This window comes from Hydrogenophaga sp. PML113 (assembly GCF_001777155.1).
Lineage (GTDB): Bacteria > Pseudomonadota > Gammaproteobacteria > Burkholderiales > Burkholderiaceae_C > Hydrogenophaga > Hydrogenophaga borbori.
In genome coordinates this window covers 1-56,293 of sequence record NZ_MIYM01000001.1, presented here as the reverse complement: position 1 = coordinate 56,293, position 56,293 = coordinate 1, and the positions used below count along the sequence as shown (strand labels likewise).

Genomic DNA, 56,293 nt, shown 5'->3' with positions numbered 1-56,293 from the left:
CCCCCGCGTACCCGTACCGGCCCACGTCCGCCGCGCATCGGGCTGGCCCTGGCCGGTGGCGGCCCGCTCGGTGCCATCTACGAGATCGGCGCCCTGTGCGCGCTCGACGACTCGCTCGACGGCCTGGACCTCAACGCCTGCGACCACTACGTGGGCGTGTCGGCGGGCGGCTTCATCGCCGCCGCGCTGGCCAATGGCATCACGCCGCGCGAACTGTGCGAGACCTTCATCGAGGACCGGCCCCGGCTCGACGGCTTTGACCCGGCCTGGCTGATGCAGCCGGCCTGGGGCGAGTTCGCCCAGCGGCTGCGCACGCTGCCGCGCCTGGCGGGCGAGGCCGCCTGGTCCTGGCTGGTCCAGGGCAAGGCCTTGAGCCAGGCACTGGAGCGACTGGGGGCCGCGCTGCCCGCCGGCGTGCTCGACAACGACACCATCCACCGCGAGATCGCCCGGCTGTTCAGCCGGCCCGGCCGCAGCAACCGCTTCAGCGACCTGCGCGCGCGCCTGACCCTGGTGGCCACCGACCTGGACACCGGCGAGGCGGCGCCCTTCGGCCAGCCGGGTTGGGACCACGTGCCGATCTCGCGCGCCATCCAGGCCAGCGCCGCCCTGCCTGGCCTGTTCCCGCCGGTGCAGATCGGCGGGCGCCACTACGTGGACGGCGCGCTCAAGAAGACCATGCACGCCTCGGTCGCCCTGGACGACGGCGTGGACCTGCTGCTGTGCCTCAATCCCCTGGTGCCTTACCACGCCACCCCGGAATCGACGCACGGCGGCCGCATTCCCGCGCTGGTGGAGGGTGGGCTGCCGGTGGTGATGAGCCAGACCTTCCGCTCCATGATCCATTCGCGCCTGGTGCTGGCCTTCGAGCGCTACGAGCGCATCTACCCCCACACCGACATCGTGCTGATCGAGCCCGACCAGCGCGATGCCGAGCTGTTCTTCGCCAACACCTTCAGCTACCGCCAGCGCCGCGAAATGGCCGAACACGCCTTCCAGCGCACGCGCGCGCTGCTGCGGCTGCGCGCGGGCCGCCTGGCGCCGCAGCTGGCGCGCCACGGCATCACCATCGACCACGCCGCGCTCGCCGACCCGGAACGCCGCCTGATCGACACGCGCTACCGGCCCGCCGACAGCGCCGTGGCCACGCGGCTGCACCGCGTGCTCGACGAACTGCAGCGCCGCCTGCCGGCCACCGCAGAGAGCGCCGCCGGGCCGCTCCCAAGGCGCTCAGCCCCGCGGCGGGCATTCCACTGAACCCCGCGCGCATGCCCAAGAAAGCCCCGCGCCGCACGGCCGAACGCATCCTGGAAACCACGCTGGCGCTGTTCAACCGCTTCGGCGAGCCCAACGTCTCCACCACGCTGATCTCGGCCGAACTGGGCATCAGCCCCGGCAACCTGTACTACCACTACCCGGCCAAGGACGAGCTCATCAACTCGCTGTTCGAGCGCTACGAGCGGTCCCTGAACGAGTTGCTGGGTGCGGCCGAGGGCGTGCGCCACGTGGAAGACGCCTGGTTCTTCCTGCACTCGCTGTTCGAGCGCATCTGGGAGTACCGCTTCCTCTACCGCGACCTGAACGACCTGCTGTCCAAGAACCGCCTGCTGGAGACGCGTTTCCAGGGCCTGCTGGCGGCCAAGACGCGCGCCATCCGCCAGCTGCTGGGCGGCCTGGGCCGCTCGGGCGCGGTCCAGATCGACAGCCGCGAACTCGACCCCACGGCCGATGGCATGGTGGCCCTGCTCACGTTCTGGCTGAGCTTCGAGTACGTGCGCGACCCGCGCCACGCCCTGGAGCCCGACCACGCGCAGGCGGCGCTGCTGCGCGGCGCGCAGCACGTGCTGCACCAGCTCGCCCCCTACCTGGAGCCGGCGCAGCGCCAGCACCTCATGGCGCTGTCGTCGGCGTACCAGCGCTGAGCGAAAAGCCCAGGAAGCGCGCCGCGCCGCGCGCCGCTGGCGCCATGTCGGCCAGGTGCAGCCACAGGTAGAAGTTGGCGGCGTCGAAGGGGCTGGTAAACACCGAGGGGCGCCAGCGGCGCCCCCCTTCGGCGTAGTAGACCACCCAGACCGGGCCCTCCGGGTGGATGCACCAGCCGCCCGCGCCGAACGCGTCGGCCACACCCAGCAGCCTGGGGTTGACGCCGCCCACCCTCAGGCGCATCAACTCGTCGGCCAGCTCTTCCAGGGCCCAGGCGGCCGGCAGCTCGGGCCGCGGCGGCGGCAACTCGTAGCGCGAACCCCATTCGATCTCCATCGGTGCTCCTTGCACGCGGCGCCCCGGTGGCGCGCGGGCCGGCATTTGACGTCGGGAGAACCGGGCCGCGGCGCGGCGGCCCGGTGGAATTCACGCCTCGATCACAGGGCCTTCAGCCCTTCAGGCCGTCGACCGCCTGGAACATGGCCTGGCGCGCCTGGCTCACGATCTGGCCGCGCCAGACGTCGGTGTCGGTGTAGAAGGCGTCCTTGACGCGCTGCTTGATGGCCGCCTGCAGCTCGGCCGGCGCATCGGGGTGCTGGTGCAACCAGTGGTCGCCGCGCAGCGCATCGATCACCTCGGGAATGGGGACCGTGCCGTACTCCAGCGCGATGCCGGTGTACTCCGCCTGCGGGCATTCCTGGTAGATAGACACCCACATCAGGCCGGTGAGCAGGGCCGAGGTGGACGAGCCGTCGTAGATGGAGGTGATGGGGGTGGCGCCGTCGCCGCCCCACCAGGCCTTGGCGCGCGCGAAGGCGGCCGCGTCGTCGCGGCAGGCGAAGATGCGCTCGCCCAGGCCGCTGGGACCCAGGCCGGTGTGCAGGTCGATCCAGGCCACGCGGCGCGCGCGCCCGGCCTGCTCGCGCAGCACCCGGCGCACCGTGTCGTTGTTCCAGGTGGGCGCGGTGCCGCCGAAGAACAGGCCGTCGGCGAAGCGGTGCTGGCCCATGGTGATGGCGGCCTGGAAGGCGGTCATGCCGCGCCGGGCGATCCAGCCGCGCACGGCCGCTTCGTTCTCGGCCGTGGGCGGCCACTCGTCCGGCAGCAGCAGGTGGTGCAGATCGGCGTAGTCCTCGTTCACCGGCAGGGGGCCGGAGAAGTCCTGGAAGTTGCGGTTCAGGTCCACGTTCTCGTGCGTCACGCGGCGCAGCCAGGAAAAGCCGTGCGGGTTGAGCGCGTGGATGTAGAGCACCGCCACGCCGGCGTCGCGCGCCTTGGCGCGCCACTCGGCGTCGTGCAGGGCGTGCACCTGCACGCCGGAGCCGCAGAAGCCTTCGGCGCCATGGCAGGCGCTGCTCACGATGAGCAACTGCTCGGCGTCGGGCGAGCCATCGAGGGCGGTGTCCATGGCCAGGGTTTCGCCCTCGCGGCCCTTGAGCGGGTGCTCGTGGCTGCGGATGGCCAGGCCCGCCGCGGCGGCGGCCTCGAGGAACTTGACCCGGGCCTTGGCGTAGGTCGGAGAGAACGCGTCGCGGATCTCGATCACGCCGCACCCCCGTTCGCGCGCGGCTGGGCCAGCCATTTCTCGGCCAGGCGCACCCAGTAGGTGGCGCCCAGGGGGATCAGGTCGTCGTTGAAGTCGTAGTTCGGGTTGTGCAGCACGCAGGGCCCTTCTCCATGGCCGACCTCGCGGTGGGCGCCGTCGCCGTTGGCGATGAACACGTAGCAGCCCGGCTTGGCCTGCAGCATGTAGGCGAAGTCCTCGGCGCCCATGGTGGGCTCCTGCGCCAGCACGCGCTCGGGACCGACGATCTCGGCCAGCACCTCGCGCGCGAAGGCGGTCTCGGCCGGGTGGTTCACGGTGGGCGGGTAATTGCGCTTGAACTCGAATTCGCAAGCGGTGCCATAAGCCGCGCAGGTGTGCTCGGCGATTTCCTTCATGCGCTTTTCGATCAGGTCGAGCACCTCGTAGGTGAAGGTGCGCACAGTGCCTTGCAGCTCGGCGTGGTCGGGCACCACGTTGGTGGCCTCGCCGGTGTGAATCATGGTGACCGAGATCACGCCCGCGTCCACCGGCTTCTTGTTGCGCGTGATGATCGTCTGCAAGCCCATGACCATCTGGCAGGCCACCGGCACTGGGTCGATGCCGGTGTGGGGCAGCGCGGCGTGTCCGCCCTTGCCGCGGATGGTGATCTTGAATTCGCTGGTGGACGCCATGACCGGCCCGGCGCTGGCCGCGAAGCTGCCTGTGGGCAGGCCGGGCCAGTTGTGCATGCCGAACACCGCTTCCATCGGAAACTCGCTGAACAGGCCGTCCTTGATCATTTCGCGCGCGCCGCCGCCGCCCTCTTCGGCCGGCTGGAAGATCAGGTAAACCGTGCCGTCGAAGTGGCGGTGCTTGGCGAAGTGCTGGGCCGCGGCCAGCAGCATGGCGGTGTGTCCGTCGTGGCCGCAGGCGTGCATCTTGCCGGCGTGCTGGCTGGCGTGGGCGAAGCGGTTGTGCTCCTGCATGGGCAGGGCGTCCATGTCGGCGCGCAGGCCGATGGCGCGGCCACTGGCGCCGCCGTCGCGACCGTGCACGATGCCCACCACGCCGGTGGTGCCCATGCCGCGGTGGATCGGGATGCCCCATTCGGTGAGCTTGGCGGCGACGAGGTCGGCGGTGCGCACCTCCTCGAAGCAGAGTTCGGGGTGTGCGTGGATGTCGCGCCGCACGGCCGCGATGCCCGCGGCCTGGGTAACGATGGAATCGATGAGCTTCATGTCCGGTCTCCGAAACCGGGCATGGTAGCGGTAGCAGGCGCCGCCGCGCGTGCCCGCGGCGACAGCCCCGCGCGGCCGTCGGGCAAGGCCTCGGGGGCCCGCGCTTCAGCGCCGCACGCGCCCGTCCTCGGTCAGCAGGGTGAGCTCCACGAACCGGGAGCCCGTGTGCTTGTTGGGCCCGAAGTCCACCGGGAAACCACCCAGGTCCAGGCCCCGGATGCCTTCGATGGCGTTGATGAAGCCCTCGCGGCTGAGGCCACGGCCCGCGCGGCTGAGCGCCTCGGTGAACACCTTGGCGGCCACGTAGCCCTCGATGCCCGAGTAGTTGGGCGCGCGGCCCTGCTTGGCGCGCACGGCGGCCAGGTACTCGCCCGACAGGGGGGTGGCCGGGCTGTACGGAAACGGCATGACCTGGCTCACCGCCACGCCGCGCGCGTCCTTGCCGAGCTCGTCGAGCAGGGCCTGGGTGCCCACGAAGGACACGTTGTAGAGGTTGCCGGCGAAACCGGCCTTGCGCGCCGCGCGGATGAAGGCGGCGCAGGACTTGTAGGCGCTGATCTGCACGATCGCCTCGGGCCGCCCGGCCAGGATGGACTTGAGCGACTCGGCCACGTCCACCGTGTTGCGCTCCACCGTGCCGGTGGACGCGGGCTCCATGTTGAGGGCCTTGAGCGCGCGCGTGACGCCTTCCAGGCCGGTCTTGCCGTAGGCGTCGTTCTGGTAGAAGACCGAAATGCGCTTGATGCCCACCTGCGTGAGCTGGCGCACGATGGCCGCCGTCTCGTCGAAGTACGAGGCCCGCACGTGGATGGCGTAGCGATTGAAGGGCGTGCGCAGGGCCTCGGCGCCCGAAAAGGGCGCGAAGAACGGGACCTTGGCCTCGGTGGCCAGTGGCAGCGCCACCACGCTGGTGGGCGTGCCGATGTAGCCGAACAGCGCGAACACGCCCTCGCCGATGAACTGGCGGGTGTTGGCCACGCAGCGGTCGGGCTCGTAGCCGTCGTCCAGGCGCTTGAGGTCGATGCGCCGGCCGTGCACGCCTCCCTTGGCATTGAGCTGCTCGAAGAAGAGCTGGGCGCCCAGGTGGAACTGCAGGCCCAGCTGCTCCGCCGCACCGCTGAAGGGGGCCGACTGGCCCAGCACAAGCGTGGTGTCGTTCAGGCCGGCGGAGGCCCCCTGGGCGCTGGCGCGGGCGGGCAGCAGGGCCAGGCCGGGCAGCAGGGCGGCGGAACCGGTGGCGGTCAGCAGGCGGCGACGTCTCATGGCAGGCTCCTGGGGGGGCGGAACGGGCTCGGACAGCCGCAAGGGTATAAACAAGCGTTCATATGCCTGCAGGGGCATCCGCCAGGCGGCGCCCCGGAACGGGCGGACGCGGCGGCCTATGATCGCTTGGCCACACCCCCATTCCGCCATGACAGAAGCATCACTTGTTGTCCGCGGCGCCTGTCCGCACGACTGCCCCGACACCTGCGCCCTGCTGACCACGGTGGAGAATGGCCGCGCCGTGCGGGTGCAGGGCAACCCCGCGCACCGCCACACCGACGGCGTGCTCTGCACCAAGGTCTCGCGCTACGCCGAGCGCACCCACCACCCCGAGCGCCTGCTGCAGCCCCTGCGCCGCACGGGCCCCAAGGGCAGCGGGCGCTTCGAGCCGGTGGGCTGGGACGAGGCGCTGGACGATATCGCCGCCCGCCTGAAGGCCATCGCCGCACGCGACCCGCAGGCCATCCTGCCCTACAGCTACGCCGGCACCATGGGCCTGGTGCAGGGCGAGGGCATGGCCGCGCGCTTCTTCCACCGCCTGGGCGCCTCGTTCCTGGACCGCACCATCTGCGCCTCGGCCGGCAGCGAGGGCCTGACCCAGACCCTGGGCGGCAAGGTCGGCATGAGGGTGGAGCACTTCGCCGAGGCCCGGCTGATCCTGATCTGGGGCAGCAACAGCATCGCCAGCAACCTGCACTTCTGGAGGCTCGCCCAGCAGGCCAAGCGCGACGGCGCGCGCCTGGTCTGCATCGACCCCCGGCGCAGCGAAACCGCCGAGAAGTGCCACGAGCACCTGGCCATCCGCCCCGGCACCGACGCCGCCCTGGCGCTGGCGCTGATGCACGAGCTGATCGTCCACGACTGGCTGGACCACGACTACATCGCCCGTCACACCCTGGGCTGGGAGGGCCTGCGCGCGCGCGCCCTGCAGTGGCCGCCCGCGCGCGCGGCCGAGGTCTGCGGCATTCCCGAACGGCAGATCACTGAGCTGGCCCGCGCCTACGGCACCACGAAGCCGGCCGCGATCCGCCTGAACTATGGCATGCAGCGCGTGCGCGGCGGCGGCAACGCCGCCCGCGCGGTGGCCTGCCTGCCGGCGCTGGTGGGCGCCTGGCGGCACCGCGCGGGCGGGCTGCTGCTGTCCAGTTCCGGCCTGTTCCCGGTGCGCCGCGCCGAGCTGCAGCGGCCCGAGCTGCTGGCCGGGCGCGCGCCGCGCACCATCAACATGAGCACCATCGGCGACGACCTGCTGCGCGAGGCCTCGCCCGCCTTCGGTCCGAAGGTCGAGGCGCTGATCGTCTACAACAGCAACCCAGTGGCGGTGGCGCCCGACTCGGGCCGGGTGGTCAAGGGCTTCGCGCGCGACGACCTGTTCACCGTGGTGCTGGAGCACTTCCAGACCGACACCGCCGACTTCGCCGACTACATCCTGCCGGCCACCACGCAGCACGAGCACTGGGACATCCACACCAGCTACGGCCACACCGACGTGCTGCTCAACCGCCCGGCCATCGCCCCGCAGGGCCAGGCGCGCCCCAACACCGAGGTCTTCCGCGCCCTGGCCGCGCGCCTGGGCTTCGACGACCCCTGCTTCGCCGACGACGACCTCACGCTGTGCCGCACGGCCTTCGGCGACCGGGTCGATTTCCAGCAGTTGCTGGACGTCGGCTGGGCCACGCTGCCGGAGCCCGAAGCGCCCTACGCCGAGGGCGGCTTCCCCACGCCGTCCGGCCGCTGCGAGTTCCACAGCGAGCGTCTGGCCGCCCAGGGCCTGGACCCGCTGCCCGACCACATCCCCAACGCCGAGCCCGGCGGCGCAAACCCCGACTACCCGCTGGCGATGATCTCGCCGCCCGCCCGCAACTTCCTCAACAGCAGCTTCGTCAACGTCGCCAGCCTGCGCGGCATCGAGGGCCAGCCGCGGCTGGAAATCCACGCCGACGACGCCGCGCCGCGCGGCATCGCCAGCGGTCAGATGGTGCGCGTGTTCAACCCGCGCGGGGAGTACCGCTGCGTGGCCGAGGTGTCCGAGCGCGCGCGCCCCGGCGTGGTCAACGGCCTGGGCATCTGGTGGCGCAAGCTCGGCCCCTTCGGCACCAACGTCAACGAGGTGACCAGCCAGCGCCTCACCGACATGGGCCGCGGCCCCACCTTCTACGACTGCCACGTGCAGGTGGCGCCGCTGGAGGCCTCGGCCTGATGCGCGCGGCCGCGCTGCTGCTGGCGGCGACGGCGCTGGTCTCGGGTTGCGCCCGCACGCAGGGCCTGGGCTACTACTGGCAGTCGCTCAGCGGCCACGTCGACCTGATGTGGCGCGCCCGCCCCATCGACGACTGGCTGGCCGACGCCGGCACGCCCGGGCCGCTGAAAGACCGCCTGCTGCTCGCCCAGCGCCTGCGCGCCTTCGCGGTGAGCGAACTGGGCCTGCCCGACAACGCCAGCTACCACCGCTACGCCGACCTGGGGCGCAACGCCGCCGTCTACAACGTGGTGGCCGCACCGGCGCTCTCGCTCAGCCTGCAGACCTGGTGCTTCCCCGTGGCCGGCTGCGTGGGCTACCGAGGCTACTACCGCGAGGCCGACGCGCGCGCCTTCGCCGCCGGCCTGGACCGGGGTCTGGAGGTGGCCGTGTACCCGGTGCCCGCCTACTCCACCCTGGGCTGGATGAACTGGGCCGGCGGCGACCCGCTGCTCAACACCTTCATTCGCCAGCCCGAGGGCGAACTCGCCCGCCTGCTGTTCCACGAGCTGGCGCACCAGGTGGTCTATGCCAAGGACGACACCACCTTCAACGAGTCCTTCGCCACGGCGGTGGAGCGGCTGGGCGTGCAGCGCTGGCTGGCGCAAGCGTCCACGCCCGGCGCGCGCGTGGCGTACGAAGCCTTCGACCAGCGCCGCCGCGCCTTCCGCGCCCTCACCGCCTCGGTGCGCGCGCGGCTGCAGGCGGTGTATGGCGACGCCTCGCTCGACGACGCGGCCAAGCTCGAGCGCAAAGCGCGGGTGATGGCCGACTTCCGCCGCGAGTACGAGGCGCTGAAGGCCTTCTGGGGCGGCTTCGCGGCCTACGACCCCTGGGTGGCGCGCGCCAACAACGCCCTGCTGGGCGCCCAAGGCGCCTACGACCAGCTGGTGCCCGGTTTCGAAGCCCTGTTCGCACGCGAGGGCCGCGACTTCGCGCGCTTCTATGATGCGGTGCGCACGCTCGCCGCCCTGCCCCAGGCCGAGCGCCACCAGCGCCTGCAGGCGCTGGCGATCACCCGCTGAACACCAGGAGACCCCGTCCCATGGCCGACATCCACATCGAACGCGAACACGCCCTGGGCCTGGCGGCCGCGCGGCAGCTGGCCTGGAAATGGGCCGAGCAGGCCGAGGAAGAGTTCGACATGAGCTGCACCTACGAAGAAGGCGCCCGCGAGGACGCCGTGCAGTTCACGCGCTCGGGCGTCAGCGGTTGCCTGCGGGTCGAGGGCGACCGCTTCGTGCTCGACGCCAAGCTCGGCTTCCTGCTCGGCGCCTTCAAGGAGCGCATCGAGGCCGAGATCGTGAAAAACCTGGACACCCTGCTGGCGGCGAAGAAGCCCGCCGCGAAGAAGGCGGCCGCCAAAAAGAAAACCACCTAGACGCCCAGGTGGCTTGACCCTGTGGCACCGAGGAACCGGCTTGGCCGGGCCTCAGGTGCCGCCCCCTGGCGGGGGTCGCGCGCAGCGCGGCGGGGGTGTCAGCTGAGGCTCTCGATGAGATCGATGTACTGCTGCATCGCGTCGTCGGACGAGGCGCCCTTGAAGCCGTTCCAGGCGTCCCATTTGGCGCGGCCCACCATGTCGCTGAAACCCGGCTTCTTTTCGGTGTTGTCGCCCGCGGTGGCCTGCTTGTAGAGGCCGTAGATCTTGAGCAGCGTGGCGTTGTCGGGGCGCTCGGCGAGCTTCTTGGAATTGGCGACGGCGGTCTCGAAACGGGCTTTGAGGTCGGACATGGGGTCTCCTGAAGGGGGGCGCCAAAGGGATGGCGGTTTGTCCCGGTATCTTACGGAGCCCGGCCTGCCCACAATAGAGAACCCACCCGAGGAGACACCATGGACCACCGCGTCGCGGCCGTCACGCAGGCGCTGAGCAGCACGCTGGGGCTCGAAGGCGAGCGCATGAGCAAGGTCGACACCGCCTGGCTGCGCATGGACTCGCCGGCCAACCTCATGATGATCGTGGGCGTGTGGGTGCTGCGGCCCGGCGTGACGCGCGAGGCGCTGGAACAGCGGGTGCGCGAGCGGCTGCTGCCCTACCGGCGTTTCCGGCAGATCGCCCGCGAGGACGCGGCCGGCGCCGCTTGGATCGACGACCCCGACTTCGATCTCGCCCGCCACGTCACCACGCACCGCCTGCGCCGCCGCCGCGGCCGGGGCGAGCGGGAGGCCTTGCAGGACCGGGTGGGCCAACTCGCCGTGCAGCGGCTCGATCCCCTCCACCCGCTCTGGCACTTCGAGCTGATCGAGCACTGCGCCGGCGGCTCGGCGCTGATCGCGCGCATCCACCACTGCATCGCCGACGGCATCGCGCTCATCGGCGTGATGATGAGCCTGGTGGACGGCGGTCAGGCGCCGGCGCCGCGCGCGCGGCGGGCCAGGCGCGCCAACGAGGGCGCCGAGGACTGGCTGGCCGACACCCTGATCCGCCCGCTGGGCGACCTCACCGCGCGCGCCCTGCAGGTGGCGGGCGGCGGCGCGGCGAAATCGCTCTCGCTCATGGCCGCGCCGCAGCAGACCCTGGCCGGCGCCGTGGACCAGGCCGTGGGCGCGGCGCACATCGGCGCCCAGCTCGCCAGCGACGTGGCCGCGCTCGCCCTCATGCCCGACGACTCGGCCACCCGGCTCAAGGGAACGCCCGGCGCCGTCAAGCGCGTGGCCTGGTGCGAGCCGATCCCGCTGGACGCGGTCAAGGCCATCGGGCGCGCCTTCGACGCCTCGGTCAACGATGTGCTGCTGTCCTGCGTGGCCGGTGCCATCGGCCAGTACCTGCGCGGCCACGGCGACGACACCGCGGGCCAGGAGATCCGCGCCATGGTGCCCATCAACCTGCGGCCGCTGGAAGACGCCTGGAAGCTGGGCAACCGCTTCGGCCTCGTGCCGCTGCTGCTGCCCATCGGCATGACCAACCCGGTGGAGCGGCTCTACGCCGTGCGCGAAGGCATGCGCCAGCTCAAAGGAAGCCTGCAACCGCTGCTCACTTTTGCCCTGCTGTCGGTGGCGGGCCTGCTCATCAAACCGGCGCAGGACGCGCTGCTCAATCTCTTCGGGCGCAAGACCACCGCCGTCATGACCAATGTGCCCGGACCGGGCAACAAGCTTCAGTTCTGCGGCAGCACCCTGGAGCAGACCATGTTCTGGGTGCCGCAGTCCGGCACCGTGGGCCTGGGCGTGTCGGTGCTGAGCTACGGCGGCGGGGTGCAGTTCGGCGTGATCGCCGACGCCGGGCTCTGCCCCGACCCGCAGGCCATCATCGACGGCTTCGAACCGGCCTTCCAGCAGTTGCTGGCCCTGACGCTGATGCTGCCCTGGGGCCCTGAATGACCGCCGGGGCCGCTCAGGCCACCGCCAGCCGCTGGCTGGCGATGTGCAGCAGCCCGTCGAAGATCAGGCTCTCCACCAGCTCGACCTCGGTGGACATGGACGGCGCCATCTTCCAGCCCGCACCACCCGTCATGTAGACCACGGGCGCCTCGCCGCAGTGGCGGCTCAGGTTCTCCACCATGCGCTGCACCGCGCCGGCAATGGCGAAGGTGCCACCGCTGGTGAGCGCGTCGCTGGTGTTGGTGGGAAAGTCGCGCACGTCGCCCGTGGGCACGTGCAGGCCGGCGGTGCCCGATTCGAGGGCGCGCAGCATGATGCCGTGCCCCGGCAGGATGAGGCCGCCCAGGAACTTGCCCCCGGCGTCGATGGCCTCGACCGTGACCGCCGTGCCCACCATCACCACCACGCACGGCCGCTGGCGGCCCTGGGCGAGCAGGCGCTGGCGCGCCCCGATCATGGCCACCCAGCGGTCGGAGCCGAGCCGCGCGGGGTGGTCGTAGCCGTTGACCACGCCGGCCTCGGCATTGCCCGACACCACCCACTGGGGGGTCACGTCCCACATCTCCAGCTGCTCCTCGACGCGGCGCTTGACCGCGTCGCCCGCCACGACGCAGCCCAGCACCCAGCGCGGCGTGGGCAGGCGGCTCCAATCGCCCTCTTCCAGGGTTTCGATGTTCTCGAGGAATTGCGCCCCGTGCGTGATCAGCCGGGCACCGACACGCGGCTCGTCGTACAGCGCCCATTTCAGGCGCGTGTTGCCGACATCCAGGGCGAGAAAAGCCATGGGGCGCGATTATGACAAGGGCCTGAACCCGGCGGGGATGGGCCTGTGGCGCGCGGGAACCGGTCCGACCGGGCTCCCCCTGGATAGGGTGGTGGGGGTCAAATCAGGCCGAGCCAGCAGGCCCGCTGCACGGCGCCGAGCTTGTTGTCGGTCTGCAGCTTGGCCATGGCGTTGGCCAGGTGGTAGTTCACGGTGCGCTCCGAGCAGTCCATGCGCAACGCGGTTTCGCGCGCGGTCAGGCCCTCGAAGGCCAGGTTGAGGCTTTCCAGCTCGCGCGGGCTCAGGCTCACGCGCTGCTCGGCCAGGGCGCGCTTGAGCATGGGCCAGACATTGAAGACCGACCAGGCCAGCGTGGCGGCCTCCAGGCGGCTGTCGTAGGCGCGCGGGCTGAACATGAAACACTCGAAGGCTCGGCCGGCCGGCAAGGGGAAGGCCACCCGCACCAGGCTCTGCTGGCCGTGGGCCAGAAACAGGCGCCGCCAGCGGCTGGAATGCTCGGCGGCCGACTTGGAAATATCCTGCCACGCCACCAGGGGTGCGTCGCTTTCACGCCAGCTCGCGCCAAAATCCACGCTGGCCGCCAAGGCCTCGGCGGGTGCGAGCATGCGGGGGGGATGCACGGCCAGCAACTCGCGGCGCTCGCGTGGGCCCAGGGGGTCCGGGCCCAGCACCAGCACCACCTCCACCCCCTGTTCGCGCAGCGCCATCAGCCAGTCGGCCAGGATGCTGTCGACGCCGACACTGTCAAAGTTGACAGGGAGTGTCATGGGCGCGAGGCCTCGCGAGGTTGCAGAATGCGCGCAACCCGGGCGTCGGAGGCGACGCCCGCGAGAGGCCAGTCAGGACAGGAGACCATATTGCGGCTGAACCGGTTGCAGTGGAAAAGCGGGTGGGCAAGGTGGCGGCAGTGGTTGCTCGACGAAGTCGTGCACACGCCGCTGGAGCCCATTTTGCACCCATCGCCGCGCCGGCTGGTGTGGATCGGCTTCTTCACGTTCAGCGGGCACCTGCTGATCTACTGGATCTGGGCGCACGCCGTGCCCCAGCCCTACGAGAACCCGCTGGCCCGGCTCCTGATGGCGTTCACGGCGCTCATCTACCTCATGCCCAGCCTGCGCCGCGACCCGACCTCGGCCGCCAGCGGGCGCCTGTTCAGCCTGGCCACCTGGATCCAGCTGCCGTGGTTCTTCACCTGGATGTACGCCATGAACGGCGGCAACCCCGCCTGGCTGGGCAGCGTTGCGGCCATGGTCCTCATCTATTACCACGCCACCGACTGGCGCCTGGCCACGCTGGGCCTGCTCACCGGCGGTGCGGCGGGGCTGTACTCGGCGCACCTCATGGGCGCCAGCCCCGTGGGTCCGGAGCAGCCCCTGGCCAACGTGGTCGTGATCGCCTTCGCCTGGACCATGGGCCTGATGCTGGGCATCTCCAGCGCCAACCTGCGCCGCGCCCGGCTGCTCAATACCCTCTCCACCATGGGCGTGATGGCGCATGAACTGCGCACCCCCCTGGCCACCGTGAACCTGATGGGCGACGTGCTGCGCAACCTCTCGCAGCACGACGTGAGCGACGCCAAGCGCAAGAAGTTCGAGGAACTGGCCACGCGGCTGCAAAACCTGGTGCGCAGCATGAACCGCCAGATCGACACCCAGATCTCCAACGCCCAGCTGCTGCGCCTGCCCCGCGAACAAAGCACCATCCAGGCGGCCGAGCTGGTGCAGGAGGTGGTGGCCAACTACCCCTACCGCAGCTCGCGCGAGCGCGACTGCGTGCGCGTGCAGGTGCAGCAGGACTTCTGCTTCCTCGGTTCGCGCTCGCTGTTCGCCCAGGTGGTGATCAACCTGCTGAAGAACGCCCTGCACGCCTTGGCGGCCGCCAGCCACGCGCCGCAACCGGGCGATTTGCGGGTCGACGTGGGCATCCATCACGGCAAGGGCCGCATCGCCGTCTCGGACGACGGCGTCGGCATCTCGCACGAGTTGCAGAATCGCATCTTCGAACCTTTTTATTCCTCGCAGGCCGGCGCAGGCAACGGACTGGGCCTCACCTTCTGCAAGAACGTGGTCGAGGCCGCGCGCGGCCGCCTCAGCGTGCACTCCGAACCCGGACTGGGCGCCGTCTTCATGATCGACCTGCCCCTGACCGCCACGGCGCCCGTTCGGCCCGCCGCCACCGCCCAATCCCAATGGCTCTGACCCTCTCCCTCTTCCAGCGCCCAGGCGGCGTCCTCTTCCTGGACGACGACCCGGACTACCTCGAAATGCTCGGCATGGTGGTGCCCGCCCAGACCCAGGTGGAGCTCTACTCCCGGCCGTCCGGGTTCCTGGCCCGCATGCAGGCCGAGCCCGCGCACTGGGAGGCCGACGCCGCCCTGCAATTGCAGATGATCGACCGCTGGCGCCAGGGACAGCCCCTCATTCCCCAGGTCCTGCGCTATTGGGCCAGCCGCCCCGAGCGCTACCACCTGGCCCAGGTCTGTGTGGTCGACTACGCCATGCCCGGCACCGACGGCCTGACGGTGCTCAACACCCTGCTCGACTGGCCGGGCGCGCGCGTGCTGCTGACCGGCCAGGCCGACGAGCAGATCGCCATCCAGGCCTTCAACAATGGCCTGATCGACCAGTTCGTGCCGAAACAGGCCACCGACATCACCCGCCACCTGCTGGGCGTGCTGCGCCGCCTGGCCCAAGCGCCCCACCCGCGGCTGAACACCCTGTGGCGCGGCGTGCTGCGGCCCAATCAGCTGTCGCTGCTGCAAATCCCTTCGGTGGCGCAGTGGCTACGCGACTACACCCACCACCACTGGGTGGAGTACGTGGTGATCGGCGAGCCCTTCGGCCTGATCGGCCTGGACATGGCCGGCCAGGTGCACTGGCTGCAGCTCGAACCCACCTCCAGCCTGCCCGACCTGGCCGATCTCGCCGCCTCGGCCGCCTTGGGTATGGAGGTGGTGCAGGCCATCCGCGCCGGCCAGCGGCTGGCGGCGGTGGAACTGCACCAGCAGCTCGCCCTGCCCGGGCGGGTGCGCACAGCGCCGGCCATCGCCATCGGCGAGGACGGCCTGCTCATGGCCGCGCCCTTCCAGCTCGAAGGGACCGAATTGCCCCAGCCCATTTACCCGTACCGCAACTTCCTGCAGTCCGAGAACCACCGCATGGTGCAGGACCACTGAGGCGCCGGGCGGCGCGAGTCCGCCCGTGCCCTCAGTCGACCGCGCCCGCCCGCGCGCGGCGGGCGATCGGCCACTCCCAGGGCTGCACGATGGGCGCCACCTCGCGCAGCACCGCCTCGATGTGCCCGATCTCGGCCTCGGTGAGCGCGGCATTCAGCGTCAGTCGCACCATGGCGCGGTTGCGGCTGGTGGCGGGGGCACAGAAGATGGCGCCGAACAGGCCGCGGGCTTCCAGCTCATCGCGCAGGCGCATGGTCCCGGGCTCGGTGCCGGCCTCCAGCGCAATGATCTGCTCGCTGCCCTGGTGGATGGGGTAACCCATGTCGCTGATGCTGGCGCGCAGGCGCTGGGTGATGGCCATGAGCCGCTCGCGCGCCGCGTCGGCGCGCTGCAGCACGCCCACGGTAGCGCGCAGGCCGGCCACCTCGTGCGGCAGCAGGCAGGAGCTGAAGATGTTCGGGAAACTGGAGCTCAGCACGTAGTAGCGCATGCTGGCCGGCATGGTGAAAAAGCCAGCGCGCCCGGCCATCGCCTTGGCCAGGCTGGCGGTAATGAAGTGCACCCGGTCGGTCAGGCCCAGTTCGGCGCACAGACCGGCGCCGCGCGGGCCATGGGTGCCCAGCGAATGCGATTCGTCGACCAGGATCATGGCGCCGTGCTTCTCCACCACCTCGACCATCTCGCGCAGCGGGCAGACGGCGCCGGTCGTGCTGTAGACCGAGTCCACCACCACCACCCCCGGGCCCTTCTTGGTCAACACCCGGTCCAGATGGTCCGGGTCGTTGTGGCGAAACGGAGAAGCGGGCGCCCGCGCCGCATGGGCGCCTTCCCACAGCGAGGTATGGGCCATGGTGTCGATGTAGACCGGCGTGTCGGCGTTGGCGATGGCCTGCAGCAGACCCACGTTGGCCGAGTAGCCCGATTGGCAAATCAGGCCGTCCTCCTTGCCCACCCAGTTCGCCATCTCCAACTCCAGCGCACGCGAGGGGTGCTGCGCCAGCAGAAACACGCCCGACTGCACCACGAATTCCGAGTTGCGGGTGAGGGCCGCGACCTGTGCCGAAACGATGTCCGGGTGGCCGGTCACGCTCAGGTAGTCGTTGCCGTCCAGGCGCACCGCGTTGGGACCGGGCTGGCTGCCGTGCAACACGAATTTGCCGCCCCAGTCCCCCTCCCAGCGGGGCAGAAAGTCCCGCTCCAGACGCGCGCGCAAAGCGGGGTTGAGCGGCGGATCTTTCGGCGCCGCGAGTTCGAGTGTTCCCAACGTTGTCATGGAGTTCCCTTTAAAGACCCAGGACTCCATTGAAAAAAGAAATGTGTGACGGATCGCACAAACCCTGTCAGGATTGACAGGGGGCTTGACGCTTTCGTCTCAACTTTGAGTTTGGAAAACCGACCAGTGGTCGGGCAGGCGCTTCTTTTTCGCAACATGTTGTGGCTGGCTCTCGCATTCGGTTACGCGTCCAGCCCGCCACTCCCACGCCTTTTCGGCTGCACTGCAGCAGCACCAGATCGGTGCCATTGGCGCCCGCGGGCCGACACCCGCCCTGAGACACACGCAGCGCCACAATTCACATTATGAAATTTTGAAGAATTTCATCGCCCGCTTCAAAAAAATTCACGCGGTTCACTGACCGCTGTCCCCTTCGCTGGCAGAAGGCGGACAAGAGGCTGACACCGTGCCACACGCTCCGTGAAAACCCTGTCTTGGTAAGCATGCACCCGGAAGGATGATGCCCGCTCCACCTGACCCTCACTGGAGACAAACCGATGTCCGAGAAGAAAACCGTCACGTCCCGTCGCGGCGTGCTCAAGGGTGCCGCCGTCGCCACCGGCGCCATGGCCGTGCCCATGGTGGCCACCGCGCAAACCACCACGCTTCGCTTCCAGTCCACTTGGCCCGCCAAGGACATCTTCCACGAGTACGCCAACGACTTCGCCAAGAAAGTCAACGACATGGCGGGCAACCGCCTCAAGATCGAGGTGCTGCCCGCTGGCGCGGTGGTGCCGGCCTTCCAGCTGCTGGAAGCGGTGTCCAAGGGCACGCTGGACGGCGGCCACGGCGTGATCGCCTACCACTACGGCAAGAACTCGGCCCTGGCCCTCTGGGGTTCCGGCCCCGCCTTCGGCATGGACCCGAACATGGTGCTGGCCTGGCACTACTACGGCGGCGGCAAGGACCTAGTGGACGAGATCTACAAGTCCCTGAACATGGACGTCGCGTCCTTCCTCTATGGCCCCATGCCCTGCCAGCCCCTGGGCTGGTTCAAGAAGCCGGTGGCCAAGGTCGAGGACATGAAAGGCCTGAAGTTCCGCACCGTGGGCCTGGCCGTGGACGTGTTCACCGCCATGGGCACCGCGGTCAACCCGCTGCCCGGCGGTGAGATCGTTCCCGCCCTGGACCGCGGCCTGATCGACGCGGCCGAGTTCAACAACGCCTCGTCCGACCGCGTACTGGGTTTCGCCGACGTGGCCAAGAACTGCATGCTGCAGAGCTTCCACCAGAGCGGCGAGCAGTTCGAGATCCTGTTCAACGGCGCCAAGTACAAGGCCCTCAACGGCGAACTCAAGGCCATCATCGACTACGCCGTGCAGGCCGCCAGCGCCGACATGAGCTGGAAGGCCATCCACCGCAACAGCGAGGACTACATCGAACTCAAGAAGGCCGGTGTCAAGTTCTTCAAGACGCCCGACCCGGTGCTGCGCGCGCAGCTCGCGGCCTGGGACGCGACCATCGCCAAGAAGTCCGGCGAGAACCCGCTGTTCAAGAAGGTGCTCGACTCGCAGAAGGCCTTTGCCGCCCGCGCGGGCCAGTGGCAGAACGACTACACGGTCGATTTCAAGATGGCCTACAACCACTACTTCGGCCGCGGCGCCAAGAAGAGCTGATCACCGACAGCCAGCCCAGGAAAGGGCGCCCCCTTGGGCGCCCTTTCTGTTTCCGGGGAACCCCATGCAAAAACTACTTCTCACGGTCGACGCCATATCGACCTGGTTCGGCAAGGCCTGCGCCTGGACGGTGGTGCTCCTGACGGCGCTGATCACCTGGGAGGTCTTCTCCCGCTACGTGCTCAACACCCCCCACGCCTGGGTGCTCGACGCCCAGATCATGCTGTACGGCGTGCTCTTCATGACCGCCGGCGCCTACACCCTGGCCAAGAACGGCCACGTGCGCGGCGACGTGCTCTATGGCTTCTTTCGCCCGCGCACGCAGGCCACGATCGACCTCGCGCTGTACATCCTGTTCTTTCTGCCGGGCGTCATCGCACTCACCTGGGCGGGCTGGACCTTCGCCAACGAATCGCTCGCGATCCGCGAGCAAACCTTCAACGCCGACCCGCTCCCGGTCTACCCCTTCAAGTTCTTCGTGCCCATCGCCGGCGCCTTCCTGCTGCTGCAGGGCATCGCCGAGATCATCCGTTGCGTGATCTGCCTGCGCACCGGCGCCTGGCCCAGCAAGGAAGAGGACGTCGAAGAGGTCGACGTCGACAAGCTCAAGGAAATGGTGCACGTGAAAGACGCCGACATCGAAGCCCTGGACCAGACGCTGGTCACCAAGAAAGGTGGTCAGTGATGGCGATCCGCAAGGAACTCTGGTTCGGCTTCACGCTGATGGGCATCATCGTGGCCGGCGTGCTGGCCATGGTGTTCAGCGTCGACACCATGACCAACGGCCACTACGGCCTGCTCATGCTCTCGCTGGTGGTGGTGGCCATCATGCTGGGCTTTCCCACCGCCTTCACGCTCATGGGCATGGGCATGATCTTCACCTTCTTTGCCTACCACTCGGGCAACCAGACCGCGGCCGGCGCGATCACGCAGACGCTGGATCTGATGGTGCAGCGCGCTTTCTCGGTGATGGCCAGCGACGTGCTGATCGCCATCCCCCTGTTCGTGTTCATGGGCTACCTGGTCGAGCGGGCGAACCTGATCGAGAAGCTGTTTCGCAGCCTGCACCTGTCGCTGGCGCGCGTGCCGGGCTCCCTGGCCGTGGCCACGCTGGTCACCTGCGCGGTGTTCGCCACGGCCACCGGCATCGTCGGGGCGGTGGTCACGCTCATGGGCCTGCTGGCACTGCCGCAGATGCTCAAGGGCGGCTACGACACGCGATTGGCCGCGGGCGCCATCACCGCAGGCGGCTGCCTGGGTATCCTGATCCCGCCGTCGGTGCTGCTCATCGTCTACGGCGCCACCGCCGGTGTCTCCGTGGTCAAGCTGTACGCTGGCGCGTTCTTCCCCGGACTCATGCTGGCGGGCCTGTACATCGTGTACGTGATCGTCATGGCCAAGCTCAAGCCGACCTGGGCACCGCCCCTGACGGCCGAGCAGCGGCGCGTGCCGCTGCCCGAACCGCTGCTGAAGCTGGGCGCCACCGCCGGCAAGTCGGCCCTGCTCGGCCTGCTGTCTGCGCTCAAGGGCCGCAACAACCAGGGCGTGTCCACCGGCTACCTGCTGCGCCAACTCGGCGTGGTGCTGTTGCCAGCGGTCCTGTTCGTGGCCGTGGCGGTGCTCAGCTACCCCAGCGCCAAGCCGCTGGCGGCCGATGTGCCGGCCGGTCTGGTGCCCCTGGGCCTGGGCGGCGGTGCGCCGGACAGCGGCGGCGGCCTCGCCGAGCCACCGGGCGCCGACGACCAGGGACTGGCCGAGCCCGATGGCGGACTGAGCGAGCCGCCCAGCAGCGAAGGCGGGGATGGACTCGCCGAGCCGCCTTCCGCGGACCAGCCCGAGGCGCTGGGCGAGCCCGCGACCGGCGGCCTCGCCGAGCCTTCGGCGACGCCGGCTGGCGCGGCTGACGGCACCTCGGGCGCCGACGCCGCTCAGGGCGGCGCGGGCAGTGGCTACTGGATCGGCGTGGCCGTGGGAGCGCTCGCGCTCGCCGTGTTCTACGCGCTGTTCAGCTACGCCAGGGTCGAGATCTTCAAGATGCTGCTCGCCAGCTTCTTCCCGCTGATGGTGCTCATCCTGGCCGTTCTCGGCTCCATCGTGTTCGGCCTGGCGACGCCCACCGAAGCGGCCGCTGTCGGCGCCTTCGGCGGTGTTCTCCTGGCGGCCGCCTATCGGCAGCTCACTTTCAGCGTGGTCAAGGAAAGCGTCTTCCTCACGGCCAAGACGAGTGCGATGGTGTGCTGGCTGTTCGTGGGCTCGGCCATCTTCTCGGCCGCCTTCGCGCTGCTGGGCGGACAGGAGCTGGTCGAGCAATGGGTGCTGGGCATGAACCTGTCCAAGACAGAGTTCCTGATCCTGTCGCAGGTGATCATCTTCATCCTGGGCTGGCCGCTCGAATGGACCGAGATCATCGTGATCTTCATGCCCATCTTCATCCCGCTGCTGGACAACTTCGGTGTCGACCCGCTGTTCTTCGGCCTGCTGGTGGCGCTGAACCTGCAGACCGCCTTCCTGAGCCCACCGGTGGCCATGAGCGCGTTCTACCTGAAGGGTGTCGCGCCGAAGCACGTGACGCTGAATCAGATCTTCGCCGGCATGATTCCCTTCATGGGCATACAGATCATCGCCATCGTTCTGCTGTATCTGTTCCCCGGGATCGGCCTGTGGCTGCCCTCGGTGCTCTACAACTGACCACCGCTCATCCCGCACAGGGGCGCTTCGGCGCCCCTTTTTTTCTGGTTTGCCGCTACCATTGACGTTTACGTTAACGTCAATTCAACCAAGCCCGGTTAGGGTACCCGTCGCGCCCCCGCCAAGACCCGCCATGCCCAGCCCCAGCGACCTCCGTCTGCCCTTCCCCGCGTCGGTGCTGCGCGCGCCCAAGGGCTCGGCCTGGCACCGCTGGCAGATCGACCCGGAGACCGCGCGGCCCCAGGTCTCGCTCAAGTCGCTCGATCCCGCCGAGAAGCCCTTTTCGGGCGGCGACAAGGCCGCCGACAAGGCCGCGGTGGAACGGCTGGCCGACGAGATCGACCAGTTGCAGAACGTGTTCCACCCCGACGCGCGCTACAAGCTGCTGGTGGTGCTGCAGGGCACCGACACCGCCGGCAAGGACGGCACCGTGCGCGGCGTGTTCGGCCGCACCAGCCCGCTGGGCGTGCGCACCGTGGGCTGGAAGGCGCCCAGCGAGGCCGAGCGCGCGCACGACTACCTCTGGCGCATCCACCAGGCCATGCCCGGCAACGGCGAGATCGTGGTCTTCAACCGCAGCCACTACGAGGACGTGCTGGTGCCCGTGGTCAATGGCTGGATCGACAAGGCCCAGACCCAGCAGCGCTACGCGCACATCAACGACTTCGAGCGCCTGCTGGCCGAGACCGGCACCGTGGTGCTGAAATTCATGCTGCACATCGGCTTCGACGAACAGCGCCAGCGCCTGCAGGACCGCATCGACGACCCCGAGAAGCACTGGAAGTTCAGCCTGGGCGACCTCGAGGTGCGCAAGCAGTGGGGCGCGTACCAGAAGGCCTACGAGGATTTTCTGGAAGGCACCAGCACGCCCTGGGCGCCCTGGACCGTGGTGCCCGCCAACAGCAAGACCCACCGCAACCTGATGGTCGCCACCATCGTGCGCGACACCCTGCAGCGGCTGGCGCTGCGCTTCCCGCCCGACGACCCCGCGCTGAAAAATCTGCGCGTCGAATGAATCCACCCCAGAGAGACGAGCCATGACCCAGCTGAGCGCCGACTACCAGGCCCTGACCCAGTACCGCCCCAAGCACAAGGTGCGCTTCGTCACCGCGGCCAGCCTGTTCGACGGGCACGACGCGGCCATCAACATCATGCGGCGCATCCTGCAGGGCATGGGCGCCGAGGTGATCCACCTCGGGCACAACCGCAGCGTGGACGAGGTGGTCACCGCCGCGCTGCAGGAAGACGTGCAGGGCATCGCCATCAGCAGCTACCAGGGCGGACACGTCGAGTACTTCAAGTACATGGTGGACCTGCTCAAGCAGCGCGGCGGCGCGCATATCCAGGTCTTCGGCGGTGGCGGCGGCGTGATCGTGCCGAGTGAAATCCAGGAACTGCAGGCCTACGGCGTGGCGCGCATCTACAGCCCCGAGGACGGCCAGCGCATGGGCCTGCAGGGCATGATCGGCGAGATGGTCATGCGCTGCGACCACGACCTCTCGGCGCACGCGCCCAAAGCCTTGAAGGCCATCCAGGGCCATGGCGAGATGCACTGGCGCGCGCTGGCCCAGCTCATCACCGTGATCGAGAACGGCCAGGCCGATGCCGCGCTGGTGCAGGCCGTGCGCGAGGCCGCCGCGCAGGTGAAGGTGCCGGTGCTCGGCATCACGGGCACCGGCGGCGCGGGCAAGTCCTCGCTCACCGACGAGCTCATCCGCCGCCTGCGCCTGGACCAGGGCGACGCCGCGCGCGCGGCCGTCATCAGCATCGACCCCTCGCGGCGCAAGAGCGGCGGCGCGCTGCTGGGCGACCGCATCCGCATGAACGCCATCGCGCCGTGGCAGAACGGTCCACGCGTCTTCATGCGCTCCCTGGCCACGCGCGACTTCGGCAGCGAGATCAGCGCCGCCCTGCCCGACGTGATCGCCGCCTGCAAGGCCGCGGGCTTCGACCTCGTGATCGTGGAGACCTCGGGCATCGGCCAGGGCGACGCGGCCATCGTGCCGCACGTGGATGTGCCGCTGTACGTGATGACGCCCGAGTTCGGCGCCGCCAGCCAGCTCGAGAAGATCGACATGCTGGACTTCGCCGAGTTCGTGGCCATCAACAAGTTCGACCGCAAGGGCGCGGCCGATGCCTTGCGCGACGTCGCCAAGCAGGTGCAGCGCAACAAGGAGGCCTGGGGCAAGCGAGCGGACGAGATGCCCGTCTTCGGCACCATGGCCGCGCGCTTCAACGACGACGGCGTGACCGCGCTGTACCAGGCGCTCAAGCCCCGCCTGGCCGGGCTGGGCCTGGCGCTGAAAGAAGGCAGCCTGCCCGTGGTGGACGTGCGCCACAGCACCAACCAGACCCCCGTGGTGCCGCCCGCGCGCACGCGCTACCTGGCCGAGATCGCCGACACCGTGCGCGGCTACAAGAAGTCCGTGCGCGAACAGGCGCGCCTGGCGCGTGAGATCCAGCAGCTGCAGGCCACGGCGGGCATGCTGCGCAAGGACAAGCCTGAGCGTGCCCGCGCCGCCGAAGCGGTGATCGACCTGGCCCAGGTGCGCGAACTCGACCAGGACCCGGGCGCGCGCAAGCTGCTGGCGCAGTGGCCCGACATGCAGAAGGCCTACGCGGGCGACGAGTACGTGGTGAAGATCCGCGACAAGGAGATCCGCACGGCGCTCACCACCAAAAGCCTGTCGGGCACAGTGATTCGCAAGGTCGCGCTGCCGCCCTACGAAGACCACGGCGAACTGCTCAAGTGGCTGATGCTGGAGAACGTGCCCGGCAGCTTCCCCTACACCGCCGGCACCTTCGCCTTCAAGCGCGAAGGGGAGGACCCCACGCGCATGTTCGCCGGCGAGGGCGACCCCTTCCGAACCAACCGGCGCTTCCGGCTGCTGTCCGAAGGCATGCCGGCCAAGCGCCTGTCCACCGCCTTCGACTCGGTCACGCTCTACGGCAACGACCCCGACCCGCGCCCGGACATCTACGGCAAGGTCGGCAACTCGGGCGTGAGCATCGCCACGCTGGACGACATGAAGGTGCTCTACGGCGGCTTCGACCTCTGCCACCCGGCCACCTCCGTGTCCATGACCATCAACGGCCCGGCCCCCACCATCCTGGCCATGTTCATGAACACGGCGATCGACCAGAACCTGGAGAAGTTCCAGGCCGACAACGGCCGCGAGCCCACCGCCACCGAGGCCGCCAAGATCCGCGAATGGGTGCTGGCCAATGTGCGCGGCACGGTGCAGGCCGACATCCTGAAGGAAGACCAGGGCCAGAACACCTGCATCTTCAGCACCGAGTTCAGCCTCAAGGTGATGGGCGACATCGCCAGCTACTTCGTGCACCACGACGTGCGCAACTTCTACTCGGTGTCCATCAGCGGCTACCACATCGCCGAGGCCGGGGCCAACCCGATCAGCCAGCTCGCCTTCACGCTATCGAACGGCTTCACCTTCGTGGAGGCCTACCTCGCGCGCGGCATGCACATCGACGACTTCGCGCCCAACCTGAGCTTCTTCTTCAGCAACGGCATGGACCCCGAGTACACCGTGATGGGCCGCGTGGCGAGGCGCATCTGGGCCGTGGCCATGCGCGACAAGTACGGCGCCAACGAGCGCAGCCAGAAGCTCAAGTACCACATCCAGACCAGCGGGCGCAGCCTGCACGCGCAGGAAATCCAGTTCAACGACATCCGCACCACCCTGCAGGCGCTGATCGCCATCTACGACAACTGCAACAGCCTGCACACCAACGCGTTCGACGAGGCCATCACCACGCCCACCGAAGACTCGGTGCGCCGCGCCATGGCGATCCAGCTCATCATCAACCGCGAGTGGGGTCTGGCCAAGAACGAGAACCCCAGCCAGGGCAGCTTCATCATCGAGGAGCTGACCGAACTGGTGGAGGAGGCGGTGCTGGCCGAGTTCGAGCGCATCGCCGAGCGCGGCGGCGTGCTCGGGGCCATGGAGACCGGCTACCAGCGCGGCCGCATCCAGGACGAGTCGATGCACTACGAGATGCTCAAGCACACCGGCGAGCTGCCCATCATCGGCGTGAACACCTTCCGCAACCCGCACGGCGACCCGATCCCGCAGTCGCTGGAGCTGGCGCGCTCCACCGAGGACGAAAAGCAAAGCCAGCTCAAGCGCCTGCAGGACTTCCATGCGCGCCACGCGGCCGAGTCGCCCGCGATGCTGGCGCGCCTCAAGCGCGCCGTGATCGAGAACGGCAACGTGTTCGAGGTGCTGATGGACGCGGTGCGCTGCTGTTCGCTGGGCCAGATCACCAGCGCGCTGTTCGAGGTGGGCGGCCAGTACCGGCGCAACATGTGACGGCGCCGCCTCCGTGCGTGCCGTCCTCTTCAACCCCGCCGCCCGCGCCGGCCGGGCCTCGGCCCTGCTGCCCGGGCTGCGCCGCGCCCTGCCCGCCGACGTGGCCCTGCACGTGCCCGACAGCGCCGAGGCGGCGCTCGCCGTGCTGCACGCCCTGCCCCCCGGCAGCCGCGTGGTGGCCGTGGGCGGCGATGGCACCCTGCACCGCTGGCTGCCCGCGCTCATCGCGCGCGACCACGAGCTGGGCCTGGTGCCCCTGGGCAGCGGCAACGACGTGGCGCGCGCGCTCGGCCTGGGGCGGGAGGCGCCGCTGGCCTGGCTGTCGCACGCGCTCAACGCCCCGCCCAGCTTCATGGACCTCGGCCTGGCCCTCTGGCACGACGGCCAGGGCCGCCCGCACGAGACACCTTTCATCTCCAGCCTGAGCGCGGGCTTCGACGCCGCCGTGGCGCGCCGTGCCATCGACGGCCCGCCCCGCCTGCGCGGCCTGCCGCGCTACCTCTGGGCCACGCTGCGCGAGCTCGCGGCCCTGCGCACCTGGGCGCTGGACATCACCGTGGACGGCGAGCACCTGCACAGCGGCCCCGCCCTGTTCGCGGCCAGCCTGAACACCCCCAGCTTCGGTGGCGGCATGCCCGCCACGCCAGGCGCGCGCACGCACGACGGCCTGCTCAACCTGTTGCTGGCCGGGCCTTTCACACGCGGTGGCGCGCTGCGCATGCTGCCGCGCCTGCTGCGCGGCCGCCACCTGGGCCACCCCCGCATCCACACCCAGGCCTTCGAGGCCCTGCTGATCCTCGCCCGGGGCGACCTGCCGCTGGCCGCCGACGGCGAATGGCTGGGCTTGGCCCGCTCCGTCCAGGTGGTGGTGCGACCCTCGGCGCTGCGCGTGGTGCGCAAGGGCTGATCAGGGCGCCGACTGCAGGGCCCCGGCCACCCGGCTTGCGCCGGTGATGGCGCGCAGCACGAAGGGGCTGGGCGTGTCGTTCACATAGGCCGCGTCCGGCACGCCCGACAGGCCGATGCGGGCCTGCAGCGTGGCGTTGGGCCAGAAGTTCGGCGCACCCACGTTGCTGGCGCCGGGGATGTTGGCCGCCGTGTCGAAGACGTTCTGGCTCTGGCCCACGCTGCCGCTGGAGAAGCCGCCGGCGATCAGCGTGGGGCTGCCCGTGCCCGCGAACAGGTTGGCGGTGAGGCTCACGGTGCTGGCGCCGCTGGCCACGTACAGGTAGCCGCCGCCCGATCGCGTGCTCACCAGGGTGTTGTGCACCAGCTGCAGCGAGCGCGAGGGGTTGGTGTAGCCCTCGAAGCCATAGGCGACGAGGTAGGCGTTGTCGGCGTTCGGGCCCTTCTGCATGAGGTTGCCGCGCAGGACGACCTGGCCACCGTTCGGGAAGTCGGTCTGGTAGCTGGCGGTGCCGCTGGGGCCATCCATGAAGTAGCTGTTCTCGATCAGGTTGTCGCGCGCGCGGCTCTTCAGGTTGTGCCCGATGCGGGCCTGGCGGAAGAAGCTGGCGCGCACCACCAGGCGGTCGATCTGGTTGACGTAGAGGTTGTGCGTGTAGCCGTCGCCGCGCCCGTTGCCCGCGAACTCGGTGTAGCTGATGTCGATGCTGCCGTTGCCCGGGTTGGCCAGCAGGCCGTTCTCGTTGTCGTAGAAGCCGCTGTTGAGGATGCGCAAGGTGCCGCTGGTGTGCTCGGCGCGGATGCCGGCGCCGTTCTGGTCGGGCACGGTGGCGTTGTGGAAGGAAATGCCGTCCACCGTGACGTTGGCGCCGCCGATGACCCAGATGCCCTTGCCGCGCGCGTTCTGGCCGTCGGCGTACATGCGCGCGGGGCCGCCCGCGCCGCAGATGGTCAGGTTGCCGGCCGTCCATTGCGCGACGGCGGCCGAGCCGCGGTAGTCGCCCGCGCTGATGCGGATGGTGTCGCCCGACTGGGCGGCGGCCGCGGCGGCGGCGGGCGAGGCATAGGTTTTGCCAGGGCCCACCTCAAGCACGCGGCCGGCCGGGCTGGCGCAGGCATTGCCCAGGCCAGGGCCCGCGCCCGGGGGCAAAGGCGTCACGCTGGAGGGCGGCAGAGGAGAAGACGGGGACTGGCCGGGGCCATCGGAGCCACCGCCACCGCCGCAAGCGGCCAGGCCGGCGAGCAGCGCGGGAATGCACAAGAGACGAAGGAGCATACGGGCGCGGGGCCGGGCGGTGGCCCGGCGCAGGAGATGGGACGGGGGAGTATCCGGTGTCGGATGGCCCCCTGCGCCCCGCGCAGGGTAGCGATTCGTAACAGTCGCGCGGAGAATGCCGAGCCATGCAAGCCCCCATCACGCTCATCGGCGCGCCCACCGACATCGGCGCTGGCGCGCGCGGCGCGTCCATGGGCCCCGAGGCCCTGCGCGTGGCCGGCCTCGTGGCCGTTCTGCAGGCCCAGGGCCTCAGGGTGCACGACCGCGGCAACCTGTCCGGCCCGGCCAACCCCTGGCGTCCGCCACAAGGCGGCTACCGTCACATCGAGGAGGTGGCGGCCTGGAACCAGAGCCTGCACGGCGCCGTGCTGGACGAGCTGCGCGCCGGCCACCTGCCCATCGTGCTGGGCGGCGACCACTGCCTGGGCCTGGGTTCTATCAGCGCGGTGGCCCGGCATTGCCGCGAAAGACACAAAAAGTTGCGTGTGCTGTGGCTGGACGCGCACGCCGACTTCAACACCGCCGCCCTCACGCCCAGCGGCAACCTGCACGGCATGCCGGTGGCCCTGCTGTGTGGCCTGGGCCCGCCCGAACTCACGGGCATCGGCGGCCACACGCCCGCGATCCGCCCGCAGGACATCCGCCAGATCGGCATCCGCAGCGTGGACGCGGGCGAGAAACGCCTGGTGCACGAGCACGGGCTGGAGGTGTTCGACATGCGCACCATCGACGAGATGGGCATGCGCCGCACCATGGAGCTGGCGTTGGCCGGCGTCGACGGCGACACCCACCTGCACGTGAGTTTTGACGTCGATTTCCTGGACCCGGAGATCGCGCCCGGCGTGGGCACCACGGTGCGCGGCGGCCCCACCTACCGCGAGGCGCAGCTGTGCATGGAAATGATCGCGGACACCGGCCGGCTGGCCTCGCTCGACGTGATGGAGCTGAACCCGGCGCTGGACGTGCGCAACCGCACGGCCGAACTGGCGGTGGACCTGGTGGAGAGCCTGTTCGGCAAGTCCACCCTCATGAGAAAGCAAGCACCGGCGCGCGTGACTTGATCGAGGATGCCGCGGAACCGGCTCTGCCGGGCCGCGGCATCACCCCCTGGGGGGTGACGCGCGCAGCGCGGCGCAGGGGGGTCAACTCTTGCCCACCAGCTCCAGGTGCTCCACCACCGGCGGCTGCGCGAAGAACGGCCCGACGATGGCGCGCCATTCGGCGAAGGCCGGCGAGCCGCGGAAGCCCACGGTGTGGTCCTCCAGCGTGTCCCAGTAAATCATCAGCAGGTAGCGGCCCGGGCTCTCGATGCTGCGGTTGACCTTGAAGCCCTGGAAGCCCTTGGCCGTCGAGATGACGGTGCTCGCGCCGCGCAGGATGGCTTCCTCAAACGCCGAGGCCTTCGAGGGGTCGATGCGGATGTCCGCGTGTTCCAGGATCATGGGCTGTCTCCGTTGTTGACTCGGCCGCGGCGCGGCGCGCGGCGCGGATCATATCCACCGCCTTCTCGGCGATCATGATCACGGGGGCATTGGTGTTGCCGCCGACGATGCGCGGCATCACCGAGCCGTCGACCACGCGCAGGCCGCGCACGCCGTGCACGCGCAGCTGCGGGTCCACCACGGCGCCCTCGCCCGGTCCCCCGCTCGACCCACCCATCGGCCCCATCCGACAGGTGCCCACGGGGTGGTAAATGGTGTCGGCGTGGCCGCGCACGAACTGTTCGATCTGCGCCTCGCTCCGTGCATCGGCCGAGGCCCGCGACTCCACGCCGCCGAAGCGAGCCAGCGCGGGCTGGTTCAGCAGTTGCCGCATGCGCTGGAAGCCGCGCACCAGGCGTGCGGTGTCGTCCGGGTCGCTCAGGAAGGCCGGGTCGATCAGCGGCATCACCTGCGGGTCGCGGCTGGCCAGGCGCAGCGTGCCCCGGCTCTTGGGGCGCAACAGGCACACATGGCACGAGTAGCCGTGACCGAACACCGTCTTGCGCCCATGGTCCACCAGCTTGCCGATGACGAAGTGCAGCTGCAGGTCGGGAATGGCCTCGTCGGGCGAGCTGCGGATGAAGCCGCCCGCCTCGGCGAAGTTGGTCGTGAGCAAGCCGGTGCGCGTGCGCCGCCACTCGACGATGCCGCGCAGCGCCGCCAGCGCGCCCCGCAGCGACAGGCCGAACAGCTCGGTCGCGCGCGGCGCGCTGACCACCTGCACCACGTCCACGTGGTCGTGCAGGTGGGCGCCCACGTCGGGCAGGTGGTGCACCACGCGGATGCCCCGTTCGCGCAGGTGATCGCCCGGCCCGATGCCCGAGAGCATGAGCAGCTGCGGCGAGCCGAAGGCGCCGGCGCTGAGCACCACCTCGCCACCGTCGCGGCAGCGCGCCAACTGCAGGGGGCCGCGCCCGCCGCTGGCGCGGTACTCCACGGCCACGGCGCGCGGCGACTGGCCGGCCTCCTCGTCCAGCACCACGCGGCAGACCAGCGCGTCGGTGATGACCGTGAGGTTGGGCCGGCCCAGGTGCGGCGTGAGATAGGCCTTGGCCGCGCTGAAGCGCTCGCCGTGCTGGTGCGTGACCTGGTAGTGGCCGATGCCTTCCTGTTCGGCGCCGTTGAAGTCGGCGTTGATCGGGTAGCCCGCCTCGCGCCCGGCCGCGATGAAGTGCGGCACGAAGGGGTTGGGGCTGGTGAGGTCGCGCACGTTCAGCGGGCCGCCGGTGCCGTGGAAGGCGTCGGCGCCGCGCTCGTTGTGCTCGGCGCGCTTGAAGATCGGCAGCACGTCGGACCAGGCCCAGCCCGGGTTGCCCGCGGCGGCCCAGGCGTCGTAGTCGCTGGGGTGGCCGCGCGCGTAGATCATGGCATTCACCGAACTGGAGCCGCCCAGCACCTTGCCGCGCGGCTGGTAGCCGCGCCGCCCGTTCAGGCCGGGCTGGGGCACGGTCTCGTAGCACCAGTTGGCCTGCCCGTTCTTGGCCAGCACCGCCAGCCCGGCGGGGCAGTGGATGAGCACGCTGCGGTCGGGCGGCCCGGCCTCGATGAGGGCCACGCGCAGGGCCGGGTCCTCGCTGAGCCGGCCGGCCAGCACGCAGCCGGCCGATCCGCCGCCCACGATGATCACGTCGTACATGCTGTCTCCTGCATTGCCGCCGGGACCCGGGTGGGTACGCGACAATCGGCGGCCAAGGTAGCAGGCGCCCCCTTCGCGGTGTAGGCAGGCCTGCCTAGCCAAGACGCCCGCGCCACGCGGGTTTCCCCTGATCCCCACCCCTTTCTCTCCGAGGTTCTTCGCATGAGCAGCAACAGCATCCAGACGGTCGGCATCATCGGCTCGGGCACCATGGGCAACGGCATCGCCCAGGCCTGCGCCACCAGCGGCATCCGCGTGGTGATGGTCGACATCGCGCAGGCCGCGCTGGACAAAGGCCTGGCCACCGTGGCCGCCAGCCTGGACCGGCTGATCAAGAAGGAGAAGCTGACGGCCGAAGGCAAGGCCCAGGCGCTGTCGCTCATCCGGGCCAGCACGAACTACGAGGACCTCAAGGGCGCGCAGCTCGTGATCGAGGCCGCCACCGAGAACGAAGGCCTCAAGCTCAAGATCCTGCAGCAGCTCGACGCGCTGCTCGCGCCCGAGGTGATCGTCGCCACCAACACCAGTTCGATCAGCATCACCAAACTGGCCGCCGCCACGAAGCGCGCCGACCGCTTCATCGGCATGCACTTCTTCAACCCCGTGCCCATGATGGCGCTGGTGGAGATCATCCGCGGCCTGCAGACCAGCGACGCCACGCACGCCACGGTGAAGGCCCTGGCCGAGGCCCTGGGCAAAACGCCCATCACGGTGAAGAACGCGCCGGGCTTCGTGGTCAACCGCATCCTGGTGCCCATGATCAACGAAGCCTTCTTCGTGCTGGCCGAAGGACTGGCCACAGCCGAGGACATCGACGCCGGCATGAAGCTGGGCACCAACCAGCCCATCGGTCCGTTGGCGCTGGCCGACATGATCGGCCTGGACGTGTGCCTGGCGGTCATGAACGTCTACGTCGAGGAATACAACGACAGCAAGTACCGCCCCTGCCCGCTGCTCAAGGAAATGGTGGCCGCGGGCTACCTGGGGCGCAAGACGGGGCGCGGGGTGTACACGTACTGACGATGGCCCGGTGCGCGCCGGGCCTTTGATGGCGGCCTACCATCGCCCCCATGAGCGCATACGACTTCGATCTCTTCGTCATTGGCGGTGGCAGCGGCGGCGTGCGCGCCGCCCGCATGGCCGCGCAGCGCGGCCAGCGCGTGGCCCTGGCCGAGGTGCTGGGCACCGACGGCCTGGGCGGCACCTGCGTCAACGTGGGCTGCATACCCAAGAAGCTGTACAGCTACGCCGCGCACTACCACGAAGCCTTCGAGGAGGCGGCCGGCTTCGGCTGGCGCGTCGGAGAAGCCCATTTCGACTGGGCCACGCTGAAGGCCAACCGGGCCAAGGAGATCGCGCGCCTGAACGGCGTCTACGCCAACCTGCTCAGCGGCTCCGGCGTCACGCGGCTCGACGGCTTCGCGCGCCTGGCCGGCGACCATGAGATCGAACTCGCCACGCTGCACGCCGACGGCTCACCGGGCCACCAGCGCTTCAGCGCCGCCCACATCCTGATCGCCACCGGCGGCACGCCCCACGTGCCGCACTTCAGCGGGCGCGAGCACGTGATCACCAGCAACGAGGTGTTCGACCTCGACCCCTTCCCGCGGCGCCTGCTCATCGTCGGCGGCGGCTACATCGCCTGCGAGTTCGCCTCCATCTTCAACGGCCTGGGCGCGCGGGTGACGCAGCTCTACCGCGGCGAGCAGGTGCTGCGCGGCTTCGACGACGAGATCCGCCACTTCGCGGCGGGCGAGATGGCCAAGGCCGGCGTGGACCTGCGCCTCAATGCCGGCGTGGTGGACATCCGCAAGACCCCCGACGGCCTGGTGGTGCGCTGCGAGGACGGCAATACCTTCACCGTGGACGCCGCGCTCTACGCCACCGGCCGGGTCCCCAACACCCAGGGGCTCGGGCTGGACACCGCGGGCGTGGCCCAGGGCGCCAAGGGCGAGGTGCTCGTCAACGGGCGCTACCAGACCAACGTGCCGCACATCCGCGCTATCGGCGACGTGACCGACCGCGTGCAGCTCACGCCCGTGGCGCTGGGCGAGGCCATGGTGGTGGTGGACGACATCTGCGGCCCCGCGCCCGGCAAGGCCGCGCGCGAGATGAGCTACGACTTCGTGCCCACCGCCGTCTTCACGCACCCCAGCATCGGCACCGTGGGCCTCACAGAAGCCCAGGCGCGCGAGCGCTTTGGCGAAGTCACCGTCTTCCGCAGCGAATTCAAGGCCTTGAAGCACACCCTGTCGGGCCGCACCGAGCGCACGCTGATGAAGCTGGTGGTGGACACCCAGAGCGACCGCGTGGTCGGCCTGCACATGGTCGGCGCCGAAGCGGGCGAGATCGTGCAGGGCTTCGCCGTCGCGCTCAAGGCCGGCGCCACCAAGGCGGTGTTCGACAGCACCATCGGCATCCACCCGACGGCGGCCGAGGAGTTCGTCACCATGCGCGAGCCGGTGCGCCGCTGAGCGGACGGCGGGCCTCGCGTCCCCCTCGGCCCCCTCAGCCCCACCAGGCCAGCAGGGCCACGCCCAGCAGCGTGTGCAGCCACAGCCCCGGCGCCAGCCAGCGCAGGTAGGCCCAGCCGCCCGATGCGAACGCAGTGACCGACTTGCTGCCCGCGTGCACCAGCAGCACCAGCATCAGCGCGCGCCGAGACCCTTCAGCGGGCGCCGCGTCGCTGAACACCGCCGCCACCGAGGCGTGCAGATCGGCCAGGGCGCCCACCACGGCGCCGGCCATCAAGCCCGCCTGGCCCAGCCAGGCCTGCAGACCGTGCACCAGGGCCTGCACGGCCGCCAGCAGCGCCGCCACGGCCAGCGCGCCACCCAGGCTGAACATGCGGTCGTCGCGCGCGCTCGGTAAGGCCTCGGTGCGCGGGGTGGCGCCCGTCACCACCACGTCCTTGACCTCGCCACGCACGAGCCACCAGCCCCAGGCCAGCGCCAGCGTGGCGGCCACCAGCACAGGCAGCCACAGCACCGGCAGCCAGGCCGGGCGCACGGCGGCCGCCACCAGCAGCAGCTGCAACTGCGTCGACACGCAAGACAGCAGGCCACCGCCGGCCATGGCGCGCGCGGGGGCGCTGCCCTCGCGCGCCGCCAGGCCCATGCTGGCGATGGTGGCGGTGCTCGACACGAAGCCCGAGGCCAGCGCCGACAGCGCCACCGCGTGCCGCGTGGCCAGCAACCGGCGCGCCAGGTGGGCCGCCGACTGCAGGGTCAGCAGCAGGGCCAGCAAGGTGCCGATGGTGCGCGGGTTGAGCGCCTCGCCCCACAGCGGCCGATCGGGCAGCAGGGGCAGGCCCAACAGCACCAGCGCCACCAGCAATAGGCCGTCGCGCAGCTCGGCCGCCCGCAGCCAGTGGTTGACGAAACGGTGGGCGCGATCGCGCACCGCCAGCACCACGGTCAAGCCCACGGCCAGGCCCGCCGCCAGCGCGGCGCTGTGCGCGCTCAACACGCCGACCAGGTAGGTCAGCAGCAAGGCCACTTCGGTGGTCACGCCGGGGTCCTCGGAACGGTCCTTCAGGTAGGCCACCAGGCCCAGGCCCGCGACGAAGGCCGCGCCCGCCACCACAATGCCGCTGAGCCCGGTGAGCGCCGCGGCGGCGCCCGTGACGCAGGTGAGCGCAAAACTGCGCAGGCCGGCCAGGGCGCGCGTCGGCCCCGCGCCCTTGCGCCGCTCGCGCTCGATGCCCACCAGCAGGCCGCAGCCCAGCGCCACGGCCAGGGTGGCGGCCGCGTGGGACAAATCGGGGGAGTTCAGGCCGTTCACTTCACAATAGCCGCATGCAAAAAACGCCCGAATTTACCGCCCCCCAGCGCTTCGACGACCCGGACGCCGCGCTGGACCAGGTGCGCCGCATCTACCAGCACAGCGTCGAGTTCCTGCGCCAGGCCTTGCACGACTACGTCGGCGGCGCCGATTTCCACGGCGTGCGCGTGCGCGCCTGCTACCCCTACGCGCGGCTGGTGAGCCACAGCAACCTGCGCCTGGGCGAGGGGGCCGACGAACTCGGCCGCCAGCGCCTGAGCTACGGCTTCGTGGCCGGCCCAGGCCGCTACGAAACCACCCTCACCCGCCCCGACCTGTACGGCGACTACTACCGCGAACAGTTCCGCCTGCTGCTGGCCAACCACGGCGGCGAGATCGAGATCGGCACCAGCACCCAGCCCATCCCGATCCATTTCTCGTTCGCCGAGCACGACCATGTGGAGGGCCAGATGGGCGCCACGCGGCGCGCCTTCATGCGCGACGTCTTCGACCTGCCCGACCTCACGGCCATGGACGACGGCATCGCCAACGGTACGCACCAGCCCGGCCCGGGCGAGGCACAGCCGCTGGCGCTGTTCACCGCACCGCGCGTGGACTACTCGCTGCAGCGCATGCGCCACTACACCGGCACCTCGCCCGACTGGTTCCAGAACTTCGTGCTGTTCACCAACTACCAGTTCTACATCGACGAATTCATCAAGCTCGGCCACGCCGAGATGGACAAGCCCGACAGCCCGTACGTGGCCTTCGTCGAGCCGGGCAACGTGGTCACGCGGCGCAAGGGCCTGCAGGCGCGGCCCGGCGACGAGCTGGGCCACGCGCCGCCGCGCCTGCCGCAGATGCCCGGCTACCACCTGGTGCGCGAGGACCGCAGCGGCATCACCATGGTCAACATCGGCGTCGGCCCGGCCAACGCCAAGAACATCACCGACCACATCGCCGTGCTGCGACCGCACGCCTGGCTGATGCTGGGCCATTGCGCCGGCCTGCGCACCACGCAGCAGCTGGGCGACTACGTGCTGGCCCACGCCTACGTGCGCGAGGACCACGTGCTCGATGAAGAGTTGCCGCTGTGGGTGCCCATTCCCGCGCTGGCCGAGATCCAGCTCGCGCTGGAGGCCGCGGTGGCCGACGTGACCGGCGTGCCGCCGGCCGAGCTCAAGCGCATCATGCGCACGGGCACGGTGGCCAGCACCGACAACCGCAACTGGGAACTGCTGCCCGACAACATGCCGCAGCGGCGCTTTTCGCAGTCGCGTGCGGTGGCGCTGGACATGGAATCGGCCACCATCGCGGCCAACGGCTTTCGCTTCCGCGTGCCCTACGGCACCCTGCTGTGCGTGAGCGACAAGCCGCTGCACGGCGAGATCAAGCTGCCCGGCATGGCCAACCACTTCTACCGCGAGCGCGTGGACCAGCACCTGCGCATCGGCATCCGCGCGGTGGAGCTGCTGCGCGCGGGCGGCGTGGACCAACTGCACAGCCGCAAGCTCAGGAGCTTCGCGGAGGTGGCCTTCCAGTAAGGAGAAGCCGCATGGCGAGCACCCGACGCAAGTTCGTCCTCGGCACCCTGGGCATCGCCGGCGCCCTGGTGGTGGGCTGGGGCCTGATGCCACCGCGCCAGCGCCTCACCACGGCGCAGCCGCTGCCCACGGCCGAGGGCGAGGTGGCCTTCAACGGCTGGGTCCGGATCGCGCGCGACGGCACGGTCACCGTGGCGCTGGCCAAGAGCGAGATGGGCCAGGGCGTGGTCACCTCGTTGTGCATGCTGCTGGCCGAGGAGCTGGACGCCGACTGGTCGCGCGTGCGCTGGCAGCAGTCCCCCATCGACGGCATCTACAACAACATCGCCAGCGTGGTCGATGGCCTGCCGGTGCACCCCGACACCGACAACATCGCCGTCGACGCCGTGCGCTGGCTCACCGCCAAGGCCATGCGCGAGATCGGCGTGATGATGACCGGCGGCTCGTCCAGCGTGAAGGACCTGTGGCTGCCCATGCGCCAGGCCGGCGCGTCCGCGCGCCAGATGCTGGTGGCCGCCGCCGCCGCGCAATGGGGCGTTGCCGCGGCCGACTGCGGCACCGAGAACGGCGAGGTGATCGCGCCCGACGGCCGCCGCCTGGGCTACGGCGCCCTGGCCGCCGCGGCGGCTCAGCTGGCGCTGCCGCGCGACCCGCCACTCAAGGCACCCGAGCGCTTCAAGCGCATCGGCCAGCCCACGCGCCGCCTGGACACGCCCGGCAAAATCGATGGCAGCGCGCGCTTCGGCATCGACGCCCTGCCCGATGGCCTGCTGTACGCCAGCGTGCGCCTGTGCCCCGCCCTGGGCGGCCGCGCGCACAGCCACGACGACGCCGCGGCGCGCGCGGTGCGCGGCGTCAAGGCCGTGCTGGCCGTGGAACCCCTGCGCGGTGGTACCGGCGGCGTGGCGGTGATCGCCGACCACCCCTGGCGCGCCCGCCAGGCGGCCGACAAGCTGGACGTGAACTGGGACCACGGCGCGCTCGCCAGCTTCTCCAGCGCGCAGGCCATCGAGGGTTTCGCCGCCGCCGCGCGCACCGAAAGGGGCTTCGCCTTCTACGAAACCGGCGAGGTGGACGCCGCGCTCGCGGGCGCCACGACGCGCATCGAGGCCGAGTACCGCGCGCCCTACCTGGCCCATGAGGCCCTGGAGCCCATCAACTGCACCGTGCTGTTCGAGGGCAACAAGGCCACGGTGTGGGTGTCCACCCAGGTGCCCGGGCTGGCGCGCCAGGCCGCGGCCGGGGCCCTGGGCCTGCCCGACGAGGCCGTGGCCGTGCAGGTGCTGATGCTGGGCGGCGGCTTCGGCCGCCGGCTGGAGGTGGACTTCATCGCCCAGGCCGCCGCCATCGCCAAGGCGGTGCCGGGGCATCCGGTGCAGACGATGTGGAGCCGCGAGCAGGACATCCGCCACGACCTGTACCGCCCGGCCTGCGCGGCGCGTTTCGAGGCCGGCTTCGACGCCGACAAGCGGCTCGTCGCCTGGAAGAACACCAGCGCGGGCCAGGCCATCGTGCCGCAGGTGCTCACGCGCGCCTTCGGCCTGCCCGGCGGCGGGCCCGACAAGACCACCAGCGAGGGCGCTTTCGACCAGGCCTACGAATGGCCGGCCGCGCGCATCGCGCACGTCAAGGTGGACGCGCCGCTGCAGGTCGGCTTCTGGCGCTCCGTGGGGCATTCGCACCAGGCCTTCTTCAAAGAGGGCTTCGTCGACGAGTGCGCGCACGCGGCGGGCCAGGACCCGCTGGCCTTTCGCGAATCGCTGTTGCGCCGGCACCCGAAACAGCTGGCCGTGCTGCGGGCCGCCGCCCACGCCGCGGGCTGGGGCACGCCCTCGCCGCCCGCGCCGGACGGCGCCAAGACCGCGCGCGGGCTGGCGCTGCACGACTCCTTCGGCTCCACGGTCGCGCAGGTGGCCGAGGTCTCGCTCGGCCCCGACAAGGCGATCCGCGTGCACCGCGTGTGGTGCGCCATCGATTGCGGCTTCGCCGTCAACCCAGCTGGCATCCGCCAGCAGCTGGAGGGCGGCGTGGTGTTCGGCCTGTCGGCCGCGCTGCACGGCGGCGTGGAGATCGTCGACGGCCAGGTGCAACAGAGCAACTTCCACGACCAGCCCATCCTGCGCCTGAACGAGGCGCCGCGCGTGGACTGCCTGATCCTGCCGGGCGACGGCCACCCCGAGGGTGTGGGCGAACCTGGTGTGCCGCCGATCGCGCCCGCCGTGGCCAACGCGCTGTTCGCGCTCACCGGGCAGCGCCTGCGCAGCCTGCCCCTGACACTTGCCTGAGGAACCGACCATGACCACCACGCTCAAGGTCAACGGCCGCGAGGTCAGCGTCGATGCCGACGCCGACACGCCGCTGCTGTGGGTGCTGCGCGCCGACCTGAAACTCACCGGCACCAAGTTCGGCTGCGGCATGGCCCTGTGCGGCGCCTGCACGGTGCACGCCGACGGGCAGCCCATCCGCGCCTGCGTCACGCCGGTCTCCGCGGTCGCGGGGCAGGCCATCACCACCATCGAAGGCATCACCGGCCCCGAGATCGCCGCCCTGCGCGCGGCCTGGACGGCGGTGGACGTGGTGCAGTGTGGTTACTGCCAGGGCGGCCAGCTCATGAGCGCCTGCGCGCTGCTCAAGAGCAACCCCCGGCCCGACGAGGCCGCCATCGACGCGGCCATGAGCGGCAACCTGTGCCGCTGCGGCACCTACCAGCGCATCAAGGAAGCGGTGGCGCTCGCGGCGCAGCAGGTCAAGGGCTGAGTCAGGCGGCCCGGTGCGGCTTCACCGTCGAGGCCGCGAGCTTGGCGTTCTCGCGCGCGCGCTGCACGTCGGCCTCGCGCGCCAGCGCGACACCCATGCGCCGCTTCTGAAAGCTCTCGGGCTTGCCGAACAGGCGCAGCTCGGTGCCCGGCACGCGCAAGGCCTCGTCCACGCCGTCGAAGGCGATGCCCTGGGCCTCCACGCCGCCGTAGATGACGGCGCTGGCGCCCGGGCTCTTGAGCGCGGTGTCCACCGGCAACCCCAGGATGGCGCGCGCGTGCAGCTCGAACTCGTTCTGCCACTGCGTGACCATGGTCACCATGCCGGTGTCGTGCGGGCGTGGGCTGACCTCGCTGAACCACACCTGGTCGCCGGCCACGAACAGCTCCACGCCGAACAGGCCTTGGCCGCCCAGGTTGTCGGTGATGGCCTTGGCGATCTCGCGGCTCTTGCGCAGGGCCTCGGCGCTCATGGGGTGCGGCTGCCAGCTCTCGACGTAGTCGCCGCCCACCTGCACATGCCCGATGGGCTCGCAGAAATGCGTCTCGGCCTGGCCGCCGGCGCCCAGCGCGCGCACCGTGAGCAGGGTGATCTCGTAGTCGAAGCGGATGAAACCCTCGACGATGACCCGCCCGTGGCTCACCCGGCCGCCGGCCATGGCGAAGTCCCAGGCCTTCTGCACGTCGGCAGGGCCGTCGATCTTGCTCTGGCCCTTGCCGCTGCTGCTCATCACGGGCTTGACGATGCAGGGATAGCCGATGCCGCTGTCGATGGCCGCCTGCAGCTCCTGCAGCGAATCGCAGAACTGGTAGGGGCTGGTCGGCAGGCGCAGCGTCTCGGCCGCCAGGCGGCGGATGCCCTCGCGGTCCATGGTGAGCCGGGCGGCGCGCGCGGTGGGGATCACGCGCACCACGCCCGCGGCCTCGAGTTCCTGCAGCATGGGCGTGGCGATGGCCTCGATCTCGGGCACCACCAGGTGCGGGCGCTCGCGCTCGATCAGCGCCTTGAGCTGGGCCGGGTCGCTCATGGCGATGGTGTGCGCGCGGTGCGCCACCTGATGGCCGGGCGCGTTCTCGTAGCGGTCGACCGCGATGGTCTCCACGCCCAGGCGCTGCAGGGCGATCAGCACCTCCTTGCCGAGTTCGCCGCTGCCCAGCAGCATGACTTTGGTGGCCGAGGGCGACAGCGGCGTGCCGAGCGTGGTCATGGTGATGTCCTGAGGAAAGAAAGATTCAGAGCGCGCCGCCCATGGCCTCGCCCAGGCGCACGGGGCGCGCGGCGGTCCAGTCGGGGCTGAAGGCGATGGTGTCCGGCGGCCACAGCAGCACCACCGTGGAGCCGAGCAGGAAGCGGCCCATCTCGGCGCCTTTGTCCAGCCGCAGCGGCGTGTCGTCGTAGCGCCATTCGCGCACGGTGCCCGGACGCGGCGGGTTGACCACCCCATGCCAGGTGGTGGCCATGCTGCCCACGATGGTGGCGCCCACCAGCACCAGCGCGAAGGGCACGGTGCGTTCGCCCACAGGCATATCGAACAGGCAGACCACGCGCTCGTTGCGCGCGAACAGGCCCGGCACGCCCGCGGCCGTGGCCGGGTTCACCGAGAACAGTTCGCCCGGCACGTGCAGCATGCGCCGCAGCGTGGCCGCCGCCGGCATGTGGATGCGGTGGTAGTCGCGCGGGCTCAGGTAGATGGTGGCGAAGCTGCCGCCCTGGAAGGCCTGGGCCAGCGCCGCGTCGCCGCCCAGCAGCGCGCGCGTGTCGTAGTGGTGGCCCTTGGCCTGGAAGATGCGGTCGCCTTCGATGCGGCCCAGCTGGCTGATCGCCCCGTCCACCGGGCAGACGAAGGCCGCGTCGGCCAGCGGGCGCGCGCCGGGTTTCAGGGCACGCGTGAAGAACGCGTTGAAGGTGTCGTAGGCGGTGGGATCGGGGTTCGCCGCCTCGGCCATGTTCACCTGGTAGCGCGCGATGAAGCGGCGGATGGCCCACTGGGTGAGCGCGCCGGCGCGCGCGCCGGCGAAGGCGCCCGCCAGGCGGGTGAGCGCCCCCTTGGGCAAAAGGTATTGGAGTTGGACGGCCAGCGACATGGGTGGCGGATTGTAAAAGTGGAACCCGTGGGGGTTTGAGGCGGCAGGCACAATGCCTCGGATGAGCACACCCCTGTTCGAAGCCGCCGAGCTGGTCAAACGCTACGGCGAGAACACGGTGGTCAACGGCGTGAGCTTCGCCATCCACCCTGGCGAATGCCTTGGCGTGATCGGCCCCAACGGCGCCGGCAAGACCACCACCATCCGCATGTGTCTGGGCCTCACCGCGCCCGATGGCGGGCGCATCCACGCCTTTGGCAAGGACATGCCGCGCGACGCCATGGCCATCAAGGCGCAGCTCGGCGTGGTGGCCCAGATGGACACGCTGGACCCGGACTTCAACTGCGCGGAGAACCTGCTGGTCTATGGCCGCTACTTCGGCCTGAAGGACGCCGTCATCCGTGCGCGCATCCCGCGCCTGCTGGAGTTCGCCGCGCTCACGCACAAGGCCACGGCCCGCCCGGGCGAACTGTCGGGCGGCATGAAGCGCCGGCTGAGCCTGGCGCGCGCGCTGGTGAACGACCCGCGCCTGCTGATGCTCGACGAGCCCACCACCGGCCTGGACCCGCAGGCCCGCCACCTGATGTGGGAGCGCCTGCAGGTGCTGCTGCAGCAGGGCAAGAGCATCCTGCTCACCACGCACTTCATGGACGAGGCCGAGCGCCTGTGCTCGCGCCTGCTGGTGCTGGACCACGGCCGCAAGATCGCCGAAGGCCGGCCGCGCGCGCTCATCGCCGAGCACCTGGAGCCCGACGTGGTGGAGGTCTACGGCCCCGGCGCGCTGGACCTCGCCCAGCGCGAGGAACACGCCCCGCTGCGCGCCCTGGCCGCGCGCGTGGAGGTGAGCGGCGAGACCGTGTTCTTCTACACCGCGCAGGCGCAGCCGCTGCTGGCCGCGCTGGGCGAGCACCACCAGCTGCGCACGCTGCACCGGCCCGCCAATCTCGAGGACCTGTTCCTCAAGCTCACCGGACGACAAATCAGGGAAGACGGCTGATGACCACGACCACCCTCACCCCCATGAATCCCTGGGCCCCGCCGCGCCTGTCCTGGCGCTGGTGGCCGGTGTTCCTGCGCAACCTGCTGGTCTGGCGCAAGCTGGCCCTGCCCAGCGTGGTGGCCAACATCGCCGAACCGCTGATCTGGCTGGTGGCCTTCGGCTATGGCCTGGGCGCGCTGGTGGGCACGGTGAACATGGGCACGCCCGGCGGCTCGGTGGCGGTGCCCTACATCCTGTTCCTGGCCAGCGGCAGCATCTGCATGAGCGCCATGAACGCGGCCACCTTCGAGGCGCTGTACTCGGCCTTCTCGCGCATGCACGTGCAAAAGACCTGGGACGGCATCATGAACGCGCCCGTGCGCCTGGACGACGTGGTGCTGGCCGAGATGCTGTGGGCCGGCTTCAAGTCGCTGTTCACCGTGTCCGTGATCCTGCTGGTGATGCTGGGCCTGGGCATCACGCACTCGCCCAAGCTGCTGGTGGCCTGGCCGGTGCTGGGCCTCGTGGGCATCACCTTCTCTTGCATCGCGCTGGTGTTCAACGCGCTGGCCAAGGGCTACGACTTCTTCAGTTACTACTTCACGCTGGTGATCACGCCCATGATGTTCCTCTCGGGCGTGTTCTTCCCGCGCGAGCAGCTGCCGGCGCCGGTGCTGCTGTTCTCCGACCTGTTGCCGCTGACGCACGCGGTGCAGCTGGTGCGCCCGCTGTTCCTGGACCAATGGCCCACGGACGCGGCGCTGCACCTGCTCGTCCTGGTGGTCTACGCCATCGGAACGTTCTGGCTCGCGCTGGCCCTCACGCGCAAGCGCTTCGCGCGCTGAGGGCACAGCCCGGGGGCCCGTGGCCCAACGCCGGCATCGCCCGCCGGCCTGCTGGCCGGCACGCTTCGGCCCTGACCGGCGCCGCATCGTCCCGCTGACCTACGCCTTGGCGCATAGGCCTTTTCGGGCCGAACCGAAGCGAGGGTGTCGCCACCCATGGGGGCTTCACTTCCTTTGGAGTCCTCCATGCCAGGTTCTTGGCCGTTTGGAACGCAATCGATCAACGGACGCTGCACGGGCGAGCTGCAGCTGCCCGGCCACCGCGAATCCGTGGGCCCGCCATGGGCCGGCAACGGCCACCTCAGCCGAGCCTGAGCAAGGTCCCATGCGACACCTTCGTGCAGTCCTCGGCGCCTGGGCCTTGATCGGCCTGGTCGCCTGCGGGGGCAACGGCGCCATCGACGGTGCAGCCGCCCCCGACTCGCCACCCGCGCCGTCCACCGGCGCGGCGTCCGTGCATGCACTGGCTGGCGCCTGGACGGACAGCCGCGGCGACGGCCAGCTCTTCGTCGCCGCCGACGGCCAGGCCTATGGTCTGCTGAGCGACAGCGGCACGAACCGCCTCCTGCGCGGCACGCTCACGGCCCAGCACGGCCTGGTGTCGCCCAGTGGCTTCGACGCGGTGGATATGCGGGTGCCCGACTCTCGCCAGCGCTGGTCCCTGACGGGCAGCTACCAGCCCCAGTCGCAGCTGCTGCTGGCATCGGACAGCGGGGCGCCGGTGGTGAGCGCCGTGTACGACGCGCGCTCCGCGCATGGCGCCGACCTGGCGGCGCTCGCGGGCACCTATGAGGTCACCCTCTACGGCAATGGTCGGCCCACCATCACCTACTTGGCGACCCTGGGCGACAGCGGCGGCATCGATCTGGCCGGCTGGCAAGACGGCCAGGAGCAGTGCCGGCTCCGTGGTGCGCTGACGGCGGCCTCACCAGCCGTCAACATTCTGAATGCCCGCCTGCTCGCTTCCGGGGCGGGTTGCCAGTTCCCCGATGGCACGGGCATTCAGGGGCTGGCGCAATACGATGCCGACCACGCCCTGCTGGTCCTGTTCGGCATGAGCGGGAGCGGCGACGGGGCCCTCGTGCTCTACGCGAACCGGATCAGGGCCTGAGCGCGGGGGCACGCCCTGGGCCTTAGGGTCAATGGACCTGGTGCAGCCCTGGCTGGGCCTCGAGGTAGGCCTCGGAACCGCTGTCCATGAACGCTTCCTGGTCGATCGCGGCGTCGAACTCGCGGGTCGTGGTGTCGAACAGCTTGGGGATCAGCGGCTTGTCCAGCGGGCGGCAGACACGGCCGCGCAGGCCACGCAGCGGCTGGCTGCTCTCCATGGCGTTGATCACGGCCTCCGGGTCCAGCATCAGGACGAAGGGGTTGGTGCGGTTGGCGAACGAGTTCATGGCGGGCTTCCTGAGAGATACAGATGAGACAGCGGGCGTGTCCTTGGAAACAAACTGTATCGATGCCCTCCCGGGGCGTTAAGTCGGCGCCTCACCATCCCGCGTGTAGGAAGTTCCCCGACAGCTGTCGGGAATCCCCCCGCAGGCGATTCGTGATGCACATCACGCACCGGGCCATGAGCGGTCGCCCTTTGCGCCTGAGCGGCGCTCCACCCGGCGCCCCACCGTGCGACCCGTCACGGTTTCCCGGCGCGGTCGGCCGGGCGCTGTTCAAGGTCCGTGGCGCAGCGCCTCCACACTGGCGCGCACCACCGCCTCCACACTGCGGCTGTCCCGGTAGCGGTTGCGCAGGAAGCTCGCGTGGTTGCCGGCGTGGGCGGCCGTGCGCTCGATTTCGTCGAGCGCGGCCAGGCTGTTGAGCGCCAGCGCGTGCGGCGTGAGCTCGCGCAGCGTGGCCAGCACGTCCTCGCGGATGCTGATCTGTTCGCGTGTCTTGGGGTTGACCATCATGCCGTCGAGGCCGAAGCGGCAGGCCTGGAAACGGTTGTAGGTGTAGACGAGGTAGTCGTCTTCCTCGGGTGGTGGCTCGTTGCGCTCCAGCAGGTGGCGGCACAGGGCCTGCAGGTAGCAGGCCAGCGCGGCCGCGCGCTCCACCGTCAGGGGCGTGTCGCACACGCGCAGTTCGATGGTCCCGTACTCGGGCTTGGGCCGGATGTCCCAGTAAAAGTCCTTCATGGACTTGACCACGCCCGTGCTCTCCATCTTGGTGAAGTAGACGTTGGCGAACTCGTCCCACTTGAGCACGAAGGGCGCGCGCCCGCTCAGGGGGAAGGCGAACACCGAGTTCAGGCGCGCCGAATCGAACAGCGTGTCCACGCCCTGGGAGAACGGCGAGGACGCCGACAGCGCGATGAAGTGCGGCACGTAGCGGTTGAGCGAATGCAGCAGGAACAGCGCCTCGTCGGGCGAGGCGCAGCCGATGTGCACATGCTGACCGAACACGGTGAACTGCTTGGCGAGGTAGCCGTACAGGCCCGAGAGCTGGTGGAAGCGTGGTTTGGAGAAGATGCGCTGCTCAAACCAGCGCTGGAAGGGGTGGGTGCCGCCGCCCGCCAGCTCGATGTTGAGCCGGTCGCCCGCGGCCACCAGCGTGTCGCGGATCTGCTGCAGCTGCTGCAGCAAGGGCCCGTGCTGGGTGTGGATGCCGGTGGCGATCTCGATCATGCTCTGCGTCATCTCGGGCGTGACCACGCCCGGGAAGGGCTTGCGCGCGAGCAGGTCCAGCAGGTCGTTGGCGCTGCTGGAGAGGTCGTGGTCGTAGCTGTTGACGAGCTGCAGCTCCAGCTCCACGCCCATGGTCAGCGAGTCGGAGGCCTTGAAGGTTTCCAATGGCATGGCTTATTCCTTCGTGACGTGGGTCTCGCGCGCGGCCATCAGGGCGCGCTGCGTGACGATGGGGCCCAGCAATTCCTGCAGCAGCATCATGCCGGCCATGGCCGCGAGCACCTGCACCGCGGGCTCGAAGCCATAGAGCCGCGTTTCTTCGATGAGCAGGATCGCGAAGGCCGACATGGGCGTGAGCGCCAGGCCCGTGAGCAGGCCCTTGCGCTCGGAAATGCCCGACAGCCGCGCCGCCGAGACGTTGCAGAACACCTTGACGGCGGTGCGGACCAGGATCAGGGCCAGGCCCATGAACAAGGTGGTGGGCACGTCGGTCCAGGTCAGCAGCGAGGCGATGTAGACGAACAGGAACACCGAGAGCAGGTCGCCCGCGGTGCCGAAGTCGCGCTGCGCGCTGGTGAGGTGAACGCGACGCTCGCGCGCCACGATGCCGAAGGTCAGCGCCGCCAGCAGCGGCGACAGCTTGAGCCCGTAGGCCGCGGTGGTCAGCAGCAGCACGGCGAGTGCAAACACCACGGTCACGCCGTGCCCGTGCGTATTGCGCAGCCGCAGCAGCCAGGGAATGGCCATGCCCAGCACCGCGCCCACGGCAATCGACGTGCCCACCACGTGGATGCTGCCGAAGGCCGCGAGCGCGAAATCGCCCGAGGTGGACAGCGTCCAGTAGCCCACCACGAGCTTGAGCGCCAGCACCGCCATCAGGCAGTTGATGGCGCACAGGTGCAGCACGCGCTCGGTGGCCTGGCCCGAACTGCGCAGCTCGTGCGCCACGCGCAACACGCCCGCGGGCGAGGCCGCCATCGACACCGCGGCGATGATGAGGCGGTGGTCGGTGGGCAGCGCGAACCAGCCGGTGGCCCAGTACACCGCGCCGAAGGTGGCCAGCGATTCGACCACCCCCAGCAGCAGCACCCAGAAGTTGTGGCGGAACCAGCGCAGGTTGATGCGGTAACCGAGCTCGAACAGCACCAGCGACAGCGCCACCGTGGCCAGGAAGGGCAGGCCCGCGATGTCGGGCGTGAGGCCGGGCAGGTTGATCAGGCTGGCCAGCAGGCCCACGGCCACATAGCTGGTCACGCGCGGCAGTTGCCAGCGCTCATTGAGCCACTCGGCGAGGAACCAGGCCAGCAGCAGCACCAGGGGCCAGGCGATGGCCTGCAGCAGGAAGGCGATGTCGGAAGGAATCACGGAAAGGCTCTCCTCGGTGACGCCGTCGGACCGGCGCCGGCGCGGGCCGGTCGTCGTCGGGCGCCGTGACCCCGAGTGGGGGCCATCGGTTCATGGACTGGCGGCCCGTGGGGCCGCCGCGGCTCAGACCGCGAATCGGGTCTGCATGGCTTGCAGGCCGAACTGATCAAGCACCTGCAGCAATCGCTGGCGCGCGCGCTCCTGGCGGCCGTGGCGATCGTCGGCCATTCTACGGGCCAGGATGAGTTCGTTTTTCATGGAATGCTCCCATCCGACGAGCTCGGTGACGGTCACGTCATAGCCATGCGCTTCCAGGCGCAGGCAACGCAGCACGTTGGTGATCTGGCTGCCGAACTCGCGCGTGTGCAACGGGTGGCGCCACAGCTCCGCCAGCGGCGTCTGTTTGAGCGCGAAGGCCTTGTGCTGGCGCATCACGCCCGCCACCTCGGCCTGGCAACAGGGCACCAGCACCAGGTGCTGCGCTTCGCGCGCCAATGCGAAATCGATCGCGTCGTCGGTGGCCGTGTCGCAGGCGTGCAGCGCCGTCACCACGTCCACGCGCGCGGGCAACTCGCTGTGTTGCATGGCCTGCTGCACCGTCGCGGCCAGGAAGCGCATGCGCTCGAAGCCCAGGCGTTGCGCCAGCACCTGCGAGCGCTCCACCAGCTCCGCGCGCGCCTCCACGCCGATGACTGAGCCCTGGCCGCGCGGCTTGAGCACCAGGTCGTACAGGATGAAGCCCAGATAGGACTTGCCCGCGCCATGGTCGGCCAGCACCACGTCGCCGCGCTCGGCCAGCACCTGCGCCAGCAGGGGCTCAATGAACTGCACCAGGTGGTAGACCTGCTTGAGTTTGCGCCGCGTGTCCTGGTTGAGCCGCCCCTCGCGCGTGAGGATGTGCAACTCCTTGAGCAGCTCGATCGACTGCTCCGGCCGCAGCTCGGGCAGTTGCGCGTGAAGGTCTTGCGCCGGCTTGGGTCGCGCGGCGGAACGGGAAACGGAAGGCATGCGGCGATGATAGGTGAGCGCCGCGAACCGACCCTGGACAATCGCGCATGACCATGCCGACCCCGCACCCCTTCGACACCCTCACCCCCGACGCCGTGCTCGACGCGCTCGATGCCGTCGGCCTGCGCGGCGATGGCCGCCTGACCACGCTCAACAGCTTCGAGAACCGCGTCTACCAGGCGCACCTGGAGCGGCCGGTGGACGGCCACGAGGTGGTGGTGCTCAAGTTCTACCGGCCGGGCCGCTGGAGCGACGCGCAGATCACCGAGGAGCACGCCTTCGCAGCCGAGCTGGCCGCCGCCGAGGTACCGGCCGTGGCGCCGCTGGCCGTCGACGGCGCCACCCTGCACCACCACGCGGGCTTCGCCTGGGGCGCCTGGCCACGCCGCGGCGGGCGCCGGCCCGAGCTCGACGACCTCGAGGTGCTGGAGTGGATCGGCCGCTTCCTCGCGCGGCTGCACACCGTGGGCGCCGCGCGCCCTTTCGCGCACCGACCCGCGCTCGACAGCGCCAGCTTTGCGCGCGAGCCACGCGACTGGCTGCTGGAGCACGAAATGATCGCCCCCGAGGTGCGGCGCGAATGGTGCGCCGCGCTCGACGAGGCGCTCACGCTCATCGAGGCCCATCCCGTGCTGCGCGCCGGCGGCGACAGCGACCCGCAGGGCATCGCACGCCTGCGCCTGCACGGCGACTGCCACCCGGGCAACGTGCTCTGGACACCCGAAGGCCTGCCCGGCGCGGGCCCGCACTTCGTGGACCTGGACGACGCCCGCCTGGGCCCGGCCGTGCAGGACCTGTGGATGCTGCTGTCCGGCGACCGGCGCCAGCAGACCCTGCAGCTGTCCGCCCTGCTCGACGGCTACGAGCAGTTCCGCCCCTTCGACCGGCGCGAACTGGCGCTCATCGAGGCCCTGCGCACCCTGCGGCTGGTGCACTACAACGCCTGGATCGCGCGCCGCTGGGACGACCCGGCCTTCCCGATCAACTTCCCCTGGTTCGGCGGCCGCGACCACTGGCGCGGCCAGGTTGACCTGCTGCGCGAACAGATCGAGGCCATGCAGCAAGCGCCGCTGCAGGCCTGATGCCGGCCCCGGCGGGGCACACCCTCAGGGGTTAACACCAAAGCACTCGCATAAGCTCGGCCGCGCCGCGCGCGAAAGGCCCTGCTCTGGCAGTTGTCTTTTACTCAATTAAATTGCACACAATCTAATTTCAACCCACACTCTCGCCATGGCATCGACGCCCCCCTCCACCAGCGACCTGCTCAAGCTCGACCACCAGCTGTGTTTCGCGCTGTACTCGGCTTCGCTGGCCATGACCAAGCTGTACAAGCCCTGGCTGGACGAGCTGGGCCTGACCTACCCGCAGTACCTGGCCATGCTGGCGCTGTGGGAAGAGGACGGCCTGAGCGTCTCCGCCCTGGGCGAACGCCTCACCCTCGATTCCGGCACGCTCACCCCCCTGCTCAAACGCCTGGAAGCCATCGGCCTGGTCGCCCGGCTGCGCGACACGCAGGACGAACGCCGCGTGCTGGTTCGCCTCACAACCGCCGGCCGCCGGCTCAAGGCCCGCGCCGCGCGCATCCCCTCGTGCGTGCTGCAGGCCGCGCAATGCACCGTGCAGGAAGCCATCGCCCTCACGCGCGACGTGCGGCAGCTGCGCGACCGGCTCAGCGCCTGACCCCACCCCCATCCGTTCCACCCGCTGTCACCAGCACCCACCCAGGAGAAACCACCATGCCCACCACGCTCGACAAAGTCGTCTACACCGCGCGCGCCCACACCACCGGTGGCCGCGAAGGCACGTCCCGCTCCGACGATGGCCTGCTCGAGGTCAAGCTCGCGCCGCCCAAGGCCATGGGCGGCGCCGGCAACGGCACCAACCCCGAGCAGATGTTCGCCGCGGGCTATTCGGCCTGCTTCATGGGCGCCATGAAGCACGTGGCGGGCATGAAGAAGATCGCCGTGCCGGCCAACGCCGCCATCGACGCCGAGGTCGACATCGGCCCCATTCCGCAGGGCTTCGGCATCGCCGTGCGCATGACCATCCACCTGCCCGGCATGGACCGCGCCGTGGCCGAGGACCTGGTGAACACCGCGCACCAGGTCTGCCCCTACTCCAACGCCACGCGCGGCAACATCCCGGTCACGCTGACCGTGGCGTGAGCCCGTCCCCGCACCCATGAAAAAACCCGCCGGGCCCGGCGGGTTTTTTGTGGGCGCGCCAACCTCAGCGGTTGGGCCTGTTCGGGTCGTAGATCGTGGTGCCCGTGCCTACGCCGACACCCGCGCGCACGCCGCTGTTGCCGATCTCGGTGCTGGCGCCCACGCCCACGCCCGCGTTCACGCGGCCGCCCTGGTCCACGCCGACACCCACACCCACCGGCCCCACGCCCGCGCCCACGCCCAGGCTCACGCCGCTGTTGCTGGCACCCACACCGATGGTCACCGGCCCCACGGGGATGCCGAAACCCACGCCCACGCTGGCGCAGCCCCCCAGCAGGGCGGCAAGGGACAAGGCGGCAAGCGTGCGGGAGAGGCGGACGGTCACGGTGGGCTTTCGATCGGGAGACATGCGATTGTGAACCCGGCGCCGGCGCAAAGTGCCCCGCCCCGGCACCCGTTCGTCACACCAGCAGGGCATTGACGCGCCGCACGTAGGCCGCCGGGTCTTCGGGCAGGCCGCCCTCGGCCAGCAGGGCCTGGTCGAACAGCACGTGCGCGAGGTCGTCGAAACGCTCGTTGCCCTCCAGCTTCTTCACCAGCGGGTGGCCCGCGTTCACCTCCAGGATGGGCTTGACCTCGGGCGCCTTCTGGCCCGCCTGCTTGAGCAGGCGCGCGAGCTGCATGGAGTAGTCACCGTCCTCCACCACCAGACACGCCGGCGAATCCACCAGGCGCGAGGTCGCGCGCACGTCTTTCACGCGGTCCTTGAGCGCTTCCTTGAGCTTCTCCAGCACGGGCTTGAAACCTTCGGCGGCGGCTTCGGCGGCCTGCTTCTCGGCCTCGTCCTGCAGGTCGCCCAGGTCCACCGCGCCCTTGGCCACGCTCTGCAGCGGCGTGCCGTCGAACTCGGGCAGGAAAGACAGCGCCCACTCGTCCACGCGATCGGCCATCAGCAGCACCTCGATGCCCTTCTGGCGGAACACCTCCAGCTGCGGGCTGTTGCGCGCGGCGGCGATGGAGTCGGCGGTGATGTAGTAGATGGCCTTCTGGCCTTCTTTCATGCGCGACTTGTAGTCGGCCAGCGAGCCCGGCTCGGCCTGCGTGCTGCTGGCAAAGCGCAGCAGCTTGGCCAGCTTGTCGCGGTTGGTGAAGTCCTCGCCCAGGCCCTCCTTGAGCACGGCGCCGAACTCGGCGTAGAACGCCGCGTACTTCTCCGCATCCTTGCTCAGCTCGTCGAGCATGCCCAGCACGCGGCGGGTATTGCCCTCGCGGATGGCTTTCACGTCGCGGCTTTCCTGCAGCAGCTCGCGGCTCACGTTGAGCGGCAGGTCGCTCGAATCGACCACGCCCTTGACCCAGCGCAGGTAGGCGGGCATCAGCGCCTCGGCCTCGTCCATGATGAAGACGCGCCGCACGTAAAGCTTGATGCCGGCCTTGCGGTCGCGGTTCCACAGGTCCTGCGGCGCCTTGGCCGGCAGGTAGAGCAGCTGCGTGTACTCGGTGCTGCCCTCCACGCGGTGGTGGCTCCAGCTCAGCGGGGCCTCGCTGTCGTAGCTCAGGTTCTTGTAGAACTCGACGTACTGCTCATCGGTGATGTCCTTCTTCGGCCGCGCCCACAGCGCGTTGGCCGAGTTCACCGTGGTCCATTCGTCCTTGAGGCGGTACTCGCCTTTTTCGGCGTCCCACTCCTCTTCCTGCATGCGGATGGGCAAGCTGATGTGGTCGCTGTACTTGCCGACGATGGACTTGAGCTTCCAGTGGTTGAGGTACTCCGTCTTGTCCTCGCGCAGGTGCAGGATCACGCTGGTGCCGCGCGCGGCGCGCTCGATGGCCTCGACCTCGAAGTCGCCGCTGCCGCCACTGGTCCAGCGAACGCCCTCGCTGGCCGGCAGGCCCGCTCGCCGGCTCTCCACGACGATCTTGTCGGCCACGATGAAGCCCGAATAGAAGCCCACGCCGAACTGGCCGATGAGTTGGGCGTCGGACTTCTGATCGCCCGTGAGCCGACTCATGAAGTCGCGCGTGCCGCTCTTGGCGATGGTGCCCAGGTGGTCGATCGCCTCCGGCGCGCTCATGCCGATGCCGTTGTCGGTGATGGTGAGGGTGCGCGCGTCCTTGTCGAAGGCGATGCGGACCTCCAGCTCGGGCGCGTCCTCGTACAGGGCGCTGTTGTTCAGCGCCTCGAAGCGCAGCTTGTCGCAGGCATCGGAGGCGTTCGAGACCAGCTCGCGCAGGAAGATGTCGGGATTGGAGTACAGCGAGTGCGTGACGAGGTGCAGCAGCTGGGCCACCTCGGCCTGGAAGGAATGGGTCTGTTTGCTCATGGCGGGAATGATGAGGGAAACGGAAAACGCTCGCCGGCAGCGCGCCGGCGCGCACCGAGCGCCGCGCAACTGGGGGCGGTGGAAGGGCTTTTCAAGCCCCCCGTCTCAAGCGGCCGACAACGCTGGCGCGGCGCTCAGCCACTGCCGCAGCTGCTCGGCCACCAGCGGGCTGGACAACAGGTCGAGGTGCCCGGTGCGGTACACCACGCGCAGACTGCCGCGCGCGAAGGCCAGGCGGCGCGCGGGCTCGTCGTGTTCACCCAGGGCGCTGCGCAGGGGAACCAGGCCGTCGCCCACCAGGCGCTCCGCCAGCAGGCCCCGGCGCGGTGCCAGGCAGGCCGCCACGCCAAAGCAGGCCACGCCGTCGGGCAAAGGCAGCGGTTCATCCATGCGCCCCTCGTCCGGGTGCCGCAGGTGGCCATACCGCAGGTCGACGATGCCCGCGCTGCGCAGACGACCCAGTCGCGCCAGCGGAGCGGAAAACGGCGAGGAGCCGAGCAGCAGATCCGCGCCGTGTCCCGCCCGCTCCAGAGGGGCACCGTGGTGCGGCGTCCCCAGGAACACCAGGTGCTTGAGCAGGTCGGGCCAGCGGTATCCCGCGCGGCGTGCCTCGTGCACCGCGCTTCGCGCCACCAGTCCGCCCATGCTGTGGCCCACGATGGTGATGCCCTGCACGGGCAGCGGCCACAGGGTCAGCACGCGTTCCAGCTGGTGCGCCAGTTCGCGGCCGTTGGCCGCGATGCGCAGGCCGCTGTTGTAGCGCAGGCGCAAAGGGGTGGCCCGCAGCGCCTCGCTCAGCACCTCGGTGTGGTCATGTCCGCCGCGCCGCCATTGCGTGTCGTTCATGCACAGGCCGTGCACCATCAGCAGCAGGTGGGGCCTGGCCCCCTGCAGCGCCCGATCGAACCGTTCGTCCTGCCGCGTGGGCAACACCCGCTCGCCCTGGCGCCACTCCATCGGCTGGGCGAGCGCGTTGCCCATGGCCGCGAGGCGGTCCCCGAGCACCCCGTTGATCGCCGCCACCACGGCCTCACGACCGGGCGAGTCCTGCCCGGCCTCGGTGGGGTCGTCAAACAAGGGCAGAACGCTGTGCAACACACCGTCGATGCCTGCGCCCACGCCGTGCGCGACCCCACGAATGGCCCCATAGACTCGCCCGGTGAGGCCGCCGGCACGCTCCGGCGCCTCGCCCGCCGGCAGGCCAATGCGTTGGCGCACGGCCTGGTGCACGCCCTCGGCAATGCCGACCACGCCGAGCGTGGCCTGCGTGGCCAGCTGGGCGGCGGCCCGCAGATCGCTGGGACGCAGGTGCCGCTGGCGGGGGGTTGGCGGTGGGGAGGCGGCCATGCCCCATTGTGGACAGGCCCCGGGGCGCACATCGGCCGGGGGACCGGCGGCGTCAGAACACTTCGTCGGGAAGCAGGTAGCGCCACTGCCCCTGGGGCAGCTGGCCCAGGGCCACGCGGCCGATGCGCACGCGCTTGAGGCCCACCACATGCAGGCCCACCGCCTCGCACATGCGGCGGATCTGGCGCTTCTTGCCCTCGGTGAGCACAAAGCGCAGCTGCTCGGGGTTGAGCCAGTCCACGCCCGCGGGCCTGAGCGGCTGGCCATCGAGCGACAGGCCGTGGCGCAGCCGCGCCAGTCGTTCGGCGGGGAACACGGCCTGCACGTCCTGCTCGACCACGCCCGGCCCTTTCGGCCCGTGCGGCGCCCACACCACGCGCACCAGGTACTCCTTCTCCACCTCGCTGTCCTCGCCGATAAGGGCGCGGGCGACCCGCCCGTCCTGCGTGAGCACGAGCAGGCCGGTGGAGTCGATGTCGAGCCGGCCGGCCGGCGCCAGGCCCTTGAGCTGCGCGGGCGAGAAGCGGCGCGGGCTGCGGTCGTCCTTCCAGTGGGTCCTGGCGTTCAGCAGCACGACGGCGGCCTCGTGGCCGTCCTCGGGCTGGCCGCTCACATAGCCCACGGGCTTGTGCAGCAGGATGGTGACGCGCTCGCCCTGGGCCCTTTGCGCGGCGGGCAGCACCTCGATGCGGGCGCCGGGCCCCACCGCCTGTCCTATGGCGGCCACGGCGCCGTCGACGCTGACCCAGCCATTGGCGATCCACTCGTCGGCCTCGCGGCGCGAGCACAGGCCCAGCTCGGCCAGGCGCTTGTTGAGGCGCGTGCCGTCGCGGGGCGTGGCGGGCGCGGGAGGTGGGGCGGCGTCGCGGCGGGGCGCCTTGCCGGGCTCGCTGGCCCGGGGGGCCGTGGCGGTGGCCGCGGGCTGCACGGGCAGTTCGGGCCGCTGCGCGCTGCTCAGGGGGCGGGCGCGGGCCGGGCCGGGGGGCCGCACCGGCGGGCGGCGGGGCGCGCGCGGATCGGCCGGGGGCTTGGGAGCCGCGGGCTTGAGCTTGAGCGTTCGCTTGGGGGGATCGGATGCCATGGCAGCGATTGTCGCCAACCCCACCACCGACAAAAAAAGAAATCGCCCCGAAGGGCGATCTCCGTCGTCCGAGCCGCGGTCAGGCCTTGCCCTTGGCGGCCTTCAGGGCCCGTTCGTGCTCAGCCTTCGCGTCGGCCTTGCACACCTTCTGGGCGTCGCCGGTCTGGTCTTCGCACTTCTCCTTGGCGATGTCGTAGGCGCTGTCGGCCTTCGCCTTCTCGAGCTTGCGGGCGTTGTCCGGCGAAGCCTTGTACTGCTGCTCCAGGGCCGCCTTGTCGACGCGCTCCGTGCCCTTGGCTTCTTCCTGGCACACGTCCTTGGCGTTGTCCTTCATGGCATCACAGGCCTTCTTCGCGGTCTTGTAGTTCATCTCGATGCGCTCCTTGGCCGCGTCGTACTCCGCCTTGCTCATGGTCTGGGCGGTGGCAAAGGCGGAAACGGCGCACAGGGCGACGGCGGTGGCGATTTTGACGTTCATGGCTGACCTCCTTGGGGTTGGGATGCGCCATGTTCCGCCGGGGCGCGGGCGCGCGGCGTAGGAAAGGTGCGCCGCGGCGTGTAGGAGAAGGACGGCCCCGGCCACGCCGGCCGGCGGCCGGAAAGCGCTCAGCCCAGATCGCCCGAGCGCAATGCCTGGAGGTCCAGCACGCGCAGCCCCCCGTACTCGATGCGGATCCACCCCTTCGCCTGCAGCGCGCCCAGGGCCTCGTTCACGCGCTGGCGCGACAGGCCCACCAGGTAGGCCAGTTCCTGCTGCGTGATGCGCAGGATGCCACCCACGTTGGGCGACAGCAGCGGGTGGAACAGGGCCGCCAGGTTGCGCGCCACGCGCAAGTCGGGACTGCCCAGGCGGTCCACCTCGCGCGCGGCGATGAACTGGCCCAGGCGCTCGTTGAGCTGGTGCATCACGAAGCGGTTGAAACCGATGGAATGGTCCAGCAACCAGTCAAAGGTCTCCACCGGCAGGCCCGCGATCAGGCTCTTGCGCAAGGCCTGGATGTTGTAGCGGTACTGCTCGTGCTTGAGCACCGTGCCCTCGCCAAACCAGCCGCCGGGCGCCACCCCCGTGAAGGTGATCGCGGGGCCGCTGGAATCGTCGTTCGTCATCTTGAGCAGACCATCGACGAGGCCGAACCAGTAGGTCACTGGCCGCCCGATGCGGCAGACGTAGTCGCCGGCCTCGGCCTCCACCACCTGCAGCGCGTCCAGCGCGCGCTCGCGCGCCTCGCCCTGCAAGGGCGGCAACCAGGGAATGCCGGCGAGCTCGGCCTCGGTGGGGCGGCGTGCGCGCTCGCGGATGGCGCTGCGGCGGGCGGCAAGGTACATGGGGAAAGTCCTAGCAGGGTAGACCCTCAATTGTCGTCACACAGACAACATAACGTCAAACCCGGGCCTACCATGCGTTCCATACCCCCGCCCGGTGCCGCCAGCGAGCGCCCGCGTCGGGACCACAGGAGACGAGGCATGCAGACGACTTTTCCGCGGATGCTGCGGGACCACGCGACGCAGCGGCCCGACGCGCCCGCGATGCGAGAGAAGGCGTACGGGATCTGGCAGACGACGAGCTGGGGCGAGATGCTGCGGCTGGTGAGGTGTCTGGCGTGTGGTCTGCACGAGGCGGGCTTGAGGCGTGGGGAGCACCTGGTGGTGATAGGGGCGAACCGGCCGAGGCTGTACGCGACGATGCTGGCGGCGCAGTCGCTGGGGGCGATCGCGGTGCCGCTGTACCAGGACGC

50 protein-coding genes and 1 pseudogene (1 of these 51 cut by a window edge) are annotated in these 56,293 nt (G+C 70.1%); 27 read left to right on the top strand and 24 right to left on the bottom strand.

Features of this window, described 5'->3' with window-relative positions; all coding sequences use genetic code 11:
* On the top strand, positions 1–1,257 hold the 3' portion of the coding sequence (locus tag BHU06_RS00255) for a patatin-like phospholipase family protein (RefSeq protein ID WP_070397138.1). It extends 12 nt beyond the left edge of the window; 1,257 of the gene's 1,269 nt are visible here — the last part of the coding sequence; the start codon falls outside the window, past its left edge; it ends in the stop codon at positions 1,255–1,257.
* Positions 1,258–1,268: 11 nt separating this feature from the next.
* Positions 1,269–1,922: a TetR/AcrR family transcriptional regulator gene (locus BHU06_RS00250; RefSeq protein ID WP_070397137.1), complete on the top strand. Its 654-nt coding sequence runs from the start codon at positions 1,269–1,271 to the stop codon at positions 1,920–1,922.
* Here the strand turns inward: BHU06_RS00250 and BHU06_RS00245 are convergent.
* The 4 genes from BHU06_RS00245 to BHU06_RS00230 all read right to left on the bottom strand — a co-directional run bounded on the left by BHU06_RS00245 (position 1,891) and on the right by BHU06_RS00230 (position 5,949).
* The gene (locus BHU06_RS00245) at positions 1,891–2,259 is read right to left on the bottom strand and encodes a hypothetical protein (RefSeq protein WP_070397136.1); all 369 of its coding nucleotides are present in this window, start codon (positions 2,257–2,259) and stop codon (positions 1,891–1,893) included. The genes BHU06_RS00250 and BHU06_RS00245 overlap by 32 nt on opposite strands.
* A 112-nt stretch (positions 2,260–2,371) precedes the next feature.
* The gene (locus tag BHU06_RS00240; RefSeq protein ID WP_070397741.1) at positions 2,372–3,469 is read right to left on the bottom strand and encodes a M14 family metallopeptidase; all 1,098 of its coding nucleotides are present in this window, start codon (positions 3,467–3,469) and stop codon (positions 2,372–2,374) included.
* Positions 3,466–4,686 (bottom strand): M20 aminoacylase family protein, encoded by a 1,221-nt coding sequence (locus tag BHU06_RS00235; RefSeq protein ID WP_070397135.1) that lies wholly within the window; start codon positions 4,684–4,686, stop codon positions 3,466–3,468. The genes BHU06_RS00240 and BHU06_RS00235 overlap by 4 nt, the downstream gene beginning before the upstream one ends.
* Before the next feature lie 105 nt (positions 4,687–4,791).
* Complete coding sequence (locus BHU06_RS00230; RefSeq protein ID WP_070397134.1) at positions 4,792–5,949, bottom strand: ABC transporter substrate-binding protein; 1,158 nt, start codon at positions 5,947–5,949, stop codon at positions 4,792–4,794.
* A 148-nt stretch (positions 5,950–6,097) separates the two neighbouring features.
* On the opposite strand from BHU06_RS00230, the gene BHU06_RS00225 reads away from it, so the two are divergent.
* Genes BHU06_RS00225 through BHU06_RS00215 form a run of 3 tightly spaced genes read left to right on the top strand, consistent with a single transcriptional unit; the run spans position 6,098 to position 9,569 of the window.
* The gene (locus BHU06_RS00225) at positions 6,098–8,149 is read left to right on the top strand and encodes a molybdopterin-dependent oxidoreductase (protein ID WP_139146899.1); all 2,052 of its coding nucleotides are present in this window, start codon (positions 6,098–6,100) and stop codon (positions 8,147–8,149) included.
* Entirely contained in the window at positions 8,149–9,213 is a 1,065-nt protein-coding gene (locus BHU06_RS00220) for an aminopeptidase (protein WP_070397132.1), read from the top strand. Before BHU06_RS00225 ends, BHU06_RS00220 begins: the two co-directional genes overlap by 1 nt.
* Before the next feature lie 20 nt (positions 9,214–9,233).
* Positions 9,234–9,569 (top strand): polyhydroxyalkanoic acid system family protein, encoded by a 336-nt coding sequence (locus BHU06_RS00215; protein ID WP_070397131.1) that lies wholly within the window; start codon positions 9,234–9,236, stop codon positions 9,567–9,569.
* Between the two features lie 98 nt (positions 9,570–9,667).
* Here BHU06_RS00215 and BHU06_RS00210 read toward each other — a convergent pair whose 3' ends face one another.
* The gene (locus BHU06_RS00210; protein ID WP_070397130.1) at positions 9,668–9,922 is read right to left on the bottom strand and encodes an acyl-CoA-binding protein; all 255 of its coding nucleotides are present in this window, start codon (positions 9,920–9,922) and stop codon (positions 9,668–9,670) included.
* 99 nt (positions 9,923–10,021) lie between these two features.
* On the opposite strand from BHU06_RS00210, the gene BHU06_RS00205 reads away from it, so the two are divergent.
* Entirely contained in the window at positions 10,022–11,509 is a 1,488-nt protein-coding gene (locus BHU06_RS00205; RefSeq protein ID WP_083292759.1) for a wax ester/triacylglycerol synthase family O-acyltransferase, read from the top strand.
* 13 nt (positions 11,510–11,522) lie between these two features.
* Here BHU06_RS00205 and BHU06_RS00200 read toward each other — a convergent pair whose 3' ends face one another.
* Positions 11,523–12,293 (bottom strand): type III pantothenate kinase, encoded by a 771-nt coding sequence (locus tag BHU06_RS00200; RefSeq protein WP_070397129.1) that lies wholly within the window; start codon positions 12,291–12,293, stop codon positions 11,523–11,525.
* Positions 12,294–12,391: 98 nt separating this feature from the next.
* Complete coding sequence (locus tag BHU06_RS00195; RefSeq protein ID WP_070397128.1) at positions 12,392–13,060, bottom strand: helix-turn-helix transcriptional regulator; 669 nt, start codon at positions 13,058–13,060, stop codon at positions 12,392–12,394.
* A gap of 144 nt (positions 13,061–13,204) precedes the next feature.
* On the opposite strand from BHU06_RS00195, the gene BHU06_RS00190 reads away from it, so the two are divergent.
* Both BHU06_RS00190 and BHU06_RS00185 read left to right on the top strand, forming a co-directional pair.
* A complete protein-coding gene (locus BHU06_RS00190) occupies positions 13,205–14,491 on the top strand; it encodes a sensor histidine kinase KdpD (RefSeq protein WP_254668096.1) in 1,287 nt (428 codons plus the stop codon).
* The gene (locus tag BHU06_RS00185) at positions 14,482–15,468 is read left to right on the top strand and encodes a response regulator (protein WP_083292756.1); all 987 of its coding nucleotides are present in this window, start codon (positions 14,482–14,484) and stop codon (positions 15,466–15,468) included. The genes BHU06_RS00190 and BHU06_RS00185 overlap by 10 nt, the downstream gene beginning before the upstream one ends.
* A gap of 31 nt (positions 15,469–15,499) precedes the next feature.
* Here the strand turns inward: BHU06_RS00185 and cqsA are convergent, their stop codons facing one another.
* Complete coding sequence (gene cqsA / locus BHU06_RS00180; RefSeq protein WP_070397126.1) at positions 15,500–16,741, bottom strand: alpha-hydroxyketone-type quorum-sensing autoinducer synthase; 1,242 nt, start codon at positions 16,739–16,741, stop codon at positions 15,500–15,502.
* 497 nt (positions 16,742–17,238) lie between these two features.
* On the opposite strand from cqsA, the gene BHU06_RS00175 reads away from it, so the two are divergent.
* From BHU06_RS00175 to BHU06_RS00150, 6 genes are all read left to right on the top strand, one after another.
* Positions 17,239–18,357 carry a TRAP transporter substrate-binding protein gene (locus BHU06_RS00175; RefSeq protein ID WP_070397125.1) on the top strand — a complete coding sequence of 373 codons (1,119 nt, stop codon included), beginning with the start codon at positions 17,239–17,241 and terminating at the stop codon, positions 18,355–18,357.
* Between the two features lie 64 nt (positions 18,358–18,421).
* Entirely contained in the window at positions 18,422–19,042 is a 621-nt protein-coding gene (locus BHU06_RS00170; protein ID WP_070397124.1) for a TRAP transporter small permease subunit, read from the top strand.
* On the top strand, positions 19,042–21,045 hold the full coding sequence (locus BHU06_RS00165; RefSeq protein WP_070397123.1) for a TRAP transporter large permease subunit: 2,004 nt from the start codon (positions 19,042–19,044) through the stop codon (positions 21,043–21,045). Before BHU06_RS00170 ends, BHU06_RS00165 begins: the two co-directional genes overlap by 1 nt.
* Before the next feature lie 133 nt (positions 21,046–21,178).
* The gene (locus tag BHU06_RS00160) at positions 21,179–22,060 is read left to right on the top strand and encodes a PPK2 family polyphosphate kinase (RefSeq protein ID WP_070397122.1); all 882 of its coding nucleotides are present in this window, start codon (positions 21,179–21,181) and stop codon (positions 22,058–22,060) included.
* 22 nt (positions 22,061–22,082) lie between these two features.
* The gene (gene icmF, locus BHU06_RS00155) at positions 22,083–25,376 is read left to right on the top strand and encodes a fused isobutyryl-CoA mutase/GTPase IcmF (protein ID WP_070397121.1); all 3,294 of its coding nucleotides are present in this window, start codon (positions 22,083–22,085) and stop codon (positions 25,374–25,376) included.
* A gap of 13 nt (positions 25,377–25,389) precedes the next feature.
* On the top strand, positions 25,390–26,283 hold the full coding sequence (locus tag BHU06_RS00150; RefSeq protein WP_070397120.1) for a diacylglycerol kinase family protein: 894 nt from the start codon (positions 25,390–25,392) through the stop codon (positions 26,281–26,283).
* On the opposite strand, the gene BHU06_RS00145 is transcribed toward BHU06_RS00150, so the two are convergent.
* Positions 26,284–27,558 carry a right-handed parallel beta-helix repeat-containing protein gene (locus BHU06_RS00145; RefSeq protein ID WP_139146898.1) on the bottom strand — a complete coding sequence of 425 codons (1,275 nt, stop codon included), beginning with the start codon at positions 27,556–27,558 and terminating at the stop codon, positions 26,284–26,286.
* 125 nt (positions 27,559–27,683) lie between these two features.
* Here BHU06_RS00145 and rocF point away from each other — a divergent pair, with 125 nt between their 5' ends.
* Positions 27,684–28,619, top strand: a complete 936-nt coding sequence (gene rocF, locus BHU06_RS00140) for an arginase (RefSeq protein ID WP_070397118.1) — start codon at positions 27,684–27,686, stop codon at positions 28,617–28,619.
* An 81-nt stretch (positions 28,620–28,700) separates the two neighbouring features.
* Here the strand turns inward: rocF and BHU06_RS00135 are convergent, their stop codons facing one another.
* Together BHU06_RS00135 and BHU06_RS00130 are read right to left on the bottom strand one after the other, a co-directional pair.
* Entirely contained in the window at positions 28,701–29,000 is a 300-nt protein-coding gene (locus tag BHU06_RS00135; protein ID WP_070397117.1) for an antibiotic biosynthesis monooxygenase, read from the bottom strand.
* Positions 28,945–30,675 carry a GMC family oxidoreductase gene (locus BHU06_RS00130; protein WP_254668095.1) on the bottom strand — a complete coding sequence of 577 codons (1,731 nt, stop codon included), beginning with the start codon at positions 30,673–30,675 and terminating at the stop codon, positions 28,945–28,947. The genes BHU06_RS00135 and BHU06_RS00130 overlap by 56 nt, the downstream gene beginning before the upstream one ends.
* A 162-nt stretch (positions 30,676–30,837) precedes the next feature.
* Here BHU06_RS00130 and BHU06_RS00125 point away from each other — a divergent pair, with 162 nt between their 5' ends.
* Both BHU06_RS00125 and gorA read left to right on the top strand, forming a co-directional pair.
* A complete protein-coding gene (locus tag BHU06_RS00125; RefSeq protein ID WP_070397116.1) occupies positions 30,838–31,695 on the top strand; it encodes a 3-hydroxybutyryl-CoA dehydrogenase in 858 nt (285 codons plus the stop codon).
* Between the two features lie 50 nt (positions 31,696–31,745).
* Positions 31,746–33,149: a glutathione-disulfide reductase gene (gene gorA / locus BHU06_RS00120; protein WP_070397115.1), complete on the top strand. Its 1,404-nt coding sequence runs from the start codon at positions 31,746–31,748 to the stop codon at positions 33,147–33,149.
* A 34-nt stretch (positions 33,150–33,183) separates the two neighbouring features.
* On the opposite strand, the gene BHU06_RS00115 is transcribed toward gorA, so the two are convergent.
* Positions 33,184–34,434 carry an MgtC/SapB family protein gene (locus BHU06_RS00115; RefSeq protein ID WP_254668094.1) on the bottom strand — a complete coding sequence of 417 codons (1,251 nt, stop codon included), beginning with the start codon at positions 34,432–34,434 and terminating at the stop codon, positions 33,184–33,186.
* A gap of 38 nt (positions 34,435–34,472) precedes the next feature.
* Here BHU06_RS00115 and BHU06_RS00110 point away from each other — a divergent pair, with 38 nt between their 5' ends.
* From BHU06_RS00110 to BHU06_RS00100, 3 genes are read left to right on the top strand one after another with little or no spacing between them, the layout of a single operon-like run.
* Positions 34,473–35,981 (top strand): AMP nucleosidase, encoded by a 1,509-nt coding sequence (locus tag BHU06_RS00110; RefSeq protein WP_070397113.1) that lies wholly within the window; start codon positions 34,473–34,475, stop codon positions 35,979–35,981.
* An 11-nt stretch (positions 35,982–35,992) separates the two neighbouring features.
* Positions 35,993–38,266, top strand: coding sequence for a xanthine dehydrogenase family protein molybdopterin-binding subunit (locus tag BHU06_RS00105; RefSeq protein WP_070397112.1), 2,274 nt, complete (start codon positions 35,993–35,995; stop codon positions 38,264–38,266).
* 10 nt (positions 38,267–38,276) lie between these two features.
* Positions 38,277–38,738 (top strand): (2Fe-2S)-binding protein, encoded by a 462-nt coding sequence (locus BHU06_RS00100; protein ID WP_070397111.1) that lies wholly within the window; start codon positions 38,277–38,279, stop codon positions 38,736–38,738.
* A gap of 1 nt (position 38,739) precedes the next feature.
* Here BHU06_RS00100 and purT read toward each other — a convergent pair whose 3' ends face one another.
* Both purT and asd read right to left on the bottom strand, forming a co-directional pair.
* The gene (gene purT, locus BHU06_RS00095) at positions 38,740–39,945 is read right to left on the bottom strand and encodes a formate-dependent phosphoribosylglycinamide formyltransferase (protein WP_070397110.1); all 1,206 of its coding nucleotides are present in this window, start codon (positions 39,943–39,945) and stop codon (positions 38,740–38,742) included.
* A gap of 25 nt (positions 39,946–39,970) precedes the next feature.
* Positions 39,971–40,822 (bottom strand): archaetidylserine decarboxylase, encoded by an 852-nt coding sequence (gene asd, locus BHU06_RS00090; protein WP_070397109.1) that lies wholly within the window; start codon positions 40,820–40,822, stop codon positions 39,971–39,973.
* Between the two features lie 61 nt (positions 40,823–40,883).
* On the opposite strand from asd, the gene BHU06_RS00085 reads away from it, so the two are divergent.
* From BHU06_RS00085 to BHU06_RS00075, 3 genes are all read left to right on the top strand, one after another.
* Positions 40,884–41,819, top strand: a complete 936-nt coding sequence (locus tag BHU06_RS00085) for an ATP-binding cassette domain-containing protein (protein ID WP_070397108.1) — start codon at positions 40,884–40,886, stop codon at positions 41,817–41,819.
* Complete coding sequence (locus BHU06_RS00080) at positions 41,819–42,646, top strand: ABC transporter permease (protein WP_070397107.1); 828 nt, start codon at positions 41,819–41,821, stop codon at positions 42,644–42,646. Before BHU06_RS00085 ends, BHU06_RS00080 begins: the two co-directional genes overlap by 1 nt.
* Before the next feature lie 325 nt (positions 42,647–42,971).
* Complete coding sequence (locus tag BHU06_RS00075; protein ID WP_139146897.1) at positions 42,972–43,757, top strand: hypothetical protein; 786 nt, start codon at positions 42,972–42,974, stop codon at positions 43,755–43,757.
* Positions 43,758–43,785: 28 nt separating this feature from the next.
* Here the strand turns inward: BHU06_RS00075 and BHU06_RS00070 are convergent, their stop codons facing one another.
* The 4 genes from BHU06_RS00070 to BHU06_RS00055 form a co-directional block, all read right to left on the bottom strand.
* Entirely contained in the window at positions 43,786–44,043 is a 258-nt protein-coding gene (locus BHU06_RS00070; protein ID WP_070397105.1) for a hypothetical protein, read from the bottom strand.
* 270 nt (positions 44,044–44,313) lie between these two features.
* Positions 44,314–45,438, bottom strand: a complete 1,125-nt coding sequence (locus BHU06_RS00065) for a YbdK family carboxylate-amine ligase (protein WP_070397104.1) — start codon at positions 45,436–45,438, stop codon at positions 44,314–44,316.
* A gap of 3 nt (positions 45,439–45,441) precedes the next feature.
* Positions 45,442–46,632: a cation:proton antiporter gene (locus tag BHU06_RS00060; RefSeq protein WP_083292753.1), complete on the bottom strand. Its 1,191-nt coding sequence runs from the start codon at positions 46,630–46,632 to the stop codon at positions 45,442–45,444.
* A gap of 123 nt (positions 46,633–46,755) precedes the next feature.
* Positions 46,756–47,640: an SAM-dependent methyltransferase gene (locus BHU06_RS00055; RefSeq protein ID WP_070397103.1), complete on the bottom strand. Its 885-nt coding sequence runs from the start codon at positions 47,638–47,640 to the stop codon at positions 46,756–46,758.
* A gap of 47 nt (positions 47,641–47,687) precedes the next feature.
* Here BHU06_RS00055 and BHU06_RS00050 point away from each other — a divergent pair, with 47 nt between their 5' ends.
* From BHU06_RS00050 to BHU06_RS00040, 3 genes are all read left to right on the top strand, one after another.
* Positions 47,688–48,722, top strand: a complete 1,035-nt coding sequence (locus BHU06_RS00050; RefSeq protein ID WP_070397102.1) for a serine/threonine protein kinase — start codon at positions 47,688–47,690, stop codon at positions 48,720–48,722.
* A gap of 148 nt (positions 48,723–48,870) precedes the next feature.
* On the top strand, positions 48,871–49,320 hold the full coding sequence (locus tag BHU06_RS00045; protein ID WP_070397101.1) for a MarR family winged helix-turn-helix transcriptional regulator: 450 nt from the start codon (positions 48,871–48,873) through the stop codon (positions 49,318–49,320).
* 56 nt (positions 49,321–49,376) lie between these two features.
* A complete protein-coding gene (locus BHU06_RS00040; protein ID WP_070397100.1) occupies positions 49,377–49,805 on the top strand; it encodes an organic hydroperoxide resistance protein in 429 nt (142 codons plus the stop codon).
* 73 nt (positions 49,806–49,878) lie between these two features.
* Here BHU06_RS00040 and BHU06_RS23090 read toward each other — a convergent pair.
* From BHU06_RS23090 to BHU06_RS00010, 6 genes and pseudogenes are all read right to left on the bottom strand, one after another.
* Positions 49,879–50,214 (bottom strand): annotated as a pseudogene (locus BHU06_RS23090) (hypothetical protein); the annotation flags it as partial.
* Between the two features lie 52 nt (positions 50,215–50,266).
* Positions 50,267–52,129: a molecular chaperone HtpG gene (htpG, locus tag BHU06_RS00030; RefSeq protein WP_070397098.1), complete on the bottom strand. Its 1,863-nt coding sequence runs from the start codon at positions 52,127–52,129 to the stop codon at positions 50,267–50,269.
* Positions 52,130–52,234: 105 nt separating this feature from the next.
* On the bottom strand, positions 52,235–53,476 hold the full coding sequence (locus tag BHU06_RS00025; protein WP_070397097.1) for a triacylglycerol lipase: 1,242 nt from the start codon (positions 53,474–53,476) through the stop codon (positions 52,235–52,237).
* Positions 53,477–53,528: 52 nt separating this feature from the next.
* Positions 53,529–54,557: a pseudouridine synthase gene (locus tag BHU06_RS00020; protein WP_239478177.1), complete on the bottom strand. Its 1,029-nt coding sequence runs from the start codon at positions 54,555–54,557 to the stop codon at positions 53,529–53,531.
* Between the two features lie 79 nt (positions 54,558–54,636).
* Positions 54,637–55,035, bottom strand: a complete 399-nt coding sequence (locus BHU06_RS00015; protein ID WP_070397096.1) for a hypothetical protein — start codon at positions 55,033–55,035, stop codon at positions 54,637–54,639.
* A 128-nt stretch (positions 55,036–55,163) separates the two neighbouring features.
* Complete coding sequence (locus BHU06_RS00010; protein ID WP_070397095.1) at positions 55,164–55,883, bottom strand: Crp/Fnr family transcriptional regulator; 720 nt, start codon at positions 55,881–55,883, stop codon at positions 55,164–55,166.
* A gap of 138 nt (positions 55,884–56,021) precedes the next feature.
* Here BHU06_RS00010 and BHU06_RS00005 point away from each other — a divergent pair.
* Positions 56,022–56,293 (top strand): AMP-binding protein (locus tag BHU06_RS00005; protein WP_139146896.1); only part of this gene is annotated, 272 nt, incomplete at its 3' end.

Bases quoted from the DNA above. Each gene is read 5' to 3' on its own strand.
- BHU06_RS00080 (WP_070397107.1), top strand. From the start codon at position 41,819: ATGACCACGACCACCCTCACCCCCATGAATCCCTGGGCCCCGCCGCGC.
- asd (WP_070397109.1), bottom strand. From the start codon at position 40,822: ATGTCGCTGGCCGTCCAACTCCAATACCTTTTGCCCAAGGGGGCGCTC.
- BHU06_RS00250 (WP_070397137.1), top strand. From the start codon at position 1,269: ATGCCCAAGAAAGCCCCGCGCCGCACGGCCGAACGCATCCTGGAAACC.
- BHU06_RS00075 (WP_139146897.1), top strand. From the start codon at position 42,972: ATGCGACACCTTCGTGCAGTCCTCGGCGCCTGGGCCTTGATCGGCCTG.
- BHU06_RS00175 (WP_070397125.1), top strand. From the start codon at position 17,239: ATGTCCGAGAAGAAAACCGTCACGTCCCGTCGCGGCGTGCTCAAGGGT.
- BHU06_RS00040 (WP_070397100.1), top strand. From the start codon at position 49,377: ATGCCCACCACGCTCGACAAAGTCGTCTACACCGCGCGCGCCCACACC.
- BHU06_RS00070 (WP_070397105.1), bottom strand. From the start codon at position 44,043: ATGAACTCGTTCGCCAACCGCACCAACCCCTTCGTCCTGATGCTGGAC.
- rocF (WP_070397118.1), top strand. From the start codon at position 27,684: ATGCAAGCCCCCATCACGCTCATCGGCGCGCCCACCGACATCGGCGCT.
- BHU06_RS00215 (WP_070397131.1), top strand. From the start codon at position 9,234: ATGGCCGACATCCACATCGAACGCGAACACGCCCTGGGCCTGGCGGCC.
- BHU06_RS00160 (WP_070397122.1), top strand. From the start codon at position 21,179: ATGCCCAGCCCCAGCGACCTCCGTCTGCCCTTCCCCGCGTCGGTGCTG.
- BHU06_RS00045 (WP_070397101.1), top strand. From the start codon at position 48,871: ATGGCATCGACGCCCCCCTCCACCAGCGACCTGCTCAAGCTCGACCAC.
- BHU06_RS00055 (WP_070397103.1), bottom strand. From the start codon at position 47,640: ATGCCTTCCGTTTCCCGTTCCGCCGCGCGACCCAAGCCGGCGCAAGAC.
- purT (WP_070397110.1), bottom strand. From the start codon at position 39,945: ATGACCACGCTCGGCACGCCGCTGTCGCCCTCGGCCACCAAAGTCATG.
- BHU06_RS00015 (WP_070397096.1), bottom strand. From the start codon at position 55,035: ATGAACGTCAAAATCGCCACCGCCGTCGCCCTGTGCGCCGTTTCCGCC.
- BHU06_RS00105 (WP_070397112.1), top strand. From the start codon at position 35,993: ATGGCGAGCACCCGACGCAAGTTCGTCCTCGGCACCCTGGGCATCGCC.
- BHU06_RS00205 (WP_083292759.1), top strand. From the start codon at position 10,022: ATGGACCACCGCGTCGCGGCCGTCACGCAGGCGCTGAGCAGCACGCTG.
- BHU06_RS00145 (WP_139146898.1), bottom strand. From the start codon at position 27,558: ATGCTCCTTCGTCTCTTGTGCATTCCCGCGCTGCTCGCCGGCCTGGCC.
- BHU06_RS00210 (WP_070397130.1), bottom strand. From the start codon at position 9,922: ATGTCCGACCTCAAAGCCCGTTTCGAGACCGCCGTCGCCAATTCCAAG.
- BHU06_RS00230 (WP_070397134.1), bottom strand. From the start codon at position 5,949: ATGAGACGTCGCCGCCTGCTGACCGCCACCGGTTCCGCCGCCCTGCTG.
- BHU06_RS00220 (WP_070397132.1), top strand. From the start codon at position 8,149: ATGCGCGCGGCCGCGCTGCTGCTGGCGGCGACGGCGCTGGTCTCGGGT.
- BHU06_RS00065 (WP_070397104.1), bottom strand. From the start codon at position 45,438: ATGCCATTGGAAACCTTCAAGGCCTCCGACTCGCTGACCATGGGCGTG.
- BHU06_RS00110 (WP_070397113.1), top strand. From the start codon at position 34,473: ATGCAAAAAACGCCCGAATTTACCGCCCCCCAGCGCTTCGACGACCCG.
- BHU06_RS00010 (WP_070397095.1), bottom strand. From the start codon at position 55,883: ATGTACCTTGCCGCCCGCCGCAGCGCCATCCGCGAGCGCGCACGCCGC.
- BHU06_RS00100 (WP_070397111.1), top strand. From the start codon at position 38,277: ATGACCACCACGCTCAAGGTCAACGGCCGCGAGGTCAGCGTCGATGCC.
- BHU06_RS00185 (WP_083292756.1), top strand. From the start codon at position 14,482: ATGGCTCTGACCCTCTCCCTCTTCCAGCGCCCAGGCGGCGTCCTCTTC.
- BHU06_RS00085 (WP_070397108.1), top strand. From the start codon at position 40,884: ATGAGCACACCCCTGTTCGAAGCCGCCGAGCTGGTCAAACGCTACGGC.
- BHU06_RS00165 (WP_070397123.1), top strand. From the start codon at position 19,042: ATGGCGATCCGCAAGGAACTCTGGTTCGGCTTCACGCTGATGGGCATC.
- BHU06_RS00200 (WP_070397129.1), bottom strand. From the start codon at position 12,293: ATGGCTTTTCTCGCCCTGGATGTCGGCAACACGCGCCTGAAATGGGCG.
- BHU06_RS00130 (WP_254668095.1), bottom strand. From the start codon at position 30,675: ATGTACGACGTGATCATCGTGGGCGGCGGATCGGCCGGCTGCGTGCTG.
- cqsA (WP_070397126.1), bottom strand. From the start codon at position 16,741: ATGACAACGTTGGGAACACTCGAACTCGCGGCGCCGAAAGATCCGCCG.
- icmF (WP_070397121.1), top strand. From the start codon at position 22,083: ATGACCCAGCTGAGCGCCGACTACCAGGCCCTGACCCAGTACCGCCCC.
- BHU06_RS00135 (WP_070397117.1), bottom strand. From the start codon at position 29,000: ATGATCCTGGAACACGCGGACATCCGCATCGACCCCTCGAAGGCCTCG.
- BHU06_RS00020 (WP_239478177.1), bottom strand. From the start codon at position 54,557: ATGGCATCCGATCCCCCCAAGCGAACGCTCAAGCTCAAGCCCGCGGCT.
- BHU06_RS00170 (WP_070397124.1), top strand. From the start codon at position 18,422: ATGCAAAAACTACTTCTCACGGTCGACGCCATATCGACCTGGTTCGGC.
- BHU06_RS00195 (WP_070397128.1), bottom strand. From the start codon at position 13,060: ATGACACTCCCTGTCAACTTTGACAGTGTCGGCGTCGACAGCATCCTG.
- htpG (WP_070397098.1), bottom strand. From the start codon at position 52,129: ATGAGCAAACAGACCCATTCCTTCCAGGCCGAGGTGGCCCAGCTGCTG.
- BHU06_RS00245 (WP_070397136.1), bottom strand. From the start codon at position 2,259: ATGGAGATCGAATGGGGTTCGCGCTACGAGTTGCCGCCGCCGCGGCCC.
- gorA (WP_070397115.1), top strand. From the start codon at position 31,746: ATGAGCGCATACGACTTCGATCTCTTCGTCATTGGCGGTGGCAGCGGC.
- BHU06_RS00235 (WP_070397135.1), bottom strand. From the start codon at position 4,686: ATGAAGCTCATCGATTCCATCGTTACCCAGGCCGCGGGCATCGCGGCC.
- BHU06_RS00125 (WP_070397116.1), top strand. From the start codon at position 30,838: ATGAGCAGCAACAGCATCCAGACGGTCGGCATCATCGGCTCGGGCACC.
- BHU06_RS00225 (WP_139146899.1), top strand. From the start codon at position 6,098: ATGACAGAAGCATCACTTGTTGTCCGCGGCGCCTGTCCGCACGACTGC.
- BHU06_RS00025 (WP_070397097.1), bottom strand. From the start codon at position 53,476: ATGGCCGCCTCCCCACCGCCAACCCCCCGCCAGCGGCACCTGCGTCCC.
- BHU06_RS00050 (WP_070397102.1), top strand. From the start codon at position 47,688: ATGACCATGCCGACCCCGCACCCCTTCGACACCCTCACCCCCGACGCC.